General features: G+C 65.7%; 54 protein-coding genes (1 of these 54 only partly in view). 10 read left to right on the plus strand and 44 right to left on the minus strand.

The window, feature by feature from the left end; genetic code table 11:
• A partial coding sequence (locus ACXJMY_RS17765; RefSeq protein WP_456620635.1) for an RNA polymerase sigma factor occupies window positions 1-849 on the minus strand: 849 nt, incomplete at its 3' end.
• Window positions 846-1,214, minus strand: a complete 369-nt coding sequence (locus ACXJMY_RS17770; protein WP_456620636.1) for a YciI family protein — start codon at window positions 1,212-1,214, stop codon at window positions 846-848. The genes ACXJMY_RS17765 and ACXJMY_RS17770, both read right to left, overlap by 4 nt.
• Before the next feature lie 143 nt (window positions 1,215-1,357).
• Between ACXJMY_RS17770 and ACXJMY_RS17775 the strand changes: the two genes are divergently transcribed.
• Together ACXJMY_RS17775 and ACXJMY_RS17780 are read left to right on the plus strand one after the other, a co-directional pair.
• Window positions 1,358-2,323: a 2-hydroxyacid dehydrogenase gene (locus tag ACXJMY_RS17775; RefSeq protein ID WP_456620637.1), complete on the plus strand. Its 966-nt coding sequence runs from the start codon at window positions 1,358-1,360 to the stop codon at window positions 2,321-2,323.
• A gap of 273 nt (window positions 2,324-2,596) precedes the next feature.
• Entirely contained in the window at window positions 2,597-4,564 is a 1,968-nt protein-coding gene (locus ACXJMY_RS17780) for a cache domain-containing protein (protein ID WP_456620638.1), read from the plus strand.
• Window positions 4,565-4,892: 328 nt separating this feature from the next.
• On the opposite strand, the gene ACXJMY_RS17785 is transcribed toward ACXJMY_RS17780, so the two are convergent.
• Window positions 4,893-5,543 carry a TetR/AcrR family transcriptional regulator gene (locus ACXJMY_RS17785; RefSeq protein WP_456620639.1) on the minus strand — a complete coding sequence of 217 codons (651 nt, stop codon included), beginning with the start codon at window positions 5,541-5,543 and terminating at the stop codon, window positions 4,893-4,895.
• Between the two features lie 104 nt (window positions 5,544-5,647).
• Between ACXJMY_RS17785 and ACXJMY_RS17790 the strand changes: the two genes are divergently transcribed.
• Complete coding sequence (locus ACXJMY_RS17790; protein ID WP_456620640.1) at window positions 5,648-6,292, plus strand: glutathione binding-like protein; 645 nt, start codon at window positions 5,648-5,650, stop codon at window positions 6,290-6,292.
• A gap of 83 nt (window positions 6,293-6,375) precedes the next feature.
• On the opposite strand, the gene ACXJMY_RS17795 is transcribed toward ACXJMY_RS17790, so the two are convergent.
• From ACXJMY_RS17795 to ACXJMY_RS17845, 11 genes are all read right to left on the minus strand, one after another.
• Window positions 6,376-7,143: a substrate-binding periplasmic protein gene (locus tag ACXJMY_RS17795; RefSeq protein WP_456620641.1), complete on the minus strand. Its 768-nt coding sequence runs from the start codon at window positions 7,141-7,143 to the stop codon at window positions 6,376-6,378.
• 38 nt (window positions 7,144-7,181) lie between these two features.
• Window positions 7,182-7,532, minus strand: a complete 351-nt coding sequence (locus tag ACXJMY_RS17800; protein WP_456620642.1) for a c-type cytochrome — start codon at window positions 7,530-7,532, stop codon at window positions 7,182-7,184.
• A gap of 88 nt (window positions 7,533-7,620) precedes the next feature.
• A complete protein-coding gene (locus tag ACXJMY_RS17805; RefSeq protein WP_456620643.1) occupies window positions 7,621-9,339 on the minus strand; it encodes an outer membrane protein assembly factor BamB family protein in 1,719 nt (572 codons plus the stop codon).
• A gap of 335 nt (window positions 9,340-9,674) precedes the next feature.
• On the minus strand, window positions 9,675-10,979 hold the full coding sequence (locus tag ACXJMY_RS17810) for a TRAP transporter large permease (RefSeq protein WP_456620644.1): 1,305 nt from the start codon (window positions 10,977-10,979) through the stop codon (window positions 9,675-9,677).
• Window positions 10,980-11,013: 34 nt separating this feature from the next.
• Window positions 11,014-11,607: a TRAP transporter small permease subunit gene (locus ACXJMY_RS17815; protein ID WP_456620645.1), complete on the minus strand. Its 594-nt coding sequence runs from the start codon at window positions 11,605-11,607 to the stop codon at window positions 11,014-11,016.
• A gap of 9 nt (window positions 11,608-11,616) precedes the next feature.
• Window positions 11,617-12,615: a TRAP transporter substrate-binding protein gene (locus ACXJMY_RS17820; protein ID WP_456620646.1), complete on the minus strand. Its 999-nt coding sequence runs from the start codon at window positions 12,613-12,615 to the stop codon at window positions 11,617-11,619.
• A gap of 44 nt (window positions 12,616-12,659) precedes the next feature.
• On the minus strand, window positions 12,660-14,318 hold the full coding sequence (locus ACXJMY_RS17825; RefSeq protein ID WP_456620647.1) for a hydantoinase B/oxoprolinase family protein: 1,659 nt from the start codon (window positions 14,316-14,318) through the stop codon (window positions 12,660-12,662).
• A 2-nt stretch (window positions 14,319-14,320) separates the two neighbouring features.
• A complete protein-coding gene (locus ACXJMY_RS17830; RefSeq protein WP_456620648.1) occupies window positions 14,321-16,405 on the minus strand; it encodes a hydantoinase/oxoprolinase family protein in 2,085 nt (694 codons plus the stop codon).
• Between the two features lie 141 nt (window positions 16,406-16,546).
• A complete protein-coding gene (locus ACXJMY_RS17835) occupies window positions 16,547-17,353 on the minus strand; it encodes an NAD-dependent protein deacetylase (protein WP_456620649.1) in 807 nt (268 codons plus the stop codon).
• Between the two features lie 189 nt (window positions 17,354-17,542).
• A complete protein-coding gene (locus ACXJMY_RS17840; protein ID WP_456620650.1) occupies window positions 17,543-17,947 on the minus strand; it encodes a hypothetical protein in 405 nt (134 codons plus the stop codon).
• Between the two features lie 88 nt (window positions 17,948-18,035).
• Entirely contained in the window at window positions 18,036-18,812 is a 777-nt protein-coding gene (locus ACXJMY_RS17845; RefSeq protein ID WP_456620651.1) for a sensor histidine kinase, read from the minus strand.
• A gap of 565 nt (window positions 18,813-19,377) precedes the next feature.
• Between ACXJMY_RS17845 and ACXJMY_RS17850 the strand changes: the two genes are divergently transcribed.
• Window positions 19,378-19,638: a DUF1488 domain-containing protein gene (locus tag ACXJMY_RS17850; RefSeq protein ID WP_456620652.1), complete on the plus strand. Its 261-nt coding sequence runs from the start codon at window positions 19,378-19,380 to the stop codon at window positions 19,636-19,638.
• A 52-nt stretch (window positions 19,639-19,690) separates the two neighbouring features.
• Here the strand turns inward: ACXJMY_RS17850 and ACXJMY_RS17855 are convergent, their stop codons facing one another.
• Complete coding sequence (locus ACXJMY_RS17855) at window positions 19,691-20,527, minus strand: SDR family oxidoreductase (RefSeq protein WP_456620653.1); 837 nt, start codon at window positions 20,525-20,527, stop codon at window positions 19,691-19,693.
• A gap of 73 nt (window positions 20,528-20,600) precedes the next feature.
• Window positions 20,601-21,920: a solute carrier family 23 protein gene (locus tag ACXJMY_RS17860; protein ID WP_456620654.1), complete on the minus strand. Its 1,320-nt coding sequence runs from the start codon at window positions 21,918-21,920 to the stop codon at window positions 20,601-20,603.
• Window positions 21,921-22,044: 124 nt separating this feature from the next.
• Between ACXJMY_RS17860 and ACXJMY_RS17865 the strand changes: the two genes are divergently transcribed.
• On the plus strand, window positions 22,045-23,379 hold the full coding sequence (locus ACXJMY_RS17865) for a dicarboxylate/amino acid:cation symporter (protein ID WP_456620655.1): 1,335 nt from the start codon (window positions 22,045-22,047) through the stop codon (window positions 23,377-23,379).
• 178 nt (window positions 23,380-23,557) lie between these two features.
• Here ACXJMY_RS17865 and ACXJMY_RS17870 read toward each other — a convergent pair whose 3' ends face one another.
• Both ACXJMY_RS17870 and ACXJMY_RS17875 read right to left on the minus strand, forming a co-directional pair.
• Complete coding sequence (locus ACXJMY_RS17870; protein ID WP_456620656.1) at window positions 23,558-24,457, minus strand: SDR family oxidoreductase; 900 nt, start codon at window positions 24,455-24,457, stop codon at window positions 23,558-23,560.
• Between the two features lie 45 nt (window positions 24,458-24,502).
• The gene (locus tag ACXJMY_RS17875; RefSeq protein ID WP_456620657.1) at window positions 24,503-25,243 is read right to left on the minus strand and encodes an SDR family oxidoreductase; all 741 of its coding nucleotides are present in this window, start codon (window positions 25,241-25,243) and stop codon (window positions 24,503-24,505) included.
• Window positions 25,244-25,364: 121 nt separating this feature from the next.
• Between ACXJMY_RS17875 and ACXJMY_RS17880 the strand changes: the two genes are divergently transcribed.
• The gene (locus tag ACXJMY_RS17880) at window positions 25,365-26,258 is read left to right on the plus strand and encodes a LysR family transcriptional regulator (protein WP_456620658.1); all 894 of its coding nucleotides are present in this window, start codon (window positions 25,365-25,367) and stop codon (window positions 26,256-26,258) included.
• Here the strand turns inward: ACXJMY_RS17880 and ACXJMY_RS17885 are convergent.
• The 4 genes from ACXJMY_RS17885 to ACXJMY_RS17900 all read right to left on the minus strand — a co-directional run bounded on the left by ACXJMY_RS17885 (window position 26,253) and on the right by ACXJMY_RS17900 (window position 31,128).
• On the minus strand, window positions 26,253-27,878 hold the full coding sequence (locus tag ACXJMY_RS17885; protein ID WP_456620659.1) for an ABC-F family ATP-binding cassette domain-containing protein: 1,626 nt from the start codon (window positions 27,876-27,878) through the stop codon (window positions 26,253-26,255). The two genes, ACXJMY_RS17880 and ACXJMY_RS17885, sit on opposite strands and share 6 nt — an antisense overlap.
• 132 nt (window positions 27,879-28,010) lie before the next feature.
• Window positions 28,011-29,258: an amidohydrolase family protein gene (locus ACXJMY_RS17890; protein ID WP_456620660.1), complete on the minus strand. Its 1,248-nt coding sequence runs from the start codon at window positions 29,256-29,258 to the stop codon at window positions 28,011-28,013.
• A gap of 17 nt (window positions 29,259-29,275) precedes the next feature.
• A complete protein-coding gene (locus ACXJMY_RS17895) occupies window positions 29,276-29,773 on the minus strand; it encodes a GAF domain-containing protein (RefSeq protein WP_456620661.1) in 498 nt (165 codons plus the stop codon).
• Window positions 29,770-31,128 (minus strand): MFS transporter, encoded by a 1,359-nt coding sequence (locus ACXJMY_RS17900; protein WP_456620662.1) that lies wholly within the window; start codon window positions 31,126-31,128, stop codon window positions 29,770-29,772. The genes ACXJMY_RS17895 and ACXJMY_RS17900 overlap by 4 nt, the downstream gene beginning before the upstream one ends.
• 111 nt (window positions 31,129-31,239) lie before the next feature.
• Between ACXJMY_RS17900 and ACXJMY_RS17905 the strand changes: the two genes are divergently transcribed.
• Window positions 31,240-32,172, plus strand: coding sequence for a LysR family transcriptional regulator (locus tag ACXJMY_RS17905; protein ID WP_456620663.1), 933 nt, complete (start codon window positions 31,240-31,242; stop codon window positions 32,170-32,172).
• A gap of 5 nt (window positions 32,173-32,177) precedes the next feature.
• Here ACXJMY_RS17905 and ACXJMY_RS17910 read toward each other — a convergent pair whose 3' ends face one another.
• Genes ACXJMY_RS17910 through ACXJMY_RS17950 form a run of 9 tightly spaced genes read right to left on the minus strand, consistent with a single transcriptional unit; the run spans window position 32,178 to window position 40,340 of the window.
• A complete protein-coding gene (locus ACXJMY_RS17910) occupies window positions 32,178-32,525 on the minus strand; it encodes a RidA family protein (RefSeq protein WP_038951035.1) in 348 nt (115 codons plus the stop codon).
• A gap of 15 nt (window positions 32,526-32,540) precedes the next feature.
• Window positions 32,541-33,662: an NAD(P)/FAD-dependent oxidoreductase gene (locus ACXJMY_RS17915; RefSeq protein ID WP_456620664.1), complete on the minus strand. Its 1,122-nt coding sequence runs from the start codon at window positions 33,660-33,662 to the stop codon at window positions 32,541-32,543.
• The gene (locus ACXJMY_RS17920; protein WP_456620665.1) at window positions 33,659-35,077 is read right to left on the minus strand and encodes an FAD/NAD(P)-dependent oxidoreductase; all 1,419 of its coding nucleotides are present in this window, start codon (window positions 35,075-35,077) and stop codon (window positions 33,659-33,661) included. The genes ACXJMY_RS17915 and ACXJMY_RS17920 overlap by 4 nt, the downstream gene beginning before the upstream one ends.
• Window positions 35,074-35,370 carry a (2Fe-2S)-binding protein gene (locus ACXJMY_RS17925; RefSeq protein WP_456620666.1) on the minus strand — a complete coding sequence of 99 codons (297 nt, stop codon included), beginning with the start codon at window positions 35,368-35,370 and terminating at the stop codon, window positions 35,074-35,076. The genes ACXJMY_RS17920 and ACXJMY_RS17925 overlap by 4 nt, the downstream gene beginning before the upstream one ends.
• Window positions 35,371-35,397: 27 nt before the next feature.
• A complete protein-coding gene (locus ACXJMY_RS17930; protein ID WP_456620667.1) occupies window positions 35,398-36,534 on the minus strand; it encodes an NAD(P)/FAD-dependent oxidoreductase in 1,137 nt (378 codons plus the stop codon).
• An 8-nt stretch (window positions 36,535-36,542) separates the two neighbouring features.
• Window positions 36,543-37,349 carry an ABC transporter permease gene (locus ACXJMY_RS17935; RefSeq protein ID WP_456620668.1) on the minus strand — a complete coding sequence of 269 codons (807 nt, stop codon included), beginning with the start codon at window positions 37,347-37,349 and terminating at the stop codon, window positions 36,543-36,545.
• On the minus strand, window positions 37,346-38,245 hold the full coding sequence (locus tag ACXJMY_RS17940; RefSeq protein ID WP_456620669.1) for an ABC transporter permease: 900 nt from the start codon (window positions 38,243-38,245) through the stop codon (window positions 37,346-37,348). The genes ACXJMY_RS17935 and ACXJMY_RS17940 overlap by 4 nt, the downstream gene beginning before the upstream one ends.
• A complete protein-coding gene (locus ACXJMY_RS17945) occupies window positions 38,242-39,282 on the minus strand; it encodes an ABC transporter ATP-binding protein (protein ID WP_456620670.1) in 1,041 nt (346 codons plus the stop codon). Before ACXJMY_RS17945 ends, ACXJMY_RS17940 begins: the two co-directional genes overlap by 4 nt.
• Window positions 39,283-39,305: 23 nt before the next feature.
• Window positions 39,306-40,340 carry an ABC transporter substrate-binding protein gene (locus ACXJMY_RS17950; protein WP_456620671.1) on the minus strand — a complete coding sequence of 345 codons (1,035 nt, stop codon included), beginning with the start codon at window positions 40,338-40,340 and terminating at the stop codon, window positions 39,306-39,308.
• 276 nt (window positions 40,341-40,616) lie between these two features.
• On the opposite strand from ACXJMY_RS17950, the gene ACXJMY_RS17955 reads away from it, so the two are divergent.
• Window positions 40,617-41,516 (plus strand): LysR substrate-binding domain-containing protein, encoded by a 900-nt coding sequence (locus tag ACXJMY_RS17955; protein WP_456620672.1) that lies wholly within the window; start codon window positions 40,617-40,619, stop codon window positions 41,514-41,516.
• Window positions 41,517-41,770: 254 nt separating this feature from the next.
• Here ACXJMY_RS17955 and ACXJMY_RS17960 read toward each other — a convergent pair whose 3' ends face one another.
• From ACXJMY_RS17960 to ACXJMY_RS18000, 9 genes are all read right to left on the minus strand, one after another.
• On the minus strand, window positions 41,771-43,144 hold the full coding sequence (locus ACXJMY_RS17960) for an amidohydrolase family protein (RefSeq protein WP_456620673.1): 1,374 nt from the start codon (window positions 43,142-43,144) through the stop codon (window positions 41,771-41,773).
• A complete protein-coding gene (locus tag ACXJMY_RS17965; protein ID WP_456620674.1) occupies window positions 43,141-44,724 on the minus strand; it encodes an ABC transporter substrate-binding protein in 1,584 nt (527 codons plus the stop codon). Before ACXJMY_RS17965 ends, ACXJMY_RS17960 begins: the two co-directional genes overlap by 4 nt.
• Window positions 44,725-44,746: 22 nt before the next feature.
• Window positions 44,747-45,397 (minus strand): aspartate/glutamate racemase family protein, encoded by a 651-nt coding sequence (locus ACXJMY_RS17970; protein ID WP_456620675.1) that lies wholly within the window; start codon window positions 45,395-45,397, stop codon window positions 44,747-44,749.
• 8 nt (window positions 45,398-45,405) lie between these two features.
• A complete protein-coding gene (locus tag ACXJMY_RS17975) occupies window positions 45,406-46,290 on the minus strand; it encodes a polysaccharide deacetylase family protein (RefSeq protein ID WP_456620676.1) in 885 nt (294 codons plus the stop codon).
• On the minus strand, window positions 46,277-47,092 hold the full coding sequence (locus ACXJMY_RS17980; RefSeq protein WP_456620677.1) for an ABC transporter substrate-binding protein: 816 nt from the start codon (window positions 47,090-47,092) through the stop codon (window positions 46,277-46,279). Before ACXJMY_RS17980 ends, ACXJMY_RS17975 begins: the two co-directional genes overlap by 14 nt.
• 14 nt (window positions 47,093-47,106) lie before the next feature.
• Window positions 47,107-47,871, minus strand: a complete 765-nt coding sequence (locus ACXJMY_RS17985) for an amino acid ABC transporter ATP-binding protein (RefSeq protein WP_456620678.1) — start codon at window positions 47,869-47,871, stop codon at window positions 47,107-47,109.
• A complete protein-coding gene (locus ACXJMY_RS17990) occupies window positions 47,868-48,725 on the minus strand; it encodes an amino acid ABC transporter permease (protein ID WP_456620679.1) in 858 nt (285 codons plus the stop codon). The genes ACXJMY_RS17985 and ACXJMY_RS17990 overlap by 4 nt, the downstream gene beginning before the upstream one ends.
• Window positions 48,722-49,546 (minus strand): ABC transporter substrate-binding protein, encoded by an 825-nt coding sequence (locus ACXJMY_RS17995; RefSeq protein ID WP_456620680.1) that lies wholly within the window; start codon window positions 49,544-49,546, stop codon window positions 48,722-48,724. Before ACXJMY_RS17995 ends, ACXJMY_RS17990 begins: the two co-directional genes overlap by 4 nt.
• A 76-nt stretch (window positions 49,547-49,622) precedes the next feature.
• On the minus strand, window positions 49,623-50,579 hold the full coding sequence (locus ACXJMY_RS18000; RefSeq protein ID WP_456620681.1) for an N-carbamoyl-D-amino-acid hydrolase: 957 nt from the start codon (window positions 50,577-50,579) through the stop codon (window positions 49,623-49,625).
• Between the two features lie 151 nt (window positions 50,580-50,730).
• Here ACXJMY_RS18000 and ACXJMY_RS18005 point away from each other — a divergent pair, with 151 nt between their 5' ends.
• Window positions 50,731-51,657 carry a LysR family transcriptional regulator gene (locus tag ACXJMY_RS18005; RefSeq protein WP_456620682.1) on the plus strand — a complete coding sequence of 309 codons (927 nt, stop codon included), beginning with the start codon at window positions 50,731-50,733 and terminating at the stop codon, window positions 51,655-51,657.
• A 29-nt stretch (window positions 51,658-51,686) separates the two neighbouring features.
• Window positions 51,687-52,406 carry a type 1 glutamine amidotransferase gene (locus tag ACXJMY_RS18010; protein WP_456620683.1) on the plus strand — a complete coding sequence of 240 codons (720 nt, stop codon included), beginning with the start codon at window positions 51,687-51,689 and terminating at the stop codon, window positions 52,404-52,406.
• Window positions 52,407-52,526: 120 nt separating this feature from the next.
• Here ACXJMY_RS18010 and ACXJMY_RS18015 read toward each other — a convergent pair whose 3' ends face one another.
• From ACXJMY_RS18015 to ruvB, 4 genes are all read right to left on the minus strand, one after another.
• Window positions 52,527-52,994: a nuclear transport factor 2 family protein gene (locus tag ACXJMY_RS18015; protein ID WP_456620684.1), complete on the minus strand. Its 468-nt coding sequence runs from the start codon at window positions 52,992-52,994 to the stop codon at window positions 52,527-52,529.
• A 79-nt stretch (window positions 52,995-53,073) separates the two neighbouring features.
• Complete coding sequence (ybgC, locus tag ACXJMY_RS18020; protein ID WP_244550181.1) at window positions 53,074-53,478, minus strand: tol-pal system-associated acyl-CoA thioesterase; 405 nt, start codon at window positions 53,476-53,478, stop codon at window positions 53,074-53,076.
• A 112-nt stretch (window positions 53,479-53,590) separates the two neighbouring features.
• Window positions 53,591-54,508: a metallophosphoesterase gene (locus tag ACXJMY_RS18025; RefSeq protein ID WP_456620685.1), complete on the minus strand. Its 918-nt coding sequence runs from the start codon at window positions 54,506-54,508 to the stop codon at window positions 53,591-53,593.
• 128 nt (window positions 54,509-54,636) lie between these two features.
• A protein-coding gene (gene ruvB / locus ACXJMY_RS18030; protein ID WP_456620686.1) for a Holliday junction branch migration DNA helicase RuvB crosses the window boundary here: on the minus strand, window positions 54,637-55,626 show its 3' portion. The gene runs 60 nt beyond the window's last position; 990 of the gene's 1,050 nt are visible here — the last part of the coding sequence; its start codon lies off the right edge, out of view; its stop codon occupies window positions 54,637-54,639.

Here is a 55,626-nt window from a genome sequence, read left to right on the forward strand (position 1 = left end):
GATCAAGGCAAGGCCCTCCGCGATCATGGTGCCGTTCCACTGCGAACGGTCCTGGTCATCGAGGAGAATGAGCGTGCCGTCTTCGGCAAAGCGCGCGTTGCTGCGCGCATGCTGCAACAGCAACAGCGCCGCCAGCCCCATGATCTCCGGCTCGCTCTGGAACAGCCGCAGCAACAGCCGCGCCAGCCGGATCGCCTCCTCGCACAGCGGCTTGCGTAGCTCCGCGGTATCGCCGCTCGCTGAATAACCCTCGTTGAAGATCAGGTAGATCATCGCCGCAACACCGGCGAGCCGCTCGGCGCGCTCGACCGGGCCCGGCGCCTCGAACGGCACGCCGGCGTCCGCGACCTTGGCCTTGGCGCGCGTGATGCGCTGCTCCATCGCCGCATCCGAGACCAGGAAGGCGCGCGCGATCTGTTTCACCGTCAGGCCCGATACGATCCGCAGGGCGAGCGCGATCTGCTGCGTCGCCGGCAGTTGCGGATGGCAGCAGATGAACATCAGCCGCAGGATGTCGTCGCGATAGTGCGAGCCGTCGAGCCGCTCGGCAAGCGCACCTTCCGCGTCGTCGAGATCGGAGATCGCCTGGTCGTCCTCGGGCAGCGGTTGCTGCTTGCGGGCACGCCGGACTTCGTCGATCGCGACGTTGCGGCCGACCATGATCAGCCAGGCCGCCGGGTCGCGCGGCGGCCCGTTCTGTGGCCAGGTCTTCAGCGCGCGCAGGCAGGCATTCTGGAACGCCTCCTCGGCGGTATCGAGATCGCGGAAATAGCGCAGCAGTGCGCCGACCGCCTGGGGTCGCGCCGAGGTCAGCGCGGTCTCGATCCAGGCGGTATCGGCCTCGCTCACGTCAGACTTCCTCCGGGCCTGAACACGCCGACGGGACGCACCTCATAGGCGCCGCCGGGATTGGCCGCACCAAGATCGCGCGCGACGTCGAGCGCGTCGTCGAGGTTCTTGCAATCGACGATGTAGAAGCCGAGCAACTGCTCCTTGGTCTCGGCATAGGGGCCATCGAGCACCAGCGGCGGATCTTCCTTGCGCAGGGTCGCCGCCGCGGTGGTCGGCAGCAGCCGCGCCACCGGGCCGAGCCGCCCCTGCTGCGTGAGCTTCTCCTGCACCACGGCGAGCTTCTTCATCACGGCCTCGTCCTGGTCCTTGCTCCAGGAGGCGACGAAGTCCTCGTCATGATAGCAAAGGATCGCATAAAGCATGGGCAGGACCTTCCGTAACTCGTGTTTTAAAGACGATCCACTATGCCCCGCCCCGACAGGGCTGCGGAAAAAAATTGCAAGAAAAATCCGACAGATCGTGCCAAGGAGGGCCTTCTCAAGCGGAACCCGACGAGGCACTTCGAATGACCAAAGGCACACTGGCCGTCCTGATCAACAGCACGCAGCAGAACTGGCTGCCGCAGCGCTGGAAGGCCCGTTTCGATTCGGTCTGCGGCGGCCGCCGCGTGGTGCTGCTGCCCGATGCCGGGCTCGATCCGGCGGAGGTGCACTATGCCGCGGTATGGAAGCCGGTGCCGGGCGACCTTGGCGCCTTTCCCAATCTGCGTGCGATCTTCAATCTGGGCGCGGGCGTCGACGCGTTGATGGCGGACAAGAGCCTGCCCGATGTGCCGCTGGTCCGCGTCGCCGTGCCCGACCTGACCAACCGCATGACCGAATATGTCGTGCTGCACGTGCTGATGCACCACCGCCAGGAGCTCTATCTGCGGCAGTCGCAGCGCGAGAAGCGCTGGGAGCCGACCTATCAGTGGCCGGCGAGCGCGGTGACGGTTGGCGTCATGGGACTTGGCACGCTTGGCGCCGACGCGGCCGACGTGCTGCGGCGGCTCGGCTTCCGCGTCACGGGCTGGAGCCGCAGCCCACGCGCGATCGAGGGCGTCGCGTGCTTCCATGGCACGGCAGGAATGGATGCGTTCCTGCGCACGACCGATATCCTGGTCAGCCTGTTGCCGCTGACGCCTGATACGCACGGCATCCTCAACCGCGACGTCTTCACAAAACTCAACCGCACGAGCCCGCTCGGCGCACCCGTCGTGATCAATGCCGGCCGCGGCGGCCTTCAGAACGAGGCCGACATTCTAGCTTGCCTCGATGACGGCACGCTGGGCGCCGTCTCGCTCGACGTCTTCGTGCAGGAGCCGCAGCCAAGGGACAGCCGGTTCTGGACCCACCCGAAGGTGGTGCTGACGCCGCACAACGCGGCCGACACCGACGCGGAAGCAATCTCGGCCTATGTCGCCGAACAGATCGCAAGGTTCGAGGCGGGCGGCGTGCTGGAGAACGTGGTGGATCGGACCCGGGGGTATTAGGGCTCGCTAGCTCCACACACCCCGCTGTCGTCCCGGCGAAGGCCGGGACCCATAGCCACAGGGCGGCATTTGGCGGAGGATCGTAGTTCGGTACTGCGACCGACTACCATCGATAGATTCCGCGGTATCGGTCCTGGCTTTCGCCAGGACGACAGCTTTGTTTTGGCGGGCAGCCCGGCCCCCCACAACCACCCCGGCAGCCGCCCCCGTTCACCCTCTCTTAGCGAGAAGTTGATAGTCGTTCTTAACCAACGCTCAAAGAACGAGTCGGACATGCGGACGACGCTCGGCCTCAGGATGCGGATCACGGTTGCGCTGGCGGTGACGGCGGCGGCGACCGCGCTGTTTGCCGTGCTGGGCGCGATGTGGATCATCGCAGGCATCATCGACCGCGCCGACCAGCGCGAGCTGCGCAGCCATTACGACGCCCTGCAATCGCGCATCGCCGAGGAATCGCAACGCGCCGCCGCGATGAGCGCCGTGGTCGCCGCGATGCCGGCGACGCAGGAGGCGATGGCGAAGCAGGACCGCGAGGCCCTGGTGCGGCTGTTCGGGCCGGTGTTCGCCGCCATCAAGTCGGACTACGGCGTCGATCAGTTCCAATTCCACGTGCCTCCGGCGTCCTCGTTCCTGCGCGTGCACCAGCCGGCAAAATTCGGCGACGACCTCTCGGGCTTCCGCAAGACCGTCGTCGTCGCCAACCAGGAGCGCCGGGTCGTGGTCGGCCTCGAGGGCGGCGTGGCCGGGCTCGGCATTCGCGGCGTGGTGCCGATCGCGCAAGCCGGCAAGCATCTCGGCAGCGTCGAGTTCGGCCTGACCTTCGGCCAGCCCTTCCTCGACGACTTCAAGACCAACCACCATGTCGACGTCGCCTTCCATCTTTCCGACGGCGGCAGCTTCAAGCTGTTCGGCGGCACGCTGAAGGGCAAGAGCTTCTTCGAGGCGGCCGAATACGGCCGCGCCACCGAGGGCGGCATCACGGTGCGGCGGGCCAAGCTGGAGAGCACGCCGGTCGCCGTGCTGCTCGGACCGATCAAGGACTTTTCCGGCAAGCCGCTCGGCGCGGTCGAGCTGGTGATGGACAATGCCGACTACGAGGCCTCCGCCGACCGCGCCTGGTGGCTTTCGATCGGCATCGCCGCGCTCGGGCTCGTGCTCGCGGCGATCGTCGGCTATCTGATTGCGCGGAGCATTTCGCGCCCGATCCTGTCCATCACCTCGGTGATGCGCGAGCTTGCGGACGGTCGGCTCGACGTCGCCATCCCCGCCAGCAAGGCGAATGACGAGGTCGGCGCGATGGTGAAGGCGGTTGCGGTGTTCCGCGACAATGCGCTGAATTTCAGCAAGCTTCAGGCCGAGCAGCTGGAGGCCAAGGCGCAGTCCGAAGCGGAGAAGCGGCGCGCCTTCGCCGCGCTCGCCGACAATTTCGAGGCCAGCATCCGTGACGTCGTCACCACGGTGTCAGCGGCCGCGGTCGAGATGGAGCACACGGCGCGCTCGATGTCGGCCATCGTCGAGCAGTCACGCCAGCAGACGCGCACGGTGTCATCGGCCTCGGCGCTCGCCTCGGAGAACGTGCAGACGGTCGCGGCCGCCGCCGAACAGCTGTCGTCGTCGATGACCGAGATCAGCCGGCGGCTGGCGCATGCGACCGAGGTGGTGGGCAAGGCCGCGAGCGACGGACGGCAGTCCAATGCACGCGTGCAGAGCCTGGCCGAGGCGGCGCAGAAGATCGGCGACGTCGTCTCCTTCATCAGCAGCATCGCAGGCCAGACCAACCTGCTCGCGCTCAACGCAACCATCGAGGCGGCGCGCGCGGGTGAGGCCGGCCGCGGCTTCGCCGTCGTCGCCTCCGAAGTGAAGGCGCTGGCAACCCAGACCGCCAAGGCAACCGAGGAGATCGGCGCGCAGGTCACGGCCGTGCAGGGCGAGACCAGTGGCGCCGTGGAGGGCATCCAGTCGATCTGCGCGACGATCCAGCAGGTCGACGAAATCTCGGCCGCGATTGCCGCCGCCGTCGGCCAGCAGGGCACGGCGACCCAGGAGATCGCGCAGAACGTCCAGCAGGCGGCCGCGCGCACCGGCGAGGTCTCGCAAAACATCGCCGGCGTCACCGACGGCATCGCCGCCACCGGCACGGCGGCGGAGGAAGTGCTGGGCTCGGCCGTCGAGCTGTCGAAACAGTCGCAGCGGCTGCGGGATGAAGTCGACCGCTTCCTCGCGCATATCCGCGCGGCGTAGCGGGCGCTTCTCGCGCCACCCTGAAGGTGTCGTCCTGGCGAAAGCCAGGACCCATTACCCCAGGGAGAAGTTGCGGCGTGAAGTCGTAACTCCGAGTCTTCGCCAAACCAAGTTCGGTGGCTATGGGTCCCGGCCTTCGCCGGGACGACGCCGGGGAAGTAGCGCGCGCCACAAACTCCGTGTCGTCCCGGCGAAGGCCGGGACCCATAACCACAGGACATAGTTTGGCGGAGGATCGCAGTTCGGTACTGCGATCAACTACAATCGATAGCTTCCGCGGTGGGTCCCGGCCCCCGTGCGCAATTGCGCACTAGGCCAGGACGACGGCTCAGGATTTGACTCCCACCATCACATCGATCGCCCCCTTCACGATCGCCTCCAATTCCTTGCGCGACACGCGGGCGCGGGAGCGGATGGCGATGGTGTGCACGGTGGCTGACGCGAGTTGCGCCAGCACCGCCGGATCCGAACTCTCCGGCAACTCGCCCTTCTCCCTGGCGCGGCGGAAGCAACTGGCAAAGGCCTTGTCGAGTTCGGTGAGCCCATCGAGCACCATGGCGCGGATGTCGGGATCGCTGACGGCTTCGGACGCCGCGGTGACCACCGTGAAACAGCCGCGCGGACCGGTCTCGCCGGAGAGATAGATGTTCAGCGCGGACGCGAAGATGCGTTCCAGCCTCTGCCGCACCGGCATCTCCTCGCGAAAGATCGCGACCATCGAGGCGCGCGCGTCCTCGCGGTAGCGCTGGTAGCTCTTGATGTAGAGCTCACGCTTGTCGCCGAAGGCGCCATAGAGGCTCGGCCGGTTCATGCCCGTCGCTTCGCTGAGATCGTCGAGCGAGGTCGCAGCGAAACCCTGGGTGCGGAACAGGTCGAGCGCCTTGCCGAGCGCGACGTCGGGCTCGTAGGCGCGCGGGCGGCCGCGGCGCTTGGGCTGCTCGGATGCCGCTTCGGGCGGTCCCTTTGATTTTTGTACCATCTCGCAAAATAATCCTTGACCACCCCAATATTATACAGGACAGTACAAAAATCAATCTGGCCAGGTTGAGCGACACCACAAGGGAATTGCCAAGGAGGCTACAGATGGATGTTTATTTCTCGCCGCTCGCCTGTTCGATGGCGACCCGCGTCGCGCTGTATGAAGCCGGCGCCGAGGCGAATTATCTCGAAGTCGATCCGCCGACCAAGACAGTGCTGAACGACGGCTCCGACTTCCGCGCCGTCAACCCGATCGGCCTCGTGCCGACGCTGCGCACCGACGAGGGCGCGGTGCTGACCGAGAACGCGGCGATCCTGCAATACGTCGCCGACCGTTTCCCGGAATCCGGCATCGGCACGCGACCGGGCATCGACCGCACCCGCCTGCATCAATGGCTCTGCTTCATCGGCACCGAGCTGCACAAGGGCCTGTTCGTGCCCGTGCTCGACCGCAAGGCGCCGCAGGAGGTGAAAGCCTATGTGCTGGAGAAGAACCTGTCGCGGCTCGACTATCTCGACACCTACCTGAAAGGCCGCGACTTCCTGCTCGATCATTTCAGCGTCGCCGACGCCTACCTCGTCACGGTCATCAACTGGACCATGGCGACGCCGCCGATCGAGCTCGCGAAATGGCCGAACCTGAAGGCCTATTACGACCGCCTGCGCGCACGGCCCTCGATCGCCAAGGCGATCGCGGAGGAGTTCGAGCTGTACAAGGCCGAGCAGGCCCGGAAGAAGGCGGCGGCGTAGGCCAAAGCCATAGCCGATATTGCGCAGACCAGCGGCGTCGTCCAGGTTGGACCGGGACGACGCCGCTCATTTGAGCAATGCAGCTATTTCGGCGCCTGCAGCACGACCCCGTAGTGGCCGTAGATCCGGTCGATCGTGCCGTCGTTTCGCAACCGTTCAAGGGCTCCATCGATGGCTTCGCGCAACGCATCATCCGGACGGACCATGCCAACGGCGACGTTCCAGTTGAGGTCGGCCACGCTCTCGTCGCGATCCAGGATGCGGAGCGCCTTGTCCGGATGCGTCAGATTGAAATAACTCGCCGCCGTGGGCGTGACCGCAGCGGCATCGATCTCATGATTTGACAGGGCGTCGAGGCTGTCGCTCTCGAAGCCGAAGGTCGACATAGGCACGTGCCGTTGACCGATGATCATGGCTGCGACGGATCCGACCTGCACCCCCACCTTGGTCTGCGCGTTGAGGCCCTGGAACGAGGCCAGCGTGCTGGATGACGGCACGGCGAGCGCGACGCCCGTGCGATAATACGGTTTTGAGATCCTCAAACGGGTTTCGCCTTGCGCCTCGCGGTCGGCGATGACATCGAGAAGAATGTCACAGCCGGCGCTCCGCATCTGGTACTGGGTGATGATCCAGTCGAGCCGCAGCGACACGCCGAGCTCGCGTGCCAGCGTCTGGCCCAATTCAATCTGAAAGCCGGGAGGATCGCCGGCCTTGCTCGCGAAGGGAAGCGAGTTGRGATGGGCGCATAATCCGAGCGCGCCGGACGAACGGATCGCGTCCAGGGTTCGCGCCTGCGCCGGACCGGACAGTCCGATGACGGCGCCGACCAAAAGCGGGAGAACTGTCTTCATTCCGCGTCCTCGTATCGACGGATCGGGGCCTTGGCGATTCATCCCTCGCGCGGCTTCAAGGCGCGGATATATTTCACGATCTGGTCGATCTGCGCGTCGGTGAAGGCCCCGCCGAAGGCCGGCATCGCACCCGACTTGCCGTTCTTGATGCGGCTGTGCAGAAACTCGTCGTCGCGCGGCGAATTCATCAGCTGCGGTCCCTTGCCGGCGGCCCGGCCGCCGGCGGAGTGACAAAAGCCGCAGGTCCCCGCGAACAACTGCTCGACGTCGAATGTCCCGTTGTCGGGTGCAGGGGTGGCAGACTGCGCTCGAACCGGTGCGGCAGAGAGCAACGAGGCGCCCAGCACCGCCGATAGCAGCGCGGCGGACTTCTTCAAACGCAATTTCAAGGTAATGAGCTCCATATCCTGAAGCACGCCCGCAACCTCAATGCACGGGGAGCAAGCTTGCGCCTGCTCCCCGGCAATCTGCGATGACCTATTTCAGGCTGAAGACGACAAGCGCGCCGTCGTCACGCGGCATGCTCTTGTAGACGCCGCCGAAGTTTGGCGCGTACTCGTCCGCCAGCATGCCGCCAAAGCCTGCGGCGACGGCAACGTACTGTTTGCCGTTGACGGAATAGCTGACGATGCCGCCCTGATGGCCGGTGCCGTTGTTGTGATTCCACAGCTCGGCCCCGGTTTCAGCATCGTAGGCATGGAGGATGCCGCGGGAGTCCGGCACGAACACGAGATTGCCCGCGGTCGACAGCACACTCCCAAGCGGCGGCTCGGGATAGCGAACCTCCCACTTCTTGGCCCCGGTGATGGGATCGCGCGCGTCGAGATGTCCATAGATCTCGCCGCCCGGAGGCGGAGCCATCTTGAAATCGGCGCCGATGTTGAGCTGGACCTGGGGCGCGGTGACCGGCGTCGTCTTCTGGACGTCGAGCGTCATGCACCATTCCTGGCCGATCTTGTAGTAGAGGCCCGTCTTCGGGCTGTATGATCCGGCGTTCCAACTGATGCCGCCGCCGATGAATGGGCACAGCGGCGGTTCGGTGACCTTCCCCGCGGTGAAGTCGCGACGACCGATCAGGGCGCCGGTCTTGGGGTCGATATCCTTGACGAAATTGATGTTCTCAACCAGCCGCCAGACGTTCTTCACGCCGAGATTGCGGTCGTAGACGAAGACGAAGCCGCCCTTGTTCGGATGAACCACGTATTTCTGGCCGTCGCGCTCCAGCATCACGAACTCGCCGACGGCGCTGTCGAAGTCCCAAGCGTCGTGCGGCAATTCCTGATGATAGAATTTCAGCTTGCCGGTATCGATGTCGAGACCGATCACTGAACTCGTATAGAGATTGTCGCCGGGACGCGCACCTTGCGTCTTGTAATCGGCGCCCGACCAATCGTAGAGCGGCGCCGGATTCGCGGTGCCCCACAGGATGGTGTTGGTCTCGGAATCGTAGGTGCCCGGCATCCAGCCGCCGCCCCCGCCCGTGCGCCAGGAATCGTTTCCCCACGTCTTCATGGCCTCGTCGGTGCCTGCAACCGTCAGGAACTCCCACTTCTTCTTTCCAGTGGTGGCATCCACGGCGAAGATCGGGCCGCGGCCCGGCCATTCACCGCCTTGCGCGCCGATGATCACCGTCCCCTTCGCGTAAAGCGGCGCACCGGTGAAACCGACCGTGAGCTTCTGCGAGTCGATCAGCCTGGTTTCCCAGAGGACCTTCCCCGACTTCATGTCCAGGCCAAGCAGCCTGCCATCCATGGTGCCGACGAAGACCTTGCCCTCGCCGAGCGCCACGCCGCGATTGTAGGGAGAATGGGTCTGGCGGGCGATCAGCACCTCGTCCAGTTCCGGAAAATGGGTCCAGATCACCTCGCCCGTCGCGCCGTTGAGCGCAAAAACCCGGCTGTAGGAACCCGTGTAGTAAAGCATGCCATCAGCCGCGAGCGGCATCGATTGCAGGCCACGGGTCGAGCGTCCGGGAATATGGATCCAGGCAACGCCCAGATTGCCGACATTGCTCGCATTGATCTGCGCGAGCGGGCTGTAATGATAGGACTTGTATGAACCGTGATAAGTCAGCCAATCGTTCTGACCGGCACCCTCGATCCGCGCAGTATCCACGGTTTGGGCCAACGCTGACGTCGCGATCAATGTCGCGCCGGCAACAAGAGCTAGACCAGAATTACTCCACCGCCTCTTCATCCGTTCCTCCCGCTTTTATTGTTTGTCGAATTTGCATCTTACAAACGTCGCCGCGAGGGATGTCAGCAGCTCGCTATGTGTCGGTTCCTCTCCATCGCATATGAGCTGCCAACAGTTCTCGATCTCTCTCGGCGGACATCGCCAAAAGGAGCTACATTCACTGGATTGGTTGCTGTTGCACTCCTGCTCGCTCTCATAGCGTACGCCGGATGCGAGGGAGCGCAAAGATGGAATGCGCGCCCGGCGCGAATTTGACGCGCGGCGCGAACTGAAAACGTCAGTTACGCTTACCGTTCGGCGCGTCAGGATGTCGAAGGGGCGTCGCCAACGACCAATTACCCGTACAGCACCCTTGGCAGGATGGTGACGATGCCGGGCCAGAGCGTCAGCAGCAGCACGAAGCCGACCATGATGACGAGATAGGGCAACGTGACGCGCGCGATGTAGCCGAGGCCGTCGTCGGTCAGGCCCTGGATGACGAACAGGTTGAAGCCGACCGGCGGGGTGATTTGCGCCATCTCGACGGCGAGCACGAGAAAGATGCCGAACCAGATCTCGTCGAAGCCCGCGCCCTTCACGATCGGCAGCACGATCGGCAGCGTCATCACGATCATCGAGAAGCCGTCGAGGAAGCAGCCGAGGACCAGATAGAAGATGATCAACACGACGATCAGCATGAAGGGCGACAGGCCGAGGCCCTTGACGAAGGCGGCAACCGCCTGCGGGATGCCGAGGAAGGCGGCCGCATTGCCGAGGATCGAGGCGCCGAGCACGATCAGCGCAATCATCGAGCAGGTTACGACCGAGCCGATCAGCACGTCGCGCATCACCTGCTGCGACATCGAGCCTTGCGCCCAGGCGACCAGGCCAGCGCCGAGCACGCCGACGGCTGCGGCCTCGGACGGCGTCGCCAGCCCGCCATACATCGAGCCCAGCACGCAGGCGATCAGGAACAGCGCCGGTGCGAGGTCTTTCAGTGCGGCAAAGCGTTCGCCCCACGGCACCTGCGACAGCTTTGCCTCCGTCTCCGGCACCATCGCGGGCTTGAGGGTCGTGTGCAGCATCACCCAGCCCATGAAGGTGGCGGCGAGCAGTAGGCCGGGCAGCACGCCCGCCGTAAAGAGCTTGAGAATGGAAACGTCGCCGAGCACGCCGTAGATGATCATGATGTTGGACGGCGGGATCAGGAAGCCGAGCGTGCCGGCGCCGGCGAGCGAGCCGATCGCGATGTCGCGTGAATAGCCGCGGCGCAACAGCTCGTTGAGCGACATCCGGCCGATCACCTGCGTGGTCGCAGCCGACGAGCCCGAGATCGCCGCGAAGATGGTGCAGCCGATCACGTTCACATGCAGCAGCCGGCCCGGCAGCAGACCGGCCCAGGGCGCGAGCCCCTGGAACAGCGAGCGCGACAGCCGCGTGCGAAACAAAAGCTCGCCCATCAGGATGAACAGCGGCAGCGCCAGCAACTCCTGCGTCGTCAGGATGTTCCAGGCGTATTGCGGCAACAGCTTGTCGAGCGGGATCGAGCGGAACATCGCGAGCAGCAGCGTCGCGGTGAGCGCGAGCGTCAGGCCGATCCACAAGCCTCCCGCCAGGAGCGCAAACAGGATCACGAACAAGGCGACGACTTCGATGGTCATGGAATCCTGTATCCGGTAGCGGGCGCGAGCGCGGTCATTCGACGGGAGAGGCCTTCATGCGGTGATCCTCCAGCGGCAGGCCGAGCGTGGCCTGGATCGCGCGCGCAAGGAACTGAAGGGTGAGCAGCAGCATGCCGAAGGTGACGACGGCCTGCGGAAACCACAGCGGGGTGTCGCTCGAGGTCGACAGCTGGCCGCGGGCGAACGCGCCCCAGGCGAATTTTGCCATGGCGTAAGTCAGGAAGGCCATGAAGGCGAAGCCGGCGGCCGCCGAGAGGATCTCGATCGCGCGCTGCACCGGAGGCGGCACGTTCTTCAACAGCAGCACGACGCGGATGTGGCCGCCGACGCGCAGCGTCATCGCAGCGCCGAAGGTGAAGGACGCCGCCATCAGATAGGAGGAATATTCCCAGGCGATCGAGATCGTCGGCGGAAAGAACGGCAGGAAGTTCGAGAGGAAGCGGGTTGCGACCTCGCACAGCATCAACAGCGTCAGCGTCAGCAGGCAGCCGCCGCCGATCCAGCCATCGAGCCGGCCGAGCCGGTCGATGCCGTCGAGCAGAATCCGCAGCGGCGCCGGCGCCGCTGCGTTGAGACTTTGCGGAGCTGCGGGCGAAACGCTGACCACGGCCCGACCTCAGCGCTTCATTTCGGCGAGATAGGCCCGCACCGGCTTGTCGGCCGCCGGCACGCGCTTGAGGAAAGCGTCGAGCTGCGGCGCGGTCTTGCCGCGAATGTCGGTCATCATCGCATCCGAGACCGGCACCACCTCCATGCCGCCCTCCTTCAGCCGATTGAGGCTGTCGACGTCGGCCTTGAGCGAGTTCGCCCAGAAACCGGGCTCCATCTTCGCGGCGATGCCGGAGACGAGCTGCTGTTGATCGCCAGAGAGCGCCTTCCACGAATCGAGATTGACGGTGAGCATCTGCGACGACCAGACGTGATTGGTCGGGTAGATGAATTTCAGGAACTCCCAGAACTTGCCGTCGACGCCCGACACCGCCGAGGTCGAGACGCCGGAGACTGCGCCGGAGGCCAACGCGGGAATCGTCTCGCCCCAGGGGATCATCACCGGCGCCATGCCGACCACGGCCAGCATGTCGACGGCGTTCTTGTCGGGCACGCGGATCTTGATGTTCTTCAGCCCGTCGACATCGGCGACCTTCACCTTGAGGTGCAGATATTGCGTCGGCCAGGGCACGATGTAGAGGATCTTCTGGTTGTTGCGCGCGGCGACCGTCTCGTATTCGGGCCGCACATATTTGTGCAGCAGCTTCAATTCGTCCATCGAGCTGCACAGGAAGGGGATGCTCTCGACGCCCATGAAAGGCTCGTCGCCGACCTGCTGGATGTTGAGGACGTCGGCGAGCGGCACCAGGCCGTCGCGCACGGCGCGTAAGTGCTCGGGTCCCTTGAAGCCGAGCTGGCCGCCGGCCTTCACGGTGATCGCGACCGTGCCGCCGCTCTGCTTCTTCACTTCTTCGGCGAAGGCAAAGGCGTTCTGGGTGTGGAAATTGCCGTCGGGCCAGACCGTCGACATGTCCCAGCTCACCGTCGCCGCTCGCGCGCGGGTCGAGATGTGGCCGGCGGCGAGCAGCGTCGCTGCCCCCGCGGTGAAGCTCCGTCGCGTGATCATTCGCCCCTCCGTTCTACTGATATCGACGCGCGGTATCCTTCTCGTCACCGCGCACGCCCATAAACCGCAACTGCATTGTCCGAAGACACCAGCCCGCTCTCGACGTCATCGTTGACGGCCGACCGCGCGCGTTCCCCGGGATCGCCGATGCCGGCGCCGCCCGGCGTCAGCACCACCAGCCGGTCGTCCGGCGGCACCTGCTGAAAGCCCTTGCCGCGCAGCTTCTTTCCGGATTTGAGACCGACATAGCCGGCCTCGCCGTCACGGCCGCCGTCGCGGCCGCGCGGCGGATGGTCGATGCGGTCGAACGCCGCCAGAATGTCGAACGGCGCATCGACGCCGCTGCCGACCTCGATGATCTGGCCGAGGCCGCCGCGGGTGCGCCCTGCCCCGCCGGAATCCGGGCGCAGCTCCTTGCGCCAGAAGATCAGCGGCGTCTGCGTCTCCGCGATCTCGACCGGGGTGCCGCGCACGCCGCTGGGATAGGCGGTCGCCGACAACCCGTCCTTGCCGAACCGCGCGCCGGTGCCGCCATTGCTGGTCACCGCCATCGAGAATCCGTAATTGCCGCCGGCACCCGAGCGGGTCTGTCCGCGCACGTTGAGATTCCACAGGCAGGAGGTGCCTTCGGCCGGCACGTCCTCGGGAATGATCTGGCGCAGGCAGCCGAACACGACGTCGGGCAGCATCTGGCCGATGATATGGCGCGACGCCACCGGCGCGGGCTTCGGCGCATTGAGGATCGCGCCCGCAGGCGCCGACACCGTCAACGGCGAGAGCGAGCCGGCATTGTTCGGAATCTGCGAGGCGACGACGCAGCCGAGGCCGAACACGGTGTAGGCCGTGGTGTAGGACAGCGGCACGTTGATACCGAACTTCGAGGCGGCCGAGGTGCCGTCGAAATCGACATGGATGCCGGTCTCCGAGATCGTCAGCGTCGCGGCCAGCGTGACCGGCGCGTCATAGCCGTCGACGACCATGGTGTTGCGCCAGCTTCCCTTCGGCAGTTTCGCGATCTCGGCGAGCACCGCCTCGCGGGAGCGGTCGCAGACGTAGTCGCCGAGCTCGTCGAGCGTGTCGATGCCGAACTCGGTCATCATCTCGACCAGGCGCTCGCAGCCGACGTCGTTGCAGCCGGCCAGCGAATAGGTGTCACCCTCGGTGTCGATCGGCAGCCTCGTGTTGGTGCGGATCATCGCCATCAGCGTCTCGTTGACGACGCCCTGGTCGATCAGCTTCAGCATGGGGATGTAGAGCCCCTCCATGAACACGTCGGTGGCGTCGGGTCCGAAGCCGATGCCGCCGATGTCCATCAGATGGCTGGTGCAGGAGAACAGCGCCACCGGCTTGCCGTCCTTGAAGCACGGCGTGGTGACGACGAAGTCGTTGAGATGGCCGGTGCCCATCCAGGGATCGTTGGTGATGTAGGCGTCGCCCTCCTTCATCGTCTCGATCGGGAAGCGGGCGATGAAGTGCTTGACCGATTCCGCCATCGAGTTGACGTGGCCGGGCGTGCCCGTCACCGCCTGCGCCAGCATCCGTCCCCTGAGGTCGAACACGCCGGCCGAGAGGTCCCCGCATTCGCGCACGATCGGGCTGAACGCGGTGCGCAACAGCACCTGCGCCTGCTCCTCGACCACGGCGATCAGCCGGTGCCACATGATCTGGAGGTCGATCAGGCTCGCGCCACTTGGCTTGCTCATGGTCAGGCCGCCTTCCGTTCCATGACGATGCTGCCGGCACCGTCGATATGGGCGTCAAAACTGGTGGAGACGAAGGTCGAGGTTTCGTCCTCGGCGATCACCGCAGGGCCCGCAATGGTCGCCCCCGGCGCCATGTCCTCGCGGCGGTAGAGCGGGATCTCGATCACTTCCCCGGCGCGGCCGTCGAAGAACTTGCGGCTGCCGGACGCCTTGCCGGCGGGCTTGCGCGTCACGTCGGCAACGCGCGGCGGATTGCGCGCCTCGGTGGTCGCGAGCACCGACCAGCTCAACACCTCGATCGCGGCGCCCGGGATTGACCGCTCGAACATCCCGGCATAGTCGGCCTCGAACTGTTGGCGCAGGCCGGCAAGATCGTCCGTCGTCAGCCGCCGGTTCGGCAGCTCGACCGAGATCTCATGGCCCTGGCCGACATAGCGCATGAAAGCGGCGCGGCGCTCGCGCACCGGGGCACCGGCGGCACCCGGTTCGACCAGCGCGCGCGCCTCGGTCGCCATCTCCTGCAGGAGATCGGAGACCGCCTCGGTGTCGAAATCGTCGAGCCGGACGTGACGGCTGCGCACCAGCTCATACGCGATCGGGGCCGCGAGGAAGCCGACGGCCGAGCCGACACCGGCGTTCGACGGCACGATCACCCGGGAGACGCCGATCTTCTCGGCAACGCGCGCTGCGTGCAGCGGCGCGGCGCCACCGAAGGCGATCAGCGTGTGCTGGCCGACCACGGCGCCGCGCTCGACCGCATGCACGCGCGCCGCGCTCGCCATGTTCTCGCAAACGACCTCGTGCACGGCATAGGCCGCGGTTTCCGCCGATAGACCCAGCGGCTCGCCGACGGCACGCAGCAGCGCCTGTTTCGACAGCTCCGGGCTGAGCTTGATCGTGCCACCCGCAAAGGCGTCGGGATCGATCATGCCGAGCGCGACATCGGCATCCGTCACGGCCGGGCGCAGGCCGCCGCGGCCGTAACAGGCAGGCCCGGGCTCGGACGAGGCGCTCTCGGGACCGACGGTGACGCGCTTCATCGCGTCGACATGGGCGATCGAACCGCCGCCGGCGCCGATCTCGACCATCTCGATCACGGGAATGCGTACCGGCAGGCCCGAGCCCTTGAGGAAGCGCGCAGCGCGATCGACCTCGAACACGCGCGAGGTCTCAGGCTGGTATTTCTCGATCAGGCAGATCTTGGCGGTGGTGCCGCCCATGTCGAAGGACAGCACCTTGCTCTCACCGAGGCGCGCGGCGATCTGTGCCGCGAAGATCGCGCCGCCGGCCGGCCCGGATTCGACCAGGCGCACCGGAAAGCGCCGCGCCGTCTCGATCGAGGTGACGCCGCCGCCGGAGGTCACGAGATAGATCGCGCCGCGAAACTGCTCGACCAGCAACGCCTCGGCCATGCGCGCGAGATAGCCGTCGATCAGGGGTTGCACATAGGCGTTGGCGACCGCGGTGGAGGTGCGCTCATATTCGCGGATCTCCGGACACACCGCCGACGAAATCGTAACCGAAACGCCGGGCATTTCCTCGCCGAGGATCGCCGCGGTACGCCGCTCATGCTCGGGATTGGCGTAGGAGTGCAGGAAGGCGATCGCGACGCTCTCGACATTCAGCGCGCGCAATTTCGGCGCGAGTGCGCGCACCGCTGCTTCGTCGAGCGGGAGACGGACGGCGCCGTGCGCGTCGATGCGCTCGGGCACGGTGAAACGCAGGGATCGCGGCGCCAGCGGCCTCGGCTTGTCGATGGTGAGATCGTATTGGTCGTAGCGGCTCTCGGTGCCGATATCGAGCACGTCGCGAAAGCCCTCGGTCGCGACCAGCGCCGTCTTCGCGCCACGCCGCTCGATGATGGCGTTGGTCGCGAGCGTGGTGCCGTGAATGAAGACGTCGATATCGCTGATATGGGCACGCGCATCGGCCAGAATGAGACGCATTCCATCCAGCACCGCCTGTTCCGGCCGCTGCGGCGTCGTCAGCACCTTGCGCGTCTTGCGCACCTCGCCCATGTCCAGAACGATGTCGGTGAACGTGCCACCGATATCGACGGCAAGCCGCACCTCGGCTCCCTCAAGCATTCCAAAATTCTCCGGCTGATCGTCAAGACTGGGGACAAAAACGCAGCAATTTCCGTGCCATCAGGCATGCCGGCAACGCCGCGCCCGGCTATTCTGCTTGGCACCCATGCAATACGCAAGGCGTGTTCGCCTCGCACGCGATCAGAGCAGGAATGCAAGCGCCGCTTCGCAGCGCTCCTCGACCTTGAGCGTGAGGAGATCGTCGGCGCGGGTGCGTCCGAGATTGACCGCCGCGATGGGAATTTCCCGGCGCGCGGCCGTCTGCACGAAGCGGAAGCCGGAATAGACCATCAGCGAGGAGCCGACGACCAGCATGGCGTCGGCCTGCGACAGATGGTCCTGCGCGGTCGCGACGATTTCGCGCGGGACGTTCTCGCCGAAGAACACGACGTCGGGCTTGAGGATGCCGCCGCAGGATTCGCAAGATGGCACATTGAACGACGAAAAATCCGCGTGATCGAGATCGGCGTCACCGTCGGGCGCATCCGCGGCATCGAGCGCGAGCCATTCTGCATTGGCGCGGCCAAGCGTATCCTGGAATTCGTTGCGCGGCGTCTTCGCCCCGCAGCCCATGCAGCGGACCAGATCGAGCCGGCCGTGCAGGTCGATCACCTGCCGATGGCCGGCGGATTGGTGCAGCCGGTCGACGTTCTGGGTCAGCAGCATGCCGCACCGCCCGCTCGCCTCGAGACGGGCCAGCGCATGATGGGCAGCGTTCGGGCGGGCCTGGCCGAACCGCCGCCATCCGATCAGGCTACGCGCCCAGTAGCGCCGGCGCGTGTGCTCCTCCGACATGAAGGCCTGGAAATTGACCGGCTGGGTCCGCTTCCAGTTGCCGTGGCTGTCGCGATAATCGGGAATGCCGGAATTCGTGCTGCAGCCGGCCCCGGTGAGCACGAACAGATTTTCGTGCCGGGCGACGAAATCCTGGAGCGGATGGTTTGCCATGGCGCAGATGTAGTCTGCGCCGCCGGTTTTTGCCAGATCACGGCCGCACGGCAGAGCGAACTGGTGAAATTGATAGCGGACTTCGAGCGGCCGGCCGCCAGTTGGTCGGCATGAGAAGAGTGTCAGTGCAAAAATGCCGGCAGCCAAGGCTCACGCACGGGCTTGCCCTGCCCCCAAGCACGACACCCGTCAGATCTTGTTGGGACCGACGTCATGCTTGTGCTTGTGCAGAAATCGGGCGATCTGCCCGCGGAGCGCCGCTGTCTCCAGCAGTGTTCCGACCGACCCGGCGGTGTCGAAGATCTCCCGCTGCAGCGTCGTCGGCAACGTATTCCATTGCATGATGATGGCCGCGCCGAGACAGCGCAAAACACGTTCCTCCTCGATTGCAAGGGTCGATCCGCGCGATCGTTCCGACTGCGCGGTGTTCACTGCCTCCACGTAATTGTCCGCGAGGACCTGCTCGTTATCGGCGCGAGACGCAAGGCTGTCCTGTAGTTTCTCGAATCTGCGGGTGTCATCCTTGCCGGGCGAACTCCTGGCCAGTTCGCCATATGCGGCCGCCTTTGCACGATATTGTAGAAATTTGAACATCAGGGCTCCCTTGCTGCAGCTCTTTCGCGCATTCCAACGAGGCCCCTCAGACCGCAGAAACCGATCCGCTCACGCTGCCACACGCCGGCTACGCCGTCGGGACACTGAGAGAAGCCGATGGCGCGTCGAACATGTATACGAAACCCGTGGACGCGTAGCTCAATTGCACGTTGCCCCGGAGTTGCCGGCCAAGCGTCTCGATCAACCTGGTTCCGAAGCTGCGCTTTGCGGGTGGCTGGACCAGCGGACCGTCCTTTTCAGTCCAGGTCAGGTGCAAGCGTTGCGTCTGCGGATCGATAGTCCAGGCGAGGTCGACGCGCCCCTTCGGGACCGAAAGGGCGCCATATTTCGTTGTGTTCGTGCAAAGCTCATTGAGCGTCATCGCGATGGCGATGACGGCGGCCGAATTCGTCTGGACATCGGGCCCCGAGATCGAGAATTTCGACTGATCGGGGTCGTCGAAAGGTCTGACCGCGCTGCGCACGACCGCGCCGAGACCGGCGCTCGACCAGCTCGCCTGCACAAGGAGATCATGTGCCCGGCCGAGTGCCAGCAGCCGGCCCTCGATGGCCTGCTGCGCCTGCTCGACGCCCTGCACGTTGCGCAGGCTCTGGGAGACGATGGCGGAGACGATCGCAAGCGTGTTCTTGATGCGGTGGTGCAGCTCTTCAAGGATCAGTTGCTGCAGCTTGTCGGACGTCTCGCGCGCCTTGGCGTCGATGCCCGCCCTGGCAAGCAGACTCCGCGTATTGATCTCGGCCTGCGCCAGGAGCAGCCGCAGGCTGACATTCTCCGCCGCAAGAGCATCCTCGTGCGATTCCGTGCTGCCGGGGCGCTGGCCTGTGCGGAGATCGATCTCGAGCATTGGCGACTATCTCACCTGGGTTTCTGCCGGACCTGATTTCGGCGGAACGCTCAACGCCAAGACCACAGGCTTCACGCGACGCATCATGCTGATGCACCGGAGTCGTGAATGATCCGAAGGCGCACCGAACCCGACTACCATTGAACGAGCATCGAAACGGCGATCAGCAGCACGAAGAAGATCGGCAGCAACACCGGGGGTACGAGCCACTCGCGAAAGCTGGATCCGGGGAAACCCGACATATTGACCGCCTCTTGGTCGCGGCGGGAGCGCAATGCTCTCAGTCACCGATAACAGCCGAGGGGCGCGCGGTGATGGTTGGATATAGTCATCTTCTGCCGAATAGCGAGGCCGGGCAAAAACTATTTGTCACGATCGGCGTCGAACCGGGTTGTAAACCGGTTGCCCAATCATCATCTGAGAGAAGCCTGACCGGATCGCTCCACCGCTTCTGCCTTCGCCGCAGAATTTTCCGACGCTGGATCTTGTCAGCGTCTCGACGAAGCGTCCGTGTTCCTGACCTACGCAAGCCGAATGTCGCCACGCAACTCGATCGGCTCGAACCATGATTGATTTTCCAAATCACAGCCGCTCATATGACCGGACGCGGCGTGCCGTGCATTTTTGGGGACACGACAGTGCCATTGAGGCCTCATTTTTCATAAATGAAGGCGCATTGGAACATATCCAACCCGGCGCTCATTCGAGCGAATCGAGCTTTCTCAACGCGTTCGATTCCAACCGCGACTTGATATGTGCCGCCGCGGCCAGGAAGTATGTCCGCGGCAGCAGAGGGTCTTACGACCTGGTCGCAGCAGACTTTTGAAACAGTCCGCCCGGACATGCCTGAGTCGGCGACACCTCCATAAGTCCACGTTCTAGCTCGCCCAGTTCTCGCGAAACTCGGGAAACAGCGTCAGGCCTCCACAGGCGTAGATGGTCTGCCCGGTGATGTAGCTCGCATCATCCGAGGCGAGGAAGGCGAACACCGCGGCGATCTCGTCCGGCGTCCCGACGCGTCCGAGCGGGATATGGCTTGCGACGTTGGCGCGCTTGTCGGGATCGCCGGTCCATGCCGCATTGATCGGCGTGTCGATCGCACCGGGACCTACCGCATTGACGCGGATGCCGCGGCTGGCGAATTCAAGCGCCAGCGTGCGCGTGAGATTGGCCATGCCGCCCTTGCTGATCGAATAAGCGAGATAGCCAGGCTTCGGAATGATCTGGTGCACGCTCGAGCAGTTGATGATGCTGCCGCCTCCGCCGCGCGCGACGAAATGCGCCAGCGCCTTCTGTGCGCAGAGCACGGCGCCGTTGAGATTGACATCGATGATGCGGCGATAGGTTTCGACGTCGAGCGCATCGCTCGGCGATTCCCGCTGGAAGCCGGCATTGTTGACGAGACAGTCGAGACGCCCCCAGCGGGCCAGGACCATCTCGAACATCGATGCGATCTCCTTCTCGACCCCGACGTCGGCTTGCACGACGACATGATCGAGCTTGCCGTGGCCGCGGTCGCTCGACGCGGTCCGCGCGAGCACGAGCGTCTCCTCGGCCTGCTCGGGATGACCGAAATAATTGATGCCAACCGTCGCCCCTTCCTGGGCGAGCCGGATGGCGACGGCACGGCCAATGCCCTGGGAGGCACCGGTCACCAGCACATATCGCCCGATAAGGCGCGAAGGAAACTGGGTCGAGCGAGCGGTTTGTGGCATGGTTTTTCTCCGGAGTGCCTCATCATCGACGGAAGGCGGGTTTTGTTCCATCCCCTCGGCGCATCCCTGGGATTCATTCCGCGCGGCGCGCCAGCGGCGAGGTCAGGATCTGGTAGAGGATGATGGCGCCGAAGGTGGCGGTGCCGATCCCGCCAATCGTGAACGCGCCGAATTTGAGGGTGAGGTCGCCGGCGCCGGCGGTGAGCGCCACGGCGACGGTGATCAGGTTTGCGGGGTTCGCGAAGTCCACCTTGTTCTCGACCCAGATCCGGCCTGCCATCGCGGCGATCAACCCGAACAGCACGATCGAGAGGCCGCCAATGACGGGTCCGGGGATCGACAGGATCAGCGCGCCGAATTTCGGCGAGAAGCCGAGCAGGATCGATACTGTGGCTGCGAAGGCAAACAGCAGCGTGGAATAGACCTTCGTCGCCGCCATGACGCCGATGTTCTCGGCGTAGGTGGTGACACCGGTGCCGCCGCCGCAAGCCGACACGATGGTCGCGAGACTGTCGCCGAGCAGCGCGCGACCGAGAAAGCCGTCGAGGCTCCGTCCCGTCATCGCGCCGATGGCCTTGATGTGACCGAGATTCTCCGCGACGAGGATGATCGCGACCGGCGCGATCAGGACGATCGCATCGGCCTGGAAGCTGGGCGCGGTGAAGCTCGGCAGGCCGACCCATGGCGCGGCCGAGAGCTGGGTGAAGTCGATCGGCTTGCCCAAGCCAAGGCCGTTGGCGCAGAGCCAATACAGGAGATATCCGCCGATCGCGCCCAGGATGATCGGCAGGCGCCGCCAGAGCCCCGGCGCCGCCACGGCGACCACGCCGATGATCAGCACGGTCAACAGCCCGATCCAGGTATCGAATGGACTTGCGCTCACCGATTTGACGGCGACCGGCGCCAGGTTGAGGCCGATGGCCGCGACCACGGCGCCGGTGACGATTGGCGGCATCAATCGCTCGATCCAACTGACGCCCGACCACATCACGATCAGCGCGATCAGGCCGTACAGCACGCCCGCGCCGATGATGCCGCCGAGTGCGATCGGCAGGTTCGGGTTGGGCCCGTGCCCGGCATAGCCGGTCGCGGCGATGACCACGGCGATGAAGGCGAAGCTCGAGCCGAGATAGCTCGGCACGCGTCCCGCCACGGCCACGAAGAAGATCAGCGTGCCGATGCCGGAGAACAGCACCGCAACATTCGGATCGAACCCCATCAGCAGCGGCGCGATGATGGTGCCGCCCGACATCGCGACGCCGTGCTGGAGTCCGGCGACGATGGTCTGGCCCAGCGGCAACCGCTCCTCGGGCATGATCACGCCGGAGGTCTTCAGTTTCCAATCCGGAAAATAGCCTCGTGCTTGCTCTTCTGAGCCCGTTGCCGTCGACATGTTCCCCCCATTGCGGTGCAGCGATCGATCTTCGTGCGAACAGACAAAAATGTGATTGTCGCTTCTGCGGCGCCCGTCACATGATGCAAATCGTGCAAGATCAATACGTTCCGGGGCCTACATTATGACACAGATTGCGATCCAGCCAGCCGTCCACCGGCGGCATCAGCCCTGGTACAAGATCCTCTACATCCAGGTCCTGATCGCGATCGCGCTCGGCGTGCTCATCGGCTATTTCTATCCCGATCTCGGCAAGGAACTGAAGCCGCTCGGCGACGGCTTCATCGCGCTGATCAAGATGATGATCGCGCCGGTGATCTTCTGCACCGTGGTGCACGGCATCTCGTCGATGGGCGACCTCAAGCGCGTCGGCCGGGTCGGCCTGAAGTCGCTGATCTATTTCGAGACGGTCTCCACCGTTGCGCTCGCGGTCGGCCTGCTGGTCGGCGAGGTGCTCCAGCCCGGGCACGGCTTCAACATCGATCCCGCGACGATCGATCCGAAGTCGGTGGCGACCTACGTCACACAGGCCAAGGAGCAAGGCATCGTCGCCCATCTGATGGCGATCATCCCCGACAGCTATCTCGGCGCGATCGCGCGCGGCGATTTGCTCCAGGTGCTCCTGATCTCGATCCTGTCGGGCTTTGCCATCGCCTTCCTCGGCAAGGCCGGCGAGCCGATCGCCGACGCCGTCGACAAGGCCGCGAAGATGTTCTTCGGCATCATCCGCATCATCGTGCGTGTCGCGCCCGTCGGGGCCTTCGGCGCGATGGCATTCACGGTCGGCGCCTACGGCCTCGGCTCGCTGCTCAACCTCGCCGCGCTGATCGGCACGTTCTACCTGACCAGCATGCTGTTCGTGCTGATCGTGCTGGGCTCGATCGCGCGGCTCGCCGGCTTCTCGATCCTGCGTTTCATCGCCTACATCAAGGACGAGCTTTTGATCGTGCTCGGCACCTCGTCGTCGGAGACGGTGCTGCCGCAGATGATCCAGAAGATGGAGCATCTCGGCGCCTCGCGCTCGGTGGTCGGCCTCGTCATCCCGACCGGCTACAGCYTCAATCTCGACGGCACCAACATCTACATGACGCTGGCGACGCTGTTCCTGGCGCAGGCGACCAACACCCATCTGACCATCTGGCAGGAGCTCGGCGTCTTGGGCATCGCCATGATCACCTCGAAGGGCGCCTCGGGGGTGACCGGCGCCGGCTTCATCACGCTCGCCGCCACGCTCTCGATCGTGCCTGATATCCCGATCCAGTCGATCGCGATCCTGGTCGGCATCGACAAGTTCATGAGCGAATGCCGCGCGCTGACCAATCTGATCGGCAACGGCGTCGCCTGCGTCGTCATCAGCATCTCCGAAGGCGAGCTCGACCGCGACGCGCTGCACGAGACCATGGCCCATCCGCTGGAGATGGGCGAGGCGCTGGAGCCGGGCGGCGGCGCGTCTTCATAAGCCGCGCGTAAGTTCGGCGCAGTCCGGTTCCGACGCGGTAGTTTCCCGGAGTGGTCAATTGGTGCGGCACGCGTCACAACAATCGCGTTGGGATCACGGATTGATACTCATTCATTCCACCCGACGCGCTGGGGGCAGGGCGTCGGGTTTTTGAAAATTCTCGCGGCGGGCTGACGCGTCAGGCCAGCTTTTTGGGCTTCAGGAGATCGCTGAGGCCCACCCGGTGCAGCATCTCGGCGCGGACGCGGTCGAGCACGGTGAAGCCGACATCGGCGCCGTCTTCCGTGGGATCGATGTGGACGCGGAACGGCCGCTTCCCGAACGGTGCGCCGACGACATTCACGACCGCCTCGGCTACGAGGTCGACGTTGGCATCTTCAGGCACGATCGCCGCAAACGCCTTCTGCACCTGCTCGCCAAAGCCCTGATACGGACCGGCCTCGTATTCCGCGGCGCGCGCTGCATCGGCGGGACGGCCCGAATGGGCAAAATGATTGGTGCCGGAGGTGAAGGCGCCGGGCACGATGATCGAGGTCTCGATGCCCCAGCGCGACAGCTCGCGGGCATATTGCACGGCGATCGAATCCATCGCCGCCTTGGCCGCAAAGTAAGGCGCGAGAAAGGGCGGCGTTCCGCCGGCGGAACTGGACGAGGAGATCCAGACCAGCAGGCCTTGCTTCTGACGGCGCATATGCGGCAGCACCGCGCGGTTGACGCGCTGCGTGCTCAGCACGTTGACGTCGTAGAGTTCGGCATATTGCTCCGGCGTGAACGCCTCCGCCGGGCCGAACACCATGTGGCCGGCATTGTGGATCAGGACGTCGATCCTCCCCGCTTCCGCGATCACTTGCGCGACCGCGGCATCGACCGAGTCCTGCGATTGCACGTCGAGCTCCAGCGCGCGAAGATCGGCACTGTTGTCGCGCGAAAATGCCGCCATCTGCTCCACGACGGCTGCGTTGCGGGATTTCGTCTGGCGCATCGAGCCGTAGATGGTGTGGCCCGCCTTGGCCAAGGCTTCAGCCGTGAGGCGGCCAAAGCCGCTGGATGCGCCGGTGATCAGAACAATCTTGGTCATGGGATATCTCCTTTGATGTCGTAGCTGATGTCTGGTGTGGCGGGATCAGATGATCCCGCCATTGGTGCGCAGCACCTGGCCGTTGATCCATGCGCCATCGGGACCGGCGAGGAACGAGACTGCGGCAGCGACGTCCGTGGGCTGGCCGAGCCGCTCCAGCGGCGCCAGCTTGGTGAGGTGGTCGATCACCTGTTTGGTCTTGCCGTCGAGAAACAGCTTTGTTGCAGTCGGTCCCGGCGCTACGGCATTCACGGTGATGTTGCGGCCGCGCAGCTCCTTGGAGAGCACATGCGTCATGGCTTCGACCGCCGCCTTGGTCGCGGCATAGAGGCCATAGCTCGGGGACAGCATTGCGGTCTGGCTCGAGGACAGGTTGACGATGCGGCCGCCAGTGCGCAGCCGGCGCGCGGCCTCACGCAGCGTGTTGAAGGTGCCCTTCAGGTTGATCGCCATCTGGCTGTCGAACAGGGCGTCGTCGGCCTCGGCGATCGCGGCGAGCCGCATGATGCCGGCATTGTTGACGAGGACGTCGACACCACCGAAAGCGGCGTCCGCCATGTCGAACAGGCGCGCAACCGCGGCGGGGTTGCTGACGTCGGCCTGCGCGGTGATGGCCCGGCCGCCGGCCTTCTCGATCTTGCCGGCCAGCGCTTCCGCCTCGGCCGCGCCGCCCGCGTAGTTGATGACGACCGTAAAGCCGTCGCCCGCGAGCCGTTCGGCGATCGCAGCGCCAATGCCGCGCGAGCCACCGGTGACGATTGCGACTTTTCCGTTTGCGTTGGACATTTGCGTTCTCCGTGGTTCCGAGCCGCTCCTTGCGGCTGACACGGAGGAAATTGCCCTTTGCGCGGCCAAAGATAATCTGGCATAGATTGGCATCATTGTTCTGACATCGCGAACAATAGCCATGGACCGCCTGGACGCGATGCGGCTGTTCACCCGGGTGGTCGAGCGCCGCAGCTTCACCCAAGCCGCAAACGACATCGGCCTGCCGCGCTCGAGCGCGACGCAGGTGATCCACCAGCTGGAGCACCGGCTCGGCGTGCGGCTGCTCCAGCGCACGACGCGAGTGGTCCGCCCGACGCTTGATGGCGAGGCCTATTACCGCCGCTGCCTTGCCATTCTCCAGGACGTCGAGGATGCCGAGGGGGCTTTTTCGGGGACCAAGCCGAGAGGCATGCTGCGCATCGAGGTGCAGGGCACGCTGGCGCGACACTTCCTGATGCCGAACCTGCCAAAGTTCTTCGCGCAATATCCCGACATCGAGATCGCGATGAGCGAAAGCGACCGCTGGGTCGATCTGGTCCACGAAGGCGTCGACTGCGCGCTGCGCTGGGGCGAGCTCGCCGACAGCGGCCTGATCGCGCGCCGGCTCGCGGTGCTCGATCGCATCACCTGCGCCGCGCCCGCCTATCTGAAACGCATGGGACGGCCGAAATCGGTCGACGATCTCGCGCGCCACCAGATGGTCGGGCTGCGCCGGCTGTCCAGCGGCGACATCGAGCCGTTGCGGTTTGCCATCGACGGCAAGCTGCACGACCTTTCGCTACCCGCGCCATTCTCGGTCACGGGGCCGGAGAGCTATCTGGTGGGGACACAGCTGGGCCTGGGTATCGCCCAGATGCCGCGTTTCCACATTGCCGACGACCTCGCGCGTGGAAGCCTGGTCGCTTTGCTCCCGGATAGCCCGCCGCCTTCGGCGCCGGTTTCGCTGATGTATGCCCAGAATCGCCAGCTCACCCCGCGCGTGCGCGCCTTCAGCGACTGGCTGGCGCAGGAATTTCGCAAAGACGGCTCATGATATTCGCGTCGTGTCGCTTGCAGGGTGCCTCGCAAGGTCACCTGCGAGATCGAGCCGGCGCGTGATCCCTATGGCCTGCAAGAACGCCTCGTCATGACTGACGACGAGCAGCGCGCCGTCATAGGCCCTCAGGCCCGCCTCGACGGCTTCGATGGACTCGATGTCCAGATGATTGGTCGGCTCGTCCAGGATCAGCAGGGACGGCGGCGTTGAGCCGCCCAGCACGCAAGCCAGGCCTGCACGAAACAGCTGCCCGCCGCTCAGGCTTCCGACAGTCTGTCGTGCCGCATCGGCGCGAAACATGAAACGCGCCAGTGCGGCATGGCACTCATTCGCACCCGCCCTTGGATTGAGACGCCCAAAATTCTCCAGGATGGAGATCGCGGGATCGAGCAGGCTGACCCTCTGATCGAACAGCGCCAAACCGGGCTTGACCCGCACGGTGCCCGACAGAGCAAGCATCTCGCCTGCGATCAGTTTCAGCAGTGTCGTCTTGCCGGAGCCGTTTGGCCCGACGACGGCAACGCGCTCAGGCCCGACGATGGCAAGCGACAGATCGCGCAAGACCGGCCGCTCCGGCTGATAGCCGGCACTGACCCGGTCGAGCCAAAGCACCTCCCTGCCCGCCGGCAGATGCGTGGAGGGCAATTTGACCGATAGCGGCTGAAGAATTTCGATGCGCCGGCGCGCCGCGTCGACCGCCTCAAGCGCCTCCGTGCGCCGCCTTTCGGCGATCTGCGCATTCTTTCCGCCGCTATCCTCGCTGCGGTCCTTGCGCGCGCCGGCCAGAATGCGCGGCAAGTCGCCCTTGGCGCGCTTCTTCTTCCCGCCGCTGTCCTTGCGCGCTTTCCGCTCAGTTGCCTCCTGCGCCCGTCCGTCGATCTCGACCAGGCGCTTTTCGGCATGCGCGAGGTCGTGCCTGATAGCGCTGAGTTCGACGGCTTTCTGTTCGCGGTACCTGCGCCAGTTGCCGCCATATCGTGTAGCCTCGAGCGACGTCAGCTCGACGATGGCGTCCATGGTCTCGAGCAATGCCCGGTCATGGCTGACCACGATCGCGCCGCCGCGCCAGGCGGCGAGCAGCTCGACCACGGCCTTGCGTCCGTCGCGGTCGAGATTGTTGGTGGGCTCGTCCAGCAGCAGAAAATCCGGCTGCGCGAAGACCAGCGCGGCCAGACGAACCCGCGTGACCTGGCCGCCCGACAGGCAGGACAGCTCCGTGTCAGGCGCGAGATCGAACCCCACGCGCGCGAGCGTGGACGCGAGCCGCGTTTCGAGAGTCCAGTCGACGTCGGCGATGTCCTCGGCCGAGGCATCGCCGCGCTCCGCTCGTCGAAGCAACGCCAACGCTCGTCGCGCGCCGAACAGGTCGATCACCGTCGCGTCCGCCGGGAGCTGGACGTCCTGGCGCAGCAGGCCAACGGTTCCGTTGACGAGAACGCGTCCTGACTGAGGAACGTGCTCTCTCGTGATAGAGGCGAGCAGCGTGGATTTTCCAACGCCATTGCGACCGACCAGGCCGGTTCGCTCGGCGCCGAATGTCAGGTCGATGTCGGAAAGGAGAGAGCGGCCGTCAGGCGTGGACAATGACAGGCGTGACAGGATGATCGAAGCAGGCATGGAGTTCCCCGTGAGCAAGGCAGGTCGGCTTTGCGGTCGGGGTCATGTCCATGGCTGCGAATGTCCTGATTGGGAGCTGCTCAGTAATCCTGCCGAAGCAGGAGATCAAGCGGCATCTGACACGGCGCGCCGCTACGCGGCCAGCCTGTCGAACTGGATCTTGCCCGCCTTCATCACCAGCGGAATGCGCTCGCCTTGACCGAGCAGGCACGCAACGTCACGCAACGGGTTGCCATCGACCACCAGCAGGTCGGCAAAAGCCTCGGGCACGATCCGGCCAAGCTTGCCCTCCATGCCGAGCACCTCGGCACCGACCACGGTCGCGCTGGCGATGACCTCGCGGCTCCCGAGAATTTCGGCGCGGATGCGGAACTCGTCGCTCTGGAGGCGTTGCGACGGTCCAAGCAGATCGCTGCCAAAACCCATTTTTACCCCGGCCTTGCGATAGATCTCGAGCGAGCGCAGGCCGGCATCGCGCACGTCAGCGATCTTGGCGACGCTTTCGGGCGGCAGGCCGTACTGGGCGCCCTCGTTGGCCAGCGCCTCATAGGTGACGAGCGTCGGCACCACATAGGCGCCCTGCTCGGCCATCAGGCGCGCGGTCGGCTCGTCGACGAGATTGCCGTGCTCGATGGTGCGCACGCCGCAGCGGACCGCGCGCGCGATCGCCGCCGCGGTATAGGCATGGGCGAGCACGTAGGTCTGGCGGCCCCGCGCCTCCTCGACGATGGCGCGGATCTCGTCCTCGGAGTAGCCGAAGGCGCCGACCGGATCGGTCGGCGATGCGACGCCGCCGGACGCCATGATCTTGATCTGGTCGGCGCCCATCTGGAGCTCCTCGCGCGCGGCCCTGCGCACGCCGTCGACACCGTCGGCGACGCGCGCCAGCGCGCCGACGCGCACGCAGCAGGGACAGGGCGCGTCGCTGGCGAGGTAATCCGAGCGCGCCCGCATGTCGCCGTGCCCGCCGGTCTGGCTGAGCGCGCGGCCGGAGACGAACAGCCGCGGACCGTCGGTCAGGCCGGTCTCGATGGCCTGCTTCAGCGCATGGCCGGCACCGCCCGCGTCGCGGACGGTGGTAAAGCCTCGCCGCAGCATGCCGCGCAACAGCAGCGTCGAGCGCAGCGTGACCAGCACGTTCGGCATGTGCACCTGCTGCGCCAGATTGAGCTCGACCGCGACCGCATGCACATGCAGATCGATCAGGCCGGGCATCAGCGTCTTGCCCTTCAGATCGATGGTCCGGTCCGCGGACGCCGATAGCGGCCGGTCCGAGACCTCCTTGATCAGATTGTCCTCGACCAGCACATGATGTCCCTCCAACAAGTCCGGCTGGAGCGGATCGAGCAGAGCGGCGTTCTTGAGGAGGATGCTGGGCATGGCGATTTCCTGTCTGGTCAGGACGGTGTGAGCAGCGCGGGCAAGGCGAGCTGGGCGAACGGGAGACACGCGGCGACGTCGTCCTCGCCGTACCACTCCGCCTCGTGGAGCAGGTTGAGCGAGCCGAGCGTGCGGCCACGCCAGCGCACGGGCATGTTGAGCACGCTGGCGCAGCCGAGCGAGGCGATCAGCGCGTGGTCGGAAAAGACGTTGCGCAGATCGTCCGGCGTGCGGCCGATATAGGCGTCGCCGCGATCGAGAACGGCCTCGGTCCACGGGCCTGGCGCCAGGCGCTTGCGTCCGCCGGGAGGGTACGGGCCGGGGAGATTGGAATAGACCCGCGCCGCTTCGCCGCTGTCGTCGTCATAGGTCAGGATGGTGAACAGCTTGTGCCCGATCGCCGACTTCAAGGCTTCGTCGAGCGCCGCAAACAGCGCCTCCGGCTGATCCGGCCTGCCCTGCGCGGTCGCGACGGCGCAGAGAAGGGGATCGGCGCGGTGTTGCGTCCGCATCATGCGACCTCACCCGCCGCAATCTCTTCCAGCGAACGGCCGCGCGTCGGCACGCCCATCAGCACGACAGTGAGCGCGCCTAGCAGCAGCACACTGGTGGTCAGGCCGAACACGCCGGCGAAGCCGAAATTGGGATAGAGGTAGCCGACCAGGATCGGCGAGACGATCGCACCGATGCGGCCGATCGCGGAAGCGAGCCCGGCGCCAGTGGTCCTGACCGCCGTCGGAAACACTTCGGCGGTATAGGCATAGACGCCCGCATAGGTGCCGTTCATGAAGAAGGACAGCAGGATTCCCGCCATCATGATGTGCTGGTCGCTCTGCGCGAAGGCGAGCCCGAGCGCGCTGGCGCCGCCGAGCACCATGTAGGTCGCAATCGTCGCCTGCCGGCCGATGCGCTCGTTGAAATACGCGGCGCTGAAATAGCCGGGAATCTGCGCGCAATAGATCGCGATCGAATAGGCGAAGCTCTTGGTGATGCTCATGCCGTTCTGGACCAGCAGGCCTGGGATCCAGACGAAGAAGGAATAATAGCTGAAGGTGATCGCAAGCCACATGATCCAGGTCATGATGGTGATGCGCGCCTGCCGGCCTGCCAGCAGCGCCGCGAAATTGGCGAGCAGTGTTCCGGCAGACCCGGCGGGTGCCGTGGCCTCGACGACCGGCTGCGGCAGGACATGGCCCTCGCGCGCAAAGCCGGCCTCGATCCTGTCCAGCACGGCTTCGGCTTCCTTCTCCCGTCCCCGGGTTTCGAGCCAGCGCGGCGATTCCGGCAAGGCCCTCCGCCACCACAACAGCATGACGACCGGCACCGCCGTGATCACCAGCACGATGCGCCAGCCGTTCTCGTAGGCGGGAACGATGAAGTAACCGAGCAAGGCGGCAGCGACGAAACCGAAGGAGAAGAAGCCGGCCAGCGCGCCGGTAAAGCTGCCGCGGAAGCGCCGCGCCACGAATTCAGCCAGATAGGGCGCGATGATCGCGCTCTCCGCGCCGGTGCCCATGCCGGCAACGACGCGGGCGACGAAGAAGGACGGCCAGGTATCGACCATCGCACTCACGATCGATGCTGCGCAGTAGAGCGCCAGCGCCGACATCATCACCGCGCGGCGGCCGATCAGGTCGCCCAGCGTGCCCGCCAGCAAGGCGCCGAACAGGAAGCCGATATAGGTGCTGCTGCCGAGCACGCCGATCTGGACGCTCGACAGATTCCATGCGGTGCGCAGCACCGGCAGGATGAAGGCCAGCACCGCCGCGTCCATCGCGTCGAACATGTAGCCGAGCCCGCCCATCAGCAGCAGATGCTTGTGGAAGCGTGCGAACGGAAGGCGCTCGATGCGCGCCGATATCATCGACATGAAAGTCCCCCTCGATTTGACGGCCCCGGCGCGCCGCGTGTCGTTCGGGAGGGAACCATAGACAAAGTGACATTATCGTCATAATTTATAATGATGATCTAATATATCACCATGGTGAATGATCTCGTGTCGTTCCGCGCGCTCGACCTCAACCTCCTGAAAGTCTTCGAGGCACTGATGACCGAGGGCAGCGTCACCCGCGCCGCCAACGCGCTGACGATGACGCAGCCCGCGGTCAGCAACGCGCTGGCGCGGTTGCGGGACGCGCTCGGCGATCCCCTGTTCGTGAGGTCGGGCACCGGGATCCGTCCGACCCAGCGCGCCGTGGTGCTGTGGGAGCCGATCGGCGAGGCGCTCGAGAGCGTGCGCGGAGCGCTCGACGGACAGGTGTTCGATCCCGGCCGCGCGCAGACCGAGTTCACCCTGTCGATGTCGGATTATGTGGCCTCGCTGGTGATGCCGAACCTGCTGAACCATCTCAGTGAGACGGCGCCGAAGGCACGCGTTCATACCGTACCCAACACCATCCTGGAGATCGCCGACCAGCTCGAGGACAACCGGGTCGACTGCGTGTTGAGCGTCTATGTCAACGAGGCGCAGCAGCCGGCCGCCATTCGCTCACGCTCGCTGTGGACCGTCGACTATGCCTGCTTCATGCGGCGCCATCATCCGCTCGCCGTCAACAAGCGGCTGAGCACACGCGCCTTCCTCAACGCAGGGCATGTCGACGTGAGCCTCGCCGGAAAGACCCTGCCGTCCTACGACCTGTTCCTCGCCTCGCGCGGGCTGTCGCGTAACGTGGTCGCGACCGTCAATCATTACAGCGCCGCCTACGAGATCGTGCGGCAGTCCGACCTTATCGCCGTGCTGCCGCGCGATCTGCGCTCGCAGTCCCGCCATGCGCCGTTGCTGCACGCGATGCCGCTTCCGCTCCAGGCGCCGCCGCGCATCGTCAGCCTGTTCTGGCACCAGCGCAACGACACGGTGCCCGCGCAGCGCTGGCTGCGCGAGACCCTGGTCGGGATGTTCGCCAGATCGGACTGACCGGGTCAGCCCTTGAGCGCGGTGACCACCACCTCGATCAGCGCACTGCCGCCGAGATCGGCGACGCCGACGGTGGCGCGGGTGGGCAGATTGTCGCCGAAGAATTCGGTCCAGGCCGCGTCCATCTCCTTCTTCTTGGAAAGATCCGTGACGAAGATCGAGGCGCTGACGATTCGGGACTTGTCGGTGCCGGCTTCCTTCAGATAGCCGGCGATCTTGCCGAGGATGTTGCGGGTCTGGTCGCCCATCGAGACCGAGGTGTCGTCGGCGATGGTGCCGCCGAGGAAGACGAAGCCGTTGGCTTCGACGGCGCGGTGCATGATGGGCGTGCGGATGCTGCGGGTGATGCTCATGATGTCCTCTTGTTGCTAGAGCGTGGAGGGATGGAAGCGGTCGATGCCGAGATCGCTGACGCGGGTCTGGGTGCCGCCGTTGACGATCAGCTCCGCCATCACGGCGCCGGCGCCGGGGCCGAGCTGGAAGCCGTGCAGCGAGAAGCCGAACTGGTGATAGAGGCCCTTGTGACGGGAGCTCGGCCCGAACACGGGGATATCGTCCTTCATCTTGGCTTCGATGCCGGCCCAGGCGCGCACGATCGTCGCGCTGCGCATCACCGGAAACAGCTCGAACACGGTGCGGGCGCTGGTCGCAAGGCTCTTCCAGTCCAGCACAGTCTCGTTGCGGTCCTGATAGGGCGTCGCCAGATGGCCGCCGCCGATCAGCACGGTGCCGTTCTTGAATTGCTTGAAGGAGAGCTTTCGCCCGCGCAGGATCACGACGGGATCGATGAAGTGCGGCACGCGCGAGGTGATCATCAGCATCGGCGCCACGGTCTCGACCGGCACCGGCTCGCCGAGCGCAGCCGCGATCTTTCCGGCCCAGGCGCCGGCCGCGTTGACCAGCACCGGCGCGGCAAAACTCTCGGTGCCGACATCGACGTGCCAGAGGCCATCGCTGTACCGGATGTTGCTGGCGGCCACGCCCTCGCGAACACTGGCACCGAGCTGTTCGGCCTTGCGCCGGAACGCGGTCGTGGTCTGCGCCGGATTGGCCGCGCCGTCGCGGCGCGACACCACGCCGCCCGGACAGGTCTCGGCCACCGCCGGCACCAGCCGACGTAGTTCAGTCGCGTCGATCAGTTCCTCGTGGGTGAAGCCGAGCGCGTTCAGCTCGGCGACGCGGGCGCGGCAGACCGCAAGCTCGTCCTCGTTCTCCGCAACCAGGACCTGGCCATAGCTCTCAAAGCTGCAATCGTCGTCGACGAGCTCTGAAATCTTCTCCCAGATTCCCATCGAGCGGATCGAGAGCGGAATTTCGGGGATGTGGCGTGCGAGTTGGCGCACACCGCCGGCGTTGACGCCGGAGGCGTGCCGGCCGGCATAGTCCTTCTCGATCAGCACCGGCTTCAGGCCGGCAAGGCACAGATGCAGCGCCGTCGAGCATCCGTGGATGCCGCCGCCAATGACGATCGCATCCACGTTTTTGGTCATCCGCGCACCACCGCCTTGATGTCGTCTTCGCTCTTCGGAACGGCGGCGAGTTCGGCGAGCGTGATCGGCTTCACCGGCGCGCGCAGCCGGTAATAGCCGATCTCCTGCGGGCTCTTGGCCCGCGCCTGCGCCATCAGCTCGGTGACGGTGAGGCCGCAGAGCCGGCCCTGGCACGGCCCCATGCCGGTGCGGCGATAGGCCTTGAGCTGGTTCGGCCCGGTCGCACCGATCGCGACAGAATCGAGAACGTCCTTTGCTGTCACTTCCTCGCAGCGGCAGACAATAGTGTTGCCCGAGGGAATGCGGAACTGCGGCGCGGGGCGGAACAGCGTGTCGAGGAAGACGCGGCCGCGCTCGGCCTTGGCAAGATCGGCGCGGAGCGCCGCCATTGCCGGGAGCTTCGCAGCAGCCGCGGGCGCCAACGCCTCCACCGCCGCGCGCGCCGCGACGCGGCCGCGGACGACGGCGGCATTGGCACCGCCGATGCCGGCGCCATCGCCGGCAATCGCAATGCCGGCGACCGACGAATTGCCGCTCGCATCGAGCACCGGCGACCAGCACAATTGCAGCTCGTCCCAGCGGTGTTCGATTCCGGCCGCCATCGCCAGATTGACGTTGGGCACGACGCCCTGATGCAGCAGCAACAGATCCGCAGGAATGGTCTCACGCTTGCCGCCCGCGACATAGCTCACGCTCGCGAGCTGGCCGTCACCGGACGCTGCAAGCTCGGTGACGCCGGAGACGACCTGCACCTTCGCCTTCACCTCGCGCATCATCGACAGGCCCTTGGTGAAATAAGGCGAAGTCAGGAAGGCGAAGGCGTGCGGCAGCGCTGCAAAATAATTCCCGCGCTCGGTGGTGTCGAGGATGCGGTCGATGCGGCCGCCGAGACGAAGGATCTGCGCGGCAAGCAGCCAGAGCAGCGGCCCCTGCCCCGCGATCACGGTGCGTCCGTCCGGCACCAGCGCCGACGATTTCAGCATGGTCTGCGCGGCACCCGCGGTCATCACGCCCGGCAGCGTCCAACCGGGAATCGGGAACGGCCGCTCCAGCGCGCCGGTCGCAAGGATCACTCGCTTCGCCTTGACGAAGGCCGAGGCGCCGCCGATGGAGACGGCGATGTCGAGATTGCGGTCGAGGCTCCAGACCGTGGCGCGATGAATGACCTCGGCATTGCTCGCGCGCAGCGACTGCACGAGGTCAGCACCGACCCAATAGTCGGCGCCGAGCTGATCGCGCTCGGTCACCGGCGTCGAAGAAATGGCGCGGAACACCTGGCCGCCAGGGCCGATGTTCTCGTCGAGCAGCAGCGTCGACAAGCCGGCTTCGGCGGATGTCGCGGCAGCAGCAAGCCCAGCGGGACCGGCGCCAATCACCACCACATCGTAATCTTCGCGCTTGGGAGCCATGGTCATTTTCCGATCTCCCGCTTGCCCTTCTGGATCTCGATCTGCATGCCCTCGGCGACCGGCACCAGGCAGCCCTGGCGATTGCCGACGCCATCGATGGTGACGAGGCAGTCGAAGCACACGCCCATCATGCAATAGGGCAGCCGCGGCGCGCCGCTCACCGCGGTCGAACGCCGTGCGTCGCAGCTCGAGGCCAGCAGCGCAGCGGAAACGGTGTCGCCCTGTCGCGCCGCGACGGCAACGCCATCGACGAAGATCTGCACTTGCGGGCGTTTGTCCTGTTCGGATCGTCTAAACATGGGATGCCTCTTGGCTCCTTGATATCTCTAGTAGCCGCTGTTGTTCGCAGCGCGATCGCTCGCAAAACGGCTTGCCGAGAACGCCCCGACCAGCTCCGGCTCGAGCGCGCCAGCTGCGACCATGCGCGCGATCTCGAAGGCGTGGTTGGAGGCGAGCGTCACGCCGGAATGGCAGCAGGCGACGAAGGCACCGGGATGCGTCTCCGACTGGTCATAGATCGGAAAGCCGTCCTGCGGCATGACGCGGATGCCGGCCCAGCTCCTGACCACGTTGAGCCGCGCCAGATGCGGGAACATGCGCTGCGCGCGATCGGCCATCACGCCGCTGATCGAATGCTTCAGCGCGCGGTCGTCGAGCTCATCTTCCTTGCTGTCGCCGATCATCACCGTGCCCTCGTCGGTCTGGCGGATCGTGGTCAAAGGATGCGGCAGGAACGGCATGGTGCGTTCGGTCACCACGATCTGGCCGCGGGTCGGCCCCATCGGCGCGTAGAGGCCGACCTTCGGCGCCAACGTCTGGTTGGCATTGCCGGCCGCGAGCACGATCTTGGCGGCGCGGAGCTCGCCCTTCGGCGTGGTGAGGTGGAACTCACCGCCGCTCTTGCTGATCGCCGAAACCGGACGCTCCGGAAAATAATCGATGCCGAATGCCCTAAAGCCGGTGTGGAAAGCACGAAACGTGCGCAGCGAATTGACGTGACCATCGAGCGGACAAAAACTGCCGCCGGAGACTTCCGGCCCGATCAGCGGCAACGCCTTCTTCACCTCGGATGCGGAGAGCATCTCCATCTTGTAGTCGGCCGCACCGGCCTGGTTGTGCATGCGCTTGACGAGTTCAGTGCGCTGGCCGAATTCGTCCTCGCCGAGCGTGAGATGAAAGCCGCCGTTCTGTTGGAGCGAGACATCGAGGCCGGTCTGTTGCTTCAGCTCCGCGGCAAGCCGGCTCCACGCCTGTGACGCCTGCACGGTCCAGACCGTATAGGCCGGCATGCCCAGCCCCTTGCTCTGCACCCAGACCAGCGCAAAGTTCGCGCGCGAGGCGCGCTTGGTGATGTCGCCTTCGTCGAGCACGGCGACGCTCTTGCCGAGCCGGCCGAGGCCCCAGGCAATGGCGGAGCCGAGCAATCCGCCGCCGACGACGGCGACGTCGTAATCCCCTGACATGAGTTCTCCTATCGTCCCGTATCGCCCTTGCCGGCGAGCACACGGTCGAGCCCGTAGAAGCGGTCGAGCAGAATGAGGGCGGTCATGGTGATCGCGATCACGCAGGCCGAGACCGACGTCACCAGCGGATCGATGTTGTCCTGGATATAGAGGAACATGCGCACCGGCAGCGTCTCGGTGCCGGGTGCTGCAAGGAAGACGGTCATGGTCAAATCGTCGAAGGACTGGATGAAGGCGAGCGCCCAGCCGCTGATGACGCCGGGCAGGATCAGCGGCAGCGTGACGCGGCGGAACAGCGTCCAGCCGCCGGCGCCGAGCGAGACCGCGGCCATCTCGACCGAGAGGTCCATGCCGGTCGCGGCCGCCAGCGTCAGCCGCAGCGCGAACGGAAACACGATGATGACATGCGCGATGATCAGCGCCGCGAAGCTGCCACCCATCCCGGCCGAGGTGAAGAAGCGCAGGAAGGCGATGCCGAGCACGACATGCGGAATCATCAGCGGCGACAGGAAGAGAGCTGCAAGCGCATCGCGGCCGCGGAAGCGATAGCGCGCGATCGCCAGCGCCGCCGGCACCGCGAACAGCAGCGCGACGAAGGAGGACAGCGCCCCGAGCCCCAGGCTGACCCAGAAGGCATGGATGAATTCGGGGTAGTTGGCGATGGTCCTGAACCAGCGCAGCGAGAAGCCGTTGGTCGGCAGCGACAGATAGCCCTCGGGCGTGAAGGCGACGAGGCAGACCACCAGGATCGGCGCCACCATGACGATGACGAAGATGGTGTGGAAGATCAGAGCCAGCGGTCCGTTCCTTCTCATCGGAACACCTCGGCATAGCGCCGCTCGATCAGCGCATTGCTGCCGACCACGATCAGAACCAGCGCCACCAGCAGCAGCGTGGCGACCGCAGCACCAAGCGGCCAGTCCAGCGTGTTGAGAAACTCGTCATAGGCGAGCGTCGCCGCGACCTTGAGCCGGCGGCCGCCGATGATCGCAGGCGTCGCGAAGGCACTGGCCGAGAGCGAGAACACGATGATCGCGCCCGACAGCACGCCCGGCATGATCTGCGGCATGATGATGCGGCGGATGATGGTCACAGGTCCGGCGCCGAGCGACATCGCGGCGTTCTCGATCTGCGGATCGAGACGCTGCAGCGCCGCCCACACCGACAGCACCATGAACGGCATCATCACATGCGCCAGCGCGATCACCATGCCGGTCTCGGTGAACATGAACGGAATCGGCGCACGAATCATCCCGGCCGACATCAGGAGCTTGTTAACGAGGCCGTTGTTGCCGCCGAACAGCAACGCCCAGCCGAGCGTGCGCGCCACCACGGAGATCAGGAGCGGCCCGAGGATCACGAGCAGGAAGAAGCTCTTCCAGCGACCGCTCATGCGGTTGAGGATGTAGGCTTCGGGCGCGCCCAACAATGCGGTGAGCAGCGTGGTCAGGATCGCGATGCGAAAGGTCCGCCCGAACATCTCGGCGTAGTAGGGATCGGTCGCGATCTCGCGCCAGTTCTTGAGGATGAAGACCGGCTCGATGCCCTTGTACTGGCCCCAATCGTGGAACGACAGCATCACCGTCATCGCCAGCGGGATCAGCAGCACGCCGACGAACAGCATCAAGGCGGGTGCGGTGAGCGCCCATGGCGCGCGCGCATTGCGCTTCTCGGCGGTACCCTGCGGAGCCGTGGCCGCGACCGCGCTCATGCGGCAACCCCAGTGCGCACGCTCATGTCCTCCGGCCGCCAGGCAAGGCGGACCGCCTCGCCTTCGGCCGGCTGCCGCTCACCGTCATTCTGGCGGATCACGATCGCCGGGCCGCATTCGCTGTCGCACTGGAATAGCCAATGATTGCCCTGGAAGATGCGCATGACGATTTTTGCGTTGAGCCCCGCGTCGCCAAAGCCAATACGTTCAGGGCGAATGCTGACCGTCACGGGGCCACTGAGACCGGCCGGCGCCGGCGCGCTCCAGGAGCCCGCCACCAGCTTCGCGGGCGTCGCGGTCCGATCGACCGTCGCGGCAAAATCGTTGGTCTTGCCCAAGAACTGCGAGACGAAGGCCGAGGCCGGACGCTCGTAGGTCTCCTGCGGCGTGCCGATCTGCTCGATCTTGCCCTGGCTCATCACCACGATGCGGTCGGACAGCGACATCGCCTCGTTCTGGTCGTGGGTGACCAGGATCGTGGTGGTGCCGATGGTGCGCTGGATCTGGCGCAGCTCGATCTGCATCTCCTCACGCAGCTTGGCGTCGAGGTTGGACAGCGGCTCGTCGAGCAGCAGCACGCTCGGCTTGATCACCAGCGCGCGCGCCAGCGCCACGCGCTGCTGCTGTCCGCCGGACATGCGGCGCGGATGGCGGTCCTCATAGCCGGCGAGGCCGACCATCGCGAGCGCGGAGCGGACGCGCTCGGTCCGCTCGGCGCGTGGCACGTTCCGCATCTCGAGGCCAAAGGCGACGTTCTCGGCCGCGGTCATGTGCGGAAACAGCGCGTAGCTCTGGAACACGATGCCGAGCCCGCGCTTGGCGGGATGGATCGCGGCCAGGTCCTTGCCCTCCAGCCGGATCGCGCCGCGCGTGGGATCGAGGAAGCCCGCGATCATCTGAAGGGTCGTGGTCTTGCCGCAGCCGGAGGGGCCGAGGAAGGAGACGAATTCCCCCTTCCCCACCGCCAGACTGAAGTCGTCGACCACAGTCTGCGCCCCGAACTGCTTGCCGACCCGATCGAGCTCGAGATAGGCCATGGCACTGTCTCCGCTATGACCGATCAGCGTTCGACCTCGCGGTTCCAGCGCTTGGTCCACTCCTCGCGCTTCTCGTTGATGACCGTCCAGTCCGGATTATAGAGCTTTGCCGCGCGCTCGCCGATCGGCGCCATCTTGCCGAGCTCCGGCGGTACCACCAGCGATTTCAGCACCGGGCCGTAGCCGTAGTCCTTCAGCAGCACGAGCTGGATTTTTGGGTCGAGCAGCATCTTGATGAAGCTCCCGGCAAGCGGCGAGGCATTGGGCTTCGTGATCGGACACGCCGTCGTCAGCAGCGTCGCGGCGCCTTCCTTCGGGTAGACGAAGTCGACGGGGAAGCCGGTATTGGCAAAGCTCTGCACGCGGCCGGTGCCCCACACCGCGATCACGGCCTGGCCGGACTGGAACAGCTCGGTCATCTTGCCGGGTGACGGCTCATAGGCGAGCACGTTCGGATTGATCTGCTCCTTGAAGATCTTGAAACCGGAATCGACGTTGGACTCGCCGCCGCCATTCATCTTCGACAGCATGACCAGCGCTTCGAGACCGTAGGTGTTGTTGATCGGCGGGATGACGAGCTGCTTGGCGTATTTCGTGTCCTTCAGATCGTTCCACGAGGTCGGCGGCGCCCAGCCCTTCTCGGCAAACACCTTGGTGTTGTACATCAGGCCGGTGGCGACGATGCCGATCGCCACCGCGCGATCGTCCTTGAAGCGTGCGGTGTCGTAGAGGTCGGCCGGCACCCCGTCGAGCTTGCCGCAGAAGCCGAGCTGGATCGCCTGGTACATCGGGCCGTCATCGACAATGGCGACGTCGATCTGCTGGTTGCCCTTCTGGGCCTGGAGCTTTGCCAGCGTGTCGGTGGAGTTGCCGGCGACGTATTCGACCTTGACGCCGTTTTGCTTCTCGAAGGCGGGGATCACCTCGTCGCGGATGGTCTTCTCGAACGAGCCGCCGTAGCCGGCGACATAGAGGGTTTTCTGCTGGGCCGAGGCGACCGACGGGGCGGCAATGAGCGCCGCGATGCTGACCGCTGTCAGAAGGCGAAGAGTCTTCATGTGGACCGATCTCCAATACCGGAATGAGCTGACGTGCCGACGAGTCTCGCTGGCTGAAGCGCGTTGCCGCATTTCCTTCCGCGCAAACGCCTCCCCGATCAGGGCTCCGGCCCCTGGTCGGCGGTTTTGACGCGATCCGGAGGTTTGAACCCCTCCAATCTGCCGAAAAAGCGGGCTGTCTCCAGTCCTGATGAAAAAGATCGCAAACCCGAGCTTCCATCGTCCAATGAATAATGGCACCCTCTGCATGCCTAAATGTTATGAATGGAATTTGGGATGGCCCGGATCAATTCCCGGCAGGTGGAGGCCTTCCGCGCGACGATGCTGACCGGCAGCGTGACCGAGGCGGCGGCGCTGATGACCGTGACGCAGCCGGCGGTCAGCCGGTTGCTGCGCGACCTCCAGGCGCTGTTGAAGATGGAGTTGTTCGAACGGCGCGGCACCGGCCTCGTGCCGACCGCCGCGGCGATGGCGCTCTATACCGAAGTGGAGCGCTCCTTCGTCGGACTCGAACGCATCACCGCAGCGGCGGAAGAAATCCGCGGCCGCCGCACCGGCTCATTGCGAATTGCAGCACTGCCAGCGCTGTCGAACGGCTATCTGCCACGGCTTACCGGTCACTTTCTGAAGGAGCGGCCGAACCTCAACCTTGCCTTCTTCGGCGTGATCTCGCCGATCGTGGTCGACTGGGTGCTGAACAATCAGTGCGACGTCGGCTTTGCCGAGGTGCCGATCGCGCATTCCGGCCTGCCGAGCCAAAGGCTGCCAGCGCCGGCGCGCGTCGCGGTGCTGCCGACCGGTCACCGCCTCACGGAGAAGGAAGTGCTGGAGCCGCGCGACTTCGAGGGCGAGACGTTCATCTCGCTGTCTGCGGGGTCGTCGAGCCGGCACCTGGTCGACCAGGTTTTCCATCGCCACGATGTCCGCCGCGTGCTCAGGGTCGAGACCACGCTGTCGGAGATCATGTGCGGCATGGTGTCGTCAGGCCTTGGCGTCGCCATCTGCGATCCCTTCACCGCGCAGGAATTTTCCACCCGCGGCGTCGTCGTGCGCCGCTTCCTGCCGCGCATCGACTTCGAATTCTCCGCGGTCTTTCCGGCGCAGCGCAGCCCCTCGCCGGTGGCGCTGGATCTGGTCGAGACCATGCGCAAGTCGCTCGCGGAGTTTGAGGATTAGATCGAGAGTTTCGATTGCGGAGACAGCCCCTCACCCCACCCTCTCGCCGTAAGAACGGGGCGAGGGAGTGAGAGAGCGGCGCGTCCCTCACTCCAAAGGCCAGCTGAACGGGTGTCGCGTGCCGCGAGTCTTAACCTCTCCCCGCCCTGTCGCGGGGAGAGGTCGGATTGCGAAGCAATCCGGGTGAGGGGCCGGGCACTGTGCTGCCAAGATCGGACGCCATCCGGCTCGCAAAGCCAGCTACAAGGCGACCCTCAGCCGTTGAACGCGGCCTGCGCCTCCGGCAGGTCCCAGATCTTGCCGATCGCAGCGCTGCCTGCCGCTGTGATCGCCGCCTCATCCGCGCCGACATAGCGGCCGGCATCGACCAGCACGCGGCCGTCGACCACGACCTGGTCGATATTGGCGCGGTTGGCGAGCGCGATCAGCGCGCGGCGCGGATCGAACAGCGGCTGGAGATGCGGATGGGTGAGATCGACCACGGTGAGATCGGCGGTCGCGCCCGGCTCGATCCGGCCGAGGTCCGGCCGCCTGATGACGTCGGCGGCAATCGCCGTATTCGCCTCGATCAGTTCGGGCGAGTTGGCGACGTCGGCACGCTGGGATGTGACCTTGGAGATCAACGAGGCGGCGTTGAGCTCGCCGAGCAGGTCCATGTTGTAGCCGTCGGTGCCGACCACGGTGCGCACGCCGTGCTCTGCGAACCGGCTGAACGCCGCGGTGATTCCGGCGCGCGCGAACACCCGCGGGCAGTTCAGCACGGTCATGCCGCGCGCGGCCATCAGCTTGAGGTCGTCGTCGGTGCTGAACATGCAATGCGCCGCCATGAGATCGGGCGCGAGCAGGCCGAGCCAGTCGAGATATTGCGCCGGCGTGCGGCCGCCATAGCGCTTGCCGATGGTCTCGACCTCGGCACGGCTCTGCGCCATATGCGTCGTGATGGGCACGCCGAGCTCGCGCGCCCGGGTGGCGCAGGCCTTCAGCAGGTCGGGGCCGCAGGTGTCGGTCGCATGCGGGCTCATCGCGAGGCCGATGCGGCCGTCGCCGCGATTGTTCCAGCGCTGATAGAGCGCGTCCCACGTCGCCATGTCGGCGGCGCCGTCGTCGCCGGAGTACTGAACCACGCCGTCCGGACCGGCCTTGGCGTCGGAGGTGGAGAAGAGATAGGGCGCGCCGTAGAAGCGGATGCCCATCTCTTCCGCCGCGTCGAACATCTCGGGGATCGAATTGCGGAACGGCTCCATCACCGTGGTGGCGCCGCCCTTGAGGAGCTGGAGGATGCCGAGCCGCGCGACCGCCATGCGTTCTTCCGCCGACAAGATATCGGCGCCGCGCTTGGTCAGCGGCAGCAGCACTGTGTAGACGATGCTCTGGTTGTTCTTGCGGCCGTTGCCGTCCTCGCTGTGGCTGCGCGCCACCGCCTCGCTGAAACAGTGATTGTGCAGATTCAGCAGGCCCGGCAGAACGAAGCGGCCGGGACGGTCGTAAGTTTGATCCGCACGCGGCCTGTCGCGCGTGATCGCGGCGATCTTCTTGCCTTCGACCAGGACCCAATGGTCGCGCAACACGTCCTGCGCGCCGTCTTTCCGTGACAGCACATAGCTGCCGAAGATTGCTGTGGTGCTCATGCGGGGCGTACGTTCCAGAAGACGGCGGTGCCGTCGAGAATGCCGGTGATGGCTTTGCGATAGGCGGTCGGCTGCTTGTACAGGCCGATTGGAATATAGGGGATTTCCTCGAATGCCACCGCCTGGATCTCGCGGCAGATGCGCTGCTGCTCGGCAAGCTCGGCGGCCGCCAGCCACTGGCTGCGCAAGGTCCCCATCTTCTCGCTCGCATACCAGCCGGCGACCTTGCCCTCGCCGCGGATGTTGGTGTTGCCGGCCGGGTTGAGCCAGTCGATGCCCTGCCAGTTGCCGACCGCCGCGCTCCAGCCGCCCTGCCCGATCGGATCCTTCTTGAGCTGGCGCTGCAACACGACGGCGAAATCGAGCCCGGCATATTCGACGTTCATGCCGGCCTTGCGCAGACTGTCGACGGCGATCTCGCCGAGCGGTTTTTGCGCCAGCGAATTGGTGGGGACGAGCAGCACGATCTTCTCGCCGTTGTAGCCAGCGGCCTTCAGATCCGCCTTGACCTTGGCGTAATCGCGCGGCCCGCGGAAGACGTCGAGACCGACGTCGCTGGCCATCGGCGTGCCCGGCGCGAAGTAGCCGATTGGCGAGACCTGGAAGGCCGGATCGGTGCCGGCAACCGCGGTCATGAAGGCGGACTGATCGATCGCACCCAGCAGCGCACGGCGGATCGCGGGATTGTCGAACGGCGGCTGGAGGTGATTGAGGCGCAGCATGCAGGCGTAGCCGCGGGGGTCGAGGATGCGCGTCTCGATGTCGCCGGCGGCCTTGATGACGGGAAGCAGATCGTGCGGCGTGGTTTCCTGCCAGTCCTGCTCGCCGGTCTGGAGCGCGGCGACGCCGGTGCCAGCATCGGGCGTGGTGGTCCAGACCACCCGGTCGTAATGGACGATCTTCGGGCCCGCGGTCCAATCCGGCTTGCCGTCGCTGCGCGGCTGATAGCGATCGAACTTGGCATAGGCGTTGCGGGCGCCCTGCACGCGCTCGTCGGCGAGATAGCGGAACGGGCCGCTGCCGATCACTTCGGTCAACGGCTTGAACGGATCCTGGCTCGCCAGCCGCTCGGGCATCATGAAGCAGGGGTTGATCGCGGCCTTGCCGAGCGCCTGCGGCAGCAGCGGGAACGGACGCTTGAGGCGGAAGCGGATGGTGCGGTCGTCAGCGGCCGACAGTTCTGCCGTCGCCTCGATCAGCTCGCCGCCAAACCCGTCGCGAGCGGCCCAGCGGCGGATGCTCGCAACGCAATCGCGCGCCAGCACGCGCTCGCCGTCGTGCCAGAACAGGCTGTCACGCAGGGTGAGGTCCCATTGCAGTTGGTCGCCGGAGATGGCCTGGCCCGACAGCATCTGCGGCGAGACCTGGAGCGAGGAGCTCATGCCGTAGAGCGTGTCGTAGACCATGAAGCCGTGGTTTCGCGACACCTGCGCGGTCGAATAGATGGGATCGACGAAGGCGAGATCGATGACGGGGATGAAGCGCAGCGTGGTCTGGGATTCGGCGCGGACGATGCCCGGGAACGACAGCGCCGGCATTGCTGCGGCGGCCTTGAGGAGCGAGCGGCGGGAGACGGGCATTACAAGAGGCTCCTGAAGGATCTTATGTGTTCAACAAAACTGCACCGATCGCGGCTGCGACGGCCTGCTGCGCCGGCTCGACGACCGGCACGCCGATCGCCTCCGCAATCGCCGCGCGATGCGACGCCATGCCGGCGCAGCCCATCACCACGACGTCGGCGCGGCATTGCGTGACCAGCGCGCGGCCGGCTTCGATCAACCGGCCGCGGATGTCCGCGCCCGCCGTTTCCGCCGCGCTCGCGCCGACCGACCAGCTTCCGGCATAGCGGCTATCGACGCCCATCAGCCGCGCCATGCGCTGCTGGCGGCGGATGCTCGACGGCGACAGCGCGATGACACCGAAACGTTCGCCCAGCATCAGCGCGCGAAAGATGCCGCATTCCGCGATCCCCATCACCGGACGGCGGCCTGCCGCCTCGCGCACCGCATGCAGGCCGGGATCGCTGAAGCAGGCCAGCACGAAGGCATCGGCATCATCGCGCGTGACGCGGTTGACCAGCGGCATCACGACGCTGTCGGCATCGCGTTGCGAGCTGATCCCGGGCGGCCCCTCGGCGAGGCCGACCACCTCGATCTCCGGTCCGCCGGCGATTCGCAGCGGCGTGACCGCATCGTCGATCGCCGCCGTCACCGACGCGGAGGAGTTCGGATTGATGACGAGGATGCGGGTCATGGCATTGCCTAGCGGTTACCGGCCTCGTGGCGCAGGAAGTTTTCCGCGATCTTCTCGCCGGTGGTGATCCAGACGTCAGGGCACGACTTTGCGTAGGTCAGGAATTCGCGCAGCAGGCGCAGCCGCATCGGACGGCCGCTGCATTGCGGGTGCAGCACCGTCGTCACCATCGCACCCCAGTCGCGCACCTCATCGAGTTCGTCCTTCCAGATCGAGAGCACATGCTCCTTGGGGAAGATCGAGCGCGGGCTGAAACGGGCCGAGAGGCCGTGCATCCAGTCGTCATAGCTCGCGGTCACCGGCAGCTCGATCGTGCCGGGCTTGCCGTCGGCGAGGCGATGGCGATAGGGCCTGACGTCGTCGCGAAACGACGAGGTGTAGACGATGCCATGGCGCACCAGTGCTGCGCGCAGCTCCTCCGTGAACTCGCCATAGGGCGCACGATAGCCGGTCGGCCTGACGCCAAGCCGGCGCTTCAGCGCCTCGAAGCCGCGCTCCAGTTCCTCCTCGATCCAGGGATCGCCGGGATCGGGCAGCAGATGGTGATAGCCGTGATGACCGATCTCGTGGCCGGCCTTGAGGATGGATTCGGCCATCGCCGGATGCGCATCGACCGACCATCCCGTGACGAAGAACGTCGCCTTGAGGTCGAGTTGGTCGAGCAGCTCCAGCAGCTTCGGCGTGCCGACGCGCGCCTCGTAGCCGCCATAGCTCATGGTGATGAGCCGCTGCGCGTGCACCGCATCCTTGCTGGTCCAGGCGCTTTCCGCGTCCACGTCGAACGACAGGAACATCGCCGAATTGTACGGCTTCGGCCACGGGTATTCCGGCGCGGGATCCGCAGTGTTGGCCGGAACGAGCGGGATGCTCTGGAGTGCCTTACTGTCCAGCATTGATGGTCGCCTTCTCTATTGCGTTGTCGCTCAGTTTCCACTTGGCGAGCAGGGTACGATAGGTGCCGTCGGCAATCAGCGCGTCGACTGCCTCCAGCATGGCCTGCTGAAGCGCCTTTTCCTTGACCGGCAGGGCGATGCCGGTGAATTGCTGCGAGATCGGCGTGCCGACCGGCGCATACGCGCCGGGCTCGAGGTCCATGATGTAAGGCAGCGTCTCGTTGCCCTGCACGGCGGCGTCGATGCGGCCCTGCTTGAGCTGGGTGCGGGCATCGGCCGAGCCGTCGGTGCCGACGAAGACGATCGGAGCGCTACCGCAGTTCTTCTCGCTCCAGGCCGCGATCTCGGCCGGAAACTTGGTGCGACGGCTGGCGCCAACCTTCTTGCCGCAGAGCGCGGCCATGTCCTTGAACTCGGCCGCGCGCGACTGCTGCACGAAGAAGTTCGGACCGCTTTTGAGATAGTCGATGAAGCTCGCCGTCTCATGCCGGCTCGCGTAGTCCGTGAAGCCCGAAAGGATCGCATCGACGCGGCCGGTCGAGATCGACGGCATGAACTGGTCGAAGCTGGTCTCCTGCCACTCGATCTTGACTCCGAGCTTGCGGCCGATCGCCTCGCCGAGCTCGACATCGAAGCCGGACAGCGCGCTGGTGGCGGGATCGCGGAACTCCATCGGCGGATAGTTCGGCACGATCGCGACCTTGATGCTGCCGCGCTTGGCGATCTCGGCCGGCAAGTCGATCGCCATTGCCGAAGCCGTTGTGGCGCACGCCAGCGCCGTCGCAAGAAGAAGTCTGATCATCGAAACGCCCCCATTCAGATCACTGCCGAAAGAAATGCCCTGGTGCGCTCCTCGCGCGGCGCGCCCAACACGTCGGAGGCGCGGCCCTGCTCGACGATCGCGCCCTGGTCCATGTAGACGACACGGTCGGCGACCTCGCGGGCGAAGCCGAGCTCGTGCGTCACCACCATCATGGTCATGCCGCTCTTCGCCAGCTCCTTCATCACCGCGAGCACCTCGCCGACCAGCTCCGGGTCGAGTGCGCTGGTCGGCTCGTCGAACAGCATCAGCATCGGTTTCATGGCGAGCGCGCGGGCAATCGCCACGCGCTGCTGCTGGCCGCCGGAGAGTTGCGCGGGATAGGAGTCTGCCTTGGTCGCGAGCCCGACGCGCCTGAGCAGCTCGAGCGCCTCGGCGCGCACCTCATCGAATTTGCGGCCCTGCACCTGGAGCGGGCCTTCGGTGATGTTCTCCAGCGCGGTCTTGTGCGGAAACAAATTGAAGCGCTGGAACACCATGCCGGTCTTCAGCCGCTGCCGACCGATCTGGCGCTCGGTCAGGCGATGCAGCCGTCCGTTCTGCTCGCGCACCCCCAGCAGCTCGCCGTCGAGCCAGATGCCGCCGGCATCGATCGCGGCGAGCTGGTTGATGCAGCGGAGCAGCGTGGTCTTGCCCGAGCCGGAGGCGCCGATCAGACACATCACCTCGCCGGGCCAGATGTCGAGCGAGATGTTCTTGAGAGCCTGAAACTCTCCAAAACTCTTGCTGACGGAGCGGATCGCGACGAGCGGTTTTGTCATCGCGCCAACCGCAATGTGCCGCGTGCAAAACGGCGTTCGAGCAGCATCTGGAGCGGCGTCAGGATCGAGACGACGAGCAGGTACCAGAGCCCGGCGACGATCAGGAGCTCGATCACGCGGGAATTGGCGTAGTAGATGTTCTCTGCGTTATGCAGCACTTCCGGATACTGGATCACGCTCGCGAGCGAGGTCGCCTTCACCATGCCGATGAACTCGTTGCCGAGCGGCGGGATCACCACGCGCATCGCCTGCGGCAGGATGATGCGGCGCAACGCGCGCAGCCGTCCCATGCCGATCGCCTGCGCCGCCTCATATTGCCCGATGTCGACCGACAGCATGCCGGCACGCATCACCTCGGAGGTATAGGCGCCCTGGTTGATGCCGAGTCCGAGCAGCGCGGCGAGGAATGGCGTCATGACGTCGACGGCGCGCGCGCTCCACAGGCCGGGGATGCCGATGGTCGGGAATACCAGCGCGAGATTGAACCACAGCAGCAGTTGCAGGATCAGCGGCGTGCCGCGGAACAGCCAGGTGTAGCCGGCCGCGACCGTCTTCAGCACCGGATTGGGCGACAACCGCATGATCGCGACGACGATACCGAGGAAGATGCCGAGCGCCATCGCCAGCACGGCCATCACCATGGTGTTGACGATGCCTTCGAGGATCACCTTGGCGGTCAGGAAGCGGCTGACATAGGACCATTCGATCTGGCCGCCTGCAAAGGCGCGCCCGATCGCCGCCAGCACCAGGACGATCAGGGCTGCGCTGAGCCAGCGAAACCAGTGCGGCTCGCGCGCGATCCGCATCCCCGACAGATCGGGAAAACCCTCCGCGAGTGCCGGTGCCGGCTTCATTGCGGCGCCGCGTTCAGCATGGGCTGGGCGACCGCATTCGCCCCCAGACCCCATTTGTCGAGCACGGCCTTGTAGGAGCCGTCGGCGATCATGCCGGTGAGCTTCTCCGTCACCACTTCGCGCAAGGCTGCATCGTCCTTGCGGAACATGATGCCTTGATAGCCGGTGGACAACTGCTCGCCAACGACGCGGTATTTGCCGGGCTCCTGCGTCTGCGCATAAGGCAGCGTCTCGCTGCCCTGCACGGCGGCGTCGACGCGGCCCTGCTTGAGCTGGTTGCGGACGTCGATCGAGTTCTCGCCCGGGACGTACTGGATGGCCGGCTTGCCGACCGCCTCGCAATTCTGCTTGCTCCACTTCTCGATCTCGACCGGGAAACTGGTGCTGCGCGTGGTGCCGACCTTCTTGCCGCAGAGATCGGTCGCGGCCTTGGTCACGCTCTCCGCCATGACGAAGAACTGCGGGCCGGTCGCGAGATAGTCGACGAAATCGGCCGTCTCGCGCCGCGAGGCGCGGTCCGAGATGCCGGAGATGATGAAGTCGGCGCGTTTGGTCTGGAGCGAGGGGATCAGCTCGGCGAACGGCGTCTCGCTCCAGACGATCTTCACGCCGAGCCGCTTGGCGAGCTCGTTCGCAAGGTCGATGTCGAGCCCGACCAGCTCGCTGGTGGCGGGATCGCGATATTCCATCGGGGCGTAGGTCGAGTTGACCGTCAGCCGCAGGGTGCCCGCCTGCTTGATCTCCGCCGGGAGTTCGGCGGCTTTGGCGGACGCAATGGCAGCCAGCGCTGCAAGACCGAGAGAGAGCGAGAGGCGTGTCATGTCAGCTCCTTTGCCAATCTTCTTCCTGTGCCGATCTTTTCCTTTTGACGACGCTTGCCAGCGCCGTGCCACTTGCTCAGTCGGCGTCGAGGACGGCCGGCTCGATGACGCCGGCGCGCTCGGTGATCACCCGGTACTGCTCGGGCCGCCGATGGGCGGCGAAATTGAACATCTTGTCCTTGCCCTGGCGGCAGAGGTCGAGATCGATGTCGGCGACGACCACCTCGTCCGCCAGCGTCTCGGCCTGCGCGACGATGCGGCCGTTGGGATCGACGATGCAGGAGCCGCCGATCAGGCCGGAACCATCCTCCTCGCCCGCCTTCGCCACCGAGATCGCCCAGGTCGCGTTCATGTAGGCGTTGGCTTGCGTCACCAGTGTCGAGTGGAAGGTGCGGAGCGCCCCGTCTTCCGTCGTGCCGCCATTGGGATCATAGGCCGCCGAATTGTAGCCGATGCAGACGAGCTCGACGCCTTGCAGGCCGAGCACGCGCCAGGATTCCGGCCAGCGGCGATCATTGCAGATCATCATGCCCATGATGGCGTGGGCCCAGGCCGAGCCGGCGCGGAAGGCGGGGAAGCCGAGGTCGCCATATTCGAAATAGCGCTTCTCGAGTTGCTGATAGCGCGCACCCGGGCGCGGCTCGACCGAACCGGGCAGATGCACCTTGCGATAGCGGCCGAGAATCTCGCCGTCGCGGTCGACCAGGATGGCGCAATTGTAGCGGCGGCCGTCCGGCGTCAGCTCGGCATAGCCGACATAGAAGCCGACACGCAGCGCCCGCGCCCGATCGAACAGCTTGGCGACGGCCGGGTTCGGAATGCTGCGCTCGAAGTACTGGTCGAGCGCCTCGCCCTCCAGCAGCCAGCGCGGAAAGAAGGTCGTGAAGGCAAGCTCGGGAAACACCACGAGGCTGGCACCACGGCCGGCCGCTTGCTCCAGCAGGTCGATCATGCGGCCCAGCGTATGCTCGCGCGTATCGGCTTTTTGCGTCGGCCCCATCTGGGCGGCGGCGGCGCGAAGGACACGAACCAAGATTGCCTCCAATCTGTGCGCAGTGCTGCCTCAATGGGCGGATGAACCCATTGATCCAGCGTGCAAATCCGCTGCCATTACGCGCAAGCGGGGCTGCAAAAGCAATTCGTTCTGCTATGATCTTTTGGCCCAGAGTATAATCGGCGGTGATATGAACCTGCGTCAGCTCGAGATCCTGCGTGCCGTCATCCGCCATCGCACCACGGTTGCTGCGGCGGACGAGCTGGCGCTGTCGCAGCCCGCGGTCAGCAACGCGCTGAAGACGATGGAGACGCAGGCGGGATTCGCGCTGTTCGAGCGCGTCAACAACCGGCTGTTCCCGACCGCGGAAGCGATGGCGCTCTACAAGGAGAGCGAGGCGATCTTCGCGCTGCATGCCAAGCTCGAGAACCGCGTGCGCGATTTGCGCGAGAACCGCTCCGGCCATCTTGCCATCGTGGCGACGCCGCCGCTCGCCTACAGCATCATCCCGTCTGCGCTATCTGGCTTCCTGCGACGCCGTCCCGAGACGCGCGTCTTCTTCGACGTGCGCCGCTATGAGGGCATCATCGAGGGCGTGCTCAGCCGTGTCGCCGAGCTCGGCTTCGCGCTCGGCCTGACGCATCATCCCGGCATCGCGCATGAGGTGGTGCACACCGGCGAGATGGTGTGCGTGCTGCCGCCGCAGCACCCGCTCGCGGACAGACCCGTGATCTCGGCCGCTGATCTCTCCGGCCTGCCCTTCATCGGGCTCGAGCGCGGCACGCGACTCGGTGAAGCCGTGCGCGACAGTTTTGCCCGGGCCGGCGCGCCGTTCCAGCCGACCGTCGAGGTGCGCTACTGCAACACCGCCTGCGTGCTCGCCGCCGCCGGCGTCGGCGCCGCGGTGGTCGATCCGTTCTCGCCGCGGCAGAATGGCGGCCTCGGCCTCGTCGTCAGGCCATTCGCGCCGACAACGCGCGCGGTCGCCTACATGCTGTGGTCGGAAGCCGAACCCCTGTCACGCCTCGCCAAGGCCTTTCTCAACGAGGTTCGCAAGGAGAGTGCGCTGCTGGAGCGCACAGCACCACACCAGCAACATGGGGCAGAAAGCGACTGAGCTTCGCAACCTTTTGACCCGGGGGGCACATGGCACGCATCACCATCATCGAGACGGGAAAAGTCCCGCAAAAATATCGCGAGCGGCACGGCTCGTTTCCGGACATGTTCGAACGCATGGTCCGCGCCGAGGATCCGGCGGCCACAGTCGACGTGGTCAGCATCCCGAATGGCGACGCACTCCCCGATCCGGGCAAGCTGGAGGCCGTGCTGATCACCGGCGCGGCCGCCGGCGTCTATGACGGGCTGGACTGGATCGCGCCGCTGGAAGAATTCGTTCGCACCGCCTATGCAAACAGGACGCCCATGGTCGGCGTCTGCTTCGGCCATCAGCTGATCGCGCAGGCGCTCGGCGGCACCGTGCGCAAGTCGGAGAAGGGCTGGGGCATCGGGCGCCACGTCTATCAGGTGCTGCCGGAGAACGGCGTCGTCGAAGGCGAAGCGGTCGCGATCGCCGCCTCGCATCAGGACCAGGTGATCGAGCCGCCGACCGACGCGCTGACGATCCTCTCGTCCGAATTCACCCCGCATGCCGGCCTGCTCTACGCCAACGGCGCCACGCTGACCGTGCAGCCGCATCCGGAGTTCGACGTGGAGTTCGCGCAAGTGTGCTGCGAGCTCCGCGACGGCAAGGCGCCGGAGGATGTCGTCGCGACGGCGAGGGCGTCGCTGGCAGAGCCGATGGACAACGCCAAGCTGGGTGGCGCGATCACGAGGTTTTTGGCGCGCAAATCCATCCCCTCATCCTGAGGAGCGCGCTCTCGCGCGCGTCTCGAAGGATAGAGGCCGAGATGCGGCAGCGGGGCCTGCATGGTTCGAGACGCCGCTTCGCGGCTCCTCACCATGAGGGGCGAAAGTTGCTTGCGCGCCTCAGAACGGGTCAGTCCCCAGCCCCGCCACATCCGCCGGCCGCGGCCCCGGCGCCGGCCAGTGAAAGCGGCGGTCCTTCTCTGCGATCGCGATGTCGTTGATCGAGGCTTCGCGCCGCCGCATCAGCCCGTGCTCGTCGAACTCCCACTGCTCGTTGCCGTAGGAGCGATACCACTGGCCGGACGCGTCGTGCCATTCGTACTGGAAGCGCACCGCGATGCGGTTGCCGTCGAAGGCCCAGAGGTCCTTGATCAGGCGGTAGTCGTGCTCCTTCTCCCATTTGCGGGTGAGGAACGCGACGATGGCCTCGCGGCCCTGGAACACTACCGAGCGATTGCGCCAGCGGCTGTCCTCGGTGTAGGCGAGCGAGACGCGCACCGGATCGCGTGAATTCCAGGCGTCCTCGGCCATGCGGGCTTTTTGCGCGGCAGTCTCTCTCGTGAACGGCGGAAGCGGCGGGCGCGACATGGCTGGCCTCATCGGTTGACGGGAGCGCAAATCTATCGCCGCACACGGCGGTGTCGAGAGGCGATTGCCTATCGGGCGATCACGAAATCAGATCGGCCTTCATCAATGTCCGGATCGATTTCGGGATCGGCTGGGCGCGGCCGCCGCTGATGAAGGCGACGCGCACCTCGGCCTTCACCAGCACGTCCTCGCCGCGCCGCACCTCCTGCGCCAGCATGATCGAGGCGCCCTTCACCGCGACCGGCCAGGTCACGACGTCGAGCACGTCGTCCATCCGCGCGGGCTTGAGGAAATCCAGATGCATCGAGCGCACGACGAAGGCGAATCCGGCATCCTCCGTCGCGGGCTGCTCGAACAATGCCTGCTGCTCGGCGCCCATCAGGCGAAGGTGATTGGTCCGCCCGCGCTCCATGAAGCGCAGATAATTGGCGTGATAGACGATGCCGGAAAAGTCCGTGTCCTCGTAATAGACGCGGACCTGCATGTGGTGGCGGCCGTCGCGGATCTCGCCGTCGAGATGAGCTGTCACGTCGCGAGCCTCTTCTTTTCAGATAGAGGCCCGTTTTGCGCAAAAACGGCCGGACGCGCAAGCCGAACTACGCCACCACAGGCCCTCGCCCCAGCGTCACCTCGACGATCTCGGGCGGCACGCCGACGCGGATCGGCATGAGGCTGCAACCGAGGCCGCCGGAAACGATGACGTCGCATTTGAGCCGGAAATGGCCGTAGGCGAGCCGGAGGCCATGCTGCCGCGAAACGGCCGGCGACCAGCCGAGCAGGCGGATCTGGCCGCCATGGGTGTGGCCGGACAGTTGCAGCGCGACGCGCGCGGGCACGCGCGGCGCGATGTTGGGCTCATGCGCGAGCAGGATGATCGGCGCGTCGTCGGTCACCTTTGCCAGCGTCGCATTGAGATCGTCGGCGCCGAAGCGCTGCACGCGGCCGTAACGCTGCGCTGGAAAATAGGCGAGCTGATCGCCGAGGCCGGCGAGCCAGAAGGAGCGGCCGTCCTTGGTCAAGCGCACGGCGTCGTTCTCGTAGACGGGAATGCCGGCCACCTCGAGCGCGCGATGCGCCACCGTCGGCCCGTGCCCGGCCCGCTGCACGACCTTGTCGTCCCAATAATCGTGATTGCCCATCACGGCGTGAACGCCGAGCGGCGCCTTCAGGCCGGCCAGCACCCTCGCCCATTCGTTGGCCGGAATGATGCGGGTGACCTGGTGGAGACCGGCGACATAGTCGCCGAGCAGCACGATGAGGTCGGCGTTCAGCGCGTTGGTACGGTCGACGATGGCCTCGATCCGATCCAGCGACATCCAGGGATCGCAGGCGTGAATATCGGCGATCACGGCGATCTTCAGCGGAAAGTCCACGGGCCATTGCCGCGGGGTCGGATGATAGCGGGTGACGCGAAGGCGCAGCACCGGCTCGACGCCGACGCCATAGGCGGCGGTCGAGATGCCGAGGGCGGACAGACCGCCGATGGAACGGATGAGATGACGGCGCGTGATCATGGAAGCCCGGTCGTGATGCGCTTTCCGTAATGCGGCCCGATTGGAGCGGAATTGGGGTGCGCTTGTGCAGACCGTCTGCACAAGATTACCGGAAATTCATGATAGAAGGAGCGCTTTGGAGGCGCAAATCAATCGTCGCTCTCGTCCGTGCCGAACAGGCCGAACTGCGCCGCGTCGCGCGAGGGCTCTGCGATGCCGAGATGGCGGAAGGCGTGCGAGGTGAGCAGGCGGCCGCGCGGGGTGCGCTGGAGGTAGCCGCACTGGATCAGATAGGGCTCGATGATGTCCTCGATCGCGTCGCGCGGCTCGGACAGCGCGGCGGCCATCGTCTCGACGCCGACCGGGCCGCCGCCATAGTTCTGCGCGATGGTCGTAAGGTAGCGGCGGTCCATGGCATCTAAGCCTGCGGCGTCGACCTCGAGCGCGCTCAGCGCGTGGTCGGCGATCTTGCGGTCGATCGAGGCGGCATCGGCGGCGGAGGCGAAATCGCGCACGCGCCGCAACAGGCGGCCGGCGATGCGCGGCGTGCCGCGGGCGCGGCGCGCGATCTCGTTGGCGCCGTCCGCGCTCATGCCGACATTGAGCACCCGCGCGCCGCGGGTGACGATGCTTTCCAGCTCCTCGATGGTGTAGAAGTTCAACCGGACCGGAATGCCGAAACGATCGCGCAGCGGATTGGTGAGCAGGCCGGCGCGCGTGGTGGCGCCGACGAGCGTGAATTTCGACAATTCGATCTTGACCGAGCGCGCCGCCGGGCCCTCGCCGATGATGAGATCGAGCTGAAAGTCCTCCATCGCGGGATAGAGCACCTCTTCCACCGCCGGGCTGAGGCGATGGATCTCGTCGATGAAGAGTACGTCGCGCTCTTCGAGGTTGGTGAGGAGCGCGGCGAGATCGCCGGCCTTGGCGATCACCGGGCCCGACGTCGCGCGAAAGCCGACGCCGAGCTCCTTGGCCACGATCTGCGCCAGCSTGGTCTTGCCGAGGCCCGGGGGGCCTACGAACAGCACGTGATCCAGCGCCTCGCCGCGCTTGCGCGCCGCCTCGATGAAGATCGAGAGATTCTTGCGCGCCTGCTGCTGGCCGACGAAGTCGGACAGCGACTGCGGGCGCAGCGC

The sequence above is a fragment of the Bradyrhizobium sp. P5_C12 genome (assembly GCF_054049735.1).

Excerpts from the sequence above, each read along its gene's own strand:
- ACXJMY_RS17940 (WP_456620669.1), bottom strand. The coding sequence starts at position 38,245 with ATGAGCGCGGTCGCGGCCACGGCTCCGCAGGGTACCGCCGAGAAGCGC.
- ACXJMY_RS17935 (WP_456620668.1), bottom strand. The coding sequence starts at position 37,349 with ATGAGAAGGAACGGACCGCTGGCTCTGATCTTCCACACCATCTTCGTC.
- ACXJMY_RS17950 (WP_456620671.1), bottom strand. The coding sequence starts at position 40,340 with ATGAAGACTCTTCGCCTTCTGACAGCGGTCAGCATCGCGGCGCTCATT.
- ACXJMY_RS17900 (WP_456620662.1), bottom strand. The coding sequence starts at position 31,128 with ATGTCGATGATATCGGCGCGCATCGAGCGCCTTCCGTTCGCACGCTTC.
- ACXJMY_RS17930 (WP_456620667.1), bottom strand. The coding sequence starts at position 36,534 with ATGTCAGGGGATTACGACGTCGCCGTCGTCGGCGGCGGATTGCTCGGC.
- ACXJMY_RS17825 (WP_456620647.1), bottom strand. The coding sequence starts at position 14,318 with ATGAGCAAGCCAAGTGGCGCGAGCCTGATCGACCTCCAGATCATGTGG.
- ACXJMY_RS17785 (WP_456620639.1), bottom strand. The coding sequence starts at position 5,543 with ATGGTACAAAAATCAAAGGGACCGCCCGAAGCGGCATCCGAGCAGCCC.
- ACXJMY_RS17885 (WP_456620659.1), bottom strand. The coding sequence starts at position 27,878 with ATGCCTGCTTCGATCATCCTGTCACGCCTGTCATTGTCCACGCCTGAC.
- ACXJMY_RS17820 (WP_456620646.1), bottom strand. The coding sequence starts at position 12,615 with ATGATCACGCGACGGAGCTTCACCGCGGGGGCAGCGACGCTGCTCGCC.
- ACXJMY_RS17955 (WP_456620672.1), top strand. The coding sequence starts at position 40,617 with ATGGCCCGGATCAATTCCCGGCAGGTGGAGGCCTTCCGCGCGACGATG.
- ACXJMY_RS17970 (WP_456620675.1), bottom strand. The coding sequence starts at position 45,397 with ATGACCCGCATCCTCGTCATCAATCCGAACTCCTCCGCGTCGGTGACG.
- ACXJMY_RS17845 (WP_456620651.1), bottom strand. The coding sequence starts at position 18,812 with ATGCTCGAGATCGATCTCCGCACAGGCCAGCGCCCCGGCAGCACGGAA.
- ACXJMY_RS17920 (WP_456620665.1), bottom strand. The coding sequence starts at position 35,077 with ATGACCATGGCTCCCAAGCGCGAAGATTACGATGTGGTGGTGATTGGC.
- ACXJMY_RS17990 (WP_456620679.1), bottom strand. The coding sequence starts at position 48,725 with ATGAAGCCGGCACCGGCACTCGCGGAGGGTTTTCCCGATCTGTCGGGG.
- ACXJMY_RS17860 (WP_456620654.1), bottom strand. The coding sequence starts at position 21,920 with ATGTCGACGGCAACGGGCTCAGAAGAGCAAGCACGAGGCTATTTTCCG.
- ACXJMY_RS17980 (WP_456620677.1), bottom strand. The coding sequence starts at position 47,092 with ATGATCAGACTTCTTCTTGCGACGGCGCTGGCGTGCGCCACAACGGCT.
- ACXJMY_RS17835 (WP_456620649.1), bottom strand. The coding sequence starts at position 17,353 with ATGGCAAACCATCCGCTCCAGGATTTCGTCGCCCGGCACGAAAATCTG.
- ACXJMY_RS17870 (WP_456620656.1), bottom strand. The coding sequence starts at position 24,457 with ATGACCAAGATTGTTCTGATCACCGGCGCATCCAGCGGCTTTGGCCGC.
- ACXJMY_RS17880 (WP_456620658.1), top strand. The coding sequence starts at position 25,365 with ATGGACCGCCTGGACGCGATGCGGCTGTTCACCCGGGTGGTCGAGCGC.
- ybgC (WP_244550181.1), bottom strand. The coding sequence starts at position 53,478 with ATGCAGGTCCGCGTCTATTACGAGGACACGGACTTTTCCGGCATCGTC.
- ACXJMY_RS17790 (WP_456620640.1), top strand. The coding sequence starts at position 5,648 with ATGGATGTTTATTTCTCGCCGCTCGCCTGTTCGATGGCGACCCGCGTC.
- ACXJMY_RS17855 (WP_456620653.1), bottom strand. The coding sequence starts at position 20,527 with ATGCCACAAACCGCTCGCTCGACCCAGTTTCCTTCGCGCCTTATCGGG.
- ACXJMY_RS17850 (WP_456620652.1), top strand. The coding sequence starts at position 19,378 with ATGATTGATTTTCCAAATCACAGCCGCTCATATGACCGGACGCGGCGT.
- ACXJMY_RS17975 (WP_456620676.1), bottom strand. The coding sequence starts at position 46,290 with ATGCTGGACAGTAAGGCACTCCAGAGCATCCCGCTCGTTCCGGCCAAC.
- ACXJMY_RS18015 (WP_456620684.1), bottom strand. The coding sequence starts at position 52,994 with ATGTCGCGCCCGCCGCTTCCGCCGTTCACGAGAGAGACTGCCGCGCAA.
- ACXJMY_RS18005 (WP_456620682.1), top strand. The coding sequence starts at position 50,731 with ATGAACCTGCGTCAGCTCGAGATCCTGCGTGCCGTCATCCGCCATCGC.
- ACXJMY_RS17805 (WP_456620643.1), bottom strand. The coding sequence starts at position 9,339 with ATGAAGAGGCGGTGGAGTAATTCTGGTCTAGCTCTTGTTGCCGGCGCG.
- ACXJMY_RS17995 (WP_456620680.1), bottom strand. The coding sequence starts at position 49,546 with ATGACACGCCTCTCGCTCTCTCTCGGTCTTGCAGCGCTGGCTGCCATT.
- ACXJMY_RS17810 (WP_456620644.1), bottom strand. The coding sequence starts at position 10,979 with ATGACCATCGAAGTCGTCGCCTTGTTCGTGATCCTGTTTGCGCTCCTG.
- ACXJMY_RS17890 (WP_456620660.1), bottom strand. The coding sequence starts at position 29,258 with ATGCCCAGCATCCTCCTCAAGAACGCCGCTCTGCTCGATCCGCTCCAG.
- ACXJMY_RS17925 (WP_456620666.1), bottom strand. The coding sequence starts at position 35,370 with ATGTTTAGACGATCCGAACAGGACAAACGCCCGCAAGTGCAGATCTTC.
- ACXJMY_RS18025 (WP_456620685.1), bottom strand. The coding sequence starts at position 54,508 with ATGATCACGCGCCGTCATCTCATCCGTTCCATCGGCGGTCTGTCCGCC.
- ACXJMY_RS17965 (WP_456620674.1), bottom strand. The coding sequence starts at position 44,724 with ATGCCCGTCTCCCGCCGCTCGCTCCTCAAGGCCGCCGCAGCAATGCCG.
- ACXJMY_RS17905 (WP_456620663.1), top strand. The coding sequence starts at position 31,240 with ATGGTGAATGATCTCGTGTCGTTCCGCGCGCTCGACCTCAACCTCCTG.
- ACXJMY_RS17830 (WP_456620648.1), bottom strand. The coding sequence starts at position 16,405 with ATGCTTGAGGGAGCCGAGGTGCGGCTTGCCGTCGATATCGGTGGCACG.
- ACXJMY_RS17770 (WP_456620636.1), bottom strand. The coding sequence starts at position 1,214 with ATGCTTTATGCGATCCTTTGCTATCATGACGAGGACTTCGTCGCCTCC.
- ACXJMY_RS17875 (WP_456620657.1), bottom strand. The coding sequence starts at position 25,243 with ATGTCCAACGCAAACGGAAAAGTCGCAATCGTCACCGGTGGCTCGCGC.
- ACXJMY_RS17915 (WP_456620664.1), bottom strand. The coding sequence starts at position 33,662 with ATGACCAAAAACGTGGATGCGATCGTCATTGGCGGCGGCATCCACGGA.
- ACXJMY_RS17985 (WP_456620678.1), bottom strand. The coding sequence starts at position 47,871 with ATGACAAAACCGCTCGTCGCGATCCGCTCCGTCAGCAAGAGTTTTGGA.
- ACXJMY_RS18010 (WP_456620683.1), top strand. The coding sequence starts at position 51,687 with ATGGCACGCATCACCATCATCGAGACGGGAAAAGTCCCGCAAAAATAT.
- ACXJMY_RS17945 (WP_456620670.1), bottom strand. The coding sequence starts at position 39,282 with ATGGCCTATCTCGAGCTCGATCGGGTCGGCAAGCAGTTCGGGGCGCAG.
- ACXJMY_RS17895 (WP_456620661.1), bottom strand. The coding sequence starts at position 29,773 with ATGATGCGGACGCAACACCGCGCCGATCCCCTTCTCTGCGCCGTCGCG.
- ACXJMY_RS17910 (WP_038951035.1), bottom strand. The coding sequence starts at position 32,525 with ATGAGCATCACCCGCAGCATCCGCACGCCCATCATGCACCGCGCCGTC.
- ACXJMY_RS17775 (WP_456620637.1), top strand. The coding sequence starts at position 1,358 with ATGACCAAAGGCACACTGGCCGTCCTGATCAACAGCACGCAGCAGAAC.
- ACXJMY_RS17960 (WP_456620673.1), bottom strand. The coding sequence starts at position 43,144 with ATGAGCACCACAGCAATCTTCGGCAGCTATGTGCTGTCACGGAAAGAC.
- ACXJMY_RS17840 (WP_456620650.1), bottom strand. The coding sequence starts at position 17,947 with ATGTTCAAATTTCTACAATATCGTGCAAAGGCGGCCGCATATGGCGAA.
- ACXJMY_RS17780 (WP_456620638.1), top strand. The coding sequence starts at position 2,597 with ATGCGGACGACGCTCGGCCTCAGGATGCGGATCACGGTTGCGCTGGCG.